General features: G+C 69.3%; 50 protein-coding genes and 1 pseudogene (1 of these 51 running past the window's edge). 24 read left to right on the plus strand and 27 right to left on the minus strand.

Features of this window, described 5'->3' with window-relative positions; all coding sequences use genetic code 11:
* The 5 genes and pseudogenes from JWQ05_RS16300 to JWQ05_RS16320 form a co-directional block, all read left to right on the plus strand.
* Positions 1 to 138, plus strand: a pseudogene (locus JWQ05_RS16300) (transcriptional regulator); the annotation flags it as partial.
* A gap of 58 nt (positions 139 to 196) precedes the next feature.
* Positions 197 to 1222 (plus strand): metalloregulator ArsR/SmtB family transcription factor, encoded by a 1026-nt coding sequence (locus JWQ05_RS16305; protein ID WP_299660429.1) that lies wholly within the window; start codon positions 197 to 199, stop codon positions 1220 to 1222.
* Positions 1223 to 1282: 60 nt separating this feature from the next.
* Positions 1283 to 2203: a methylenetetrahydrofolate reductase [NAD(P)H] gene (gene metF, locus JWQ05_RS16310; RefSeq protein WP_299660432.1), complete on the plus strand. Its 921-nt coding sequence runs from the start codon at positions 1283 to 1285 to the stop codon at positions 2201 to 2203.
* A gap of 183 nt (positions 2204 to 2386) precedes the next feature.
* Positions 2387 to 6139, plus strand: coding sequence for a methionine synthase (gene metH, locus JWQ05_RS16315; protein WP_299660550.1), 3753 nt, complete (start codon positions 2387 to 2389; stop codon positions 6137 to 6139).
* Between the two features lie 172 nt (positions 6140 to 6311).
* On the plus strand, positions 6312 to 6758 hold the full coding sequence (locus JWQ05_RS16320; protein WP_299660434.1) for a hypothetical protein: 447 nt from the start codon (positions 6312 to 6314) through the stop codon (positions 6756 to 6758).
* 76 nt (positions 6759 to 6834) lie between these two features.
* Here JWQ05_RS16320 and JWQ05_RS16325 read toward each other — a convergent pair whose 3' ends face one another.
* Positions 6835 to 7035: a hypothetical protein gene (locus JWQ05_RS16325; RefSeq protein WP_299660435.1), complete on the minus strand. Its 201-nt coding sequence runs from the start codon at positions 7033 to 7035 to the stop codon at positions 6835 to 6837.
* 270 nt (positions 7036 to 7305) lie between these two features.
* Here JWQ05_RS16325 and fae point away from each other — a divergent pair, with 270 nt between their 5' ends.
* Positions 7306 to 7845: a formaldehyde-activating enzyme gene (gene fae / locus JWQ05_RS16330; protein WP_299660438.1), complete on the plus strand. Its 540-nt coding sequence runs from the start codon at positions 7306 to 7308 to the stop codon at positions 7843 to 7845.
* Positions 7846 to 7935: 90 nt separating this feature from the next.
* On the opposite strand, the gene map is transcribed toward fae, so the two are convergent.
* The 4 genes from map to JWQ05_RS16350 all read right to left on the minus strand — a co-directional run bounded on the left by map (position 7936) and on the right by JWQ05_RS16350 (position 13753).
* On the minus strand, positions 7936 to 8685 hold the full coding sequence (map, locus tag JWQ05_RS16335) for a type I methionyl aminopeptidase (RefSeq protein ID WP_299660440.1): 750 nt from the start codon (positions 8683 to 8685) through the stop codon (positions 7936 to 7938).
* Positions 8686 to 8812: 127 nt separating this feature from the next.
* Positions 8813 to 9226 (minus strand): hypothetical protein, encoded by a 414-nt coding sequence (locus JWQ05_RS16340; RefSeq protein ID WP_299660551.1) that lies wholly within the window; start codon positions 9224 to 9226, stop codon positions 8813 to 8815.
* Positions 9227 to 9316: 90 nt separating this feature from the next.
* Positions 9317 to 10285, minus strand: a complete 969-nt coding sequence (locus JWQ05_RS16345) for a histidine kinase dimerization/phosphoacceptor domain -containing protein (RefSeq protein WP_299660553.1) — start codon at positions 10283 to 10285, stop codon at positions 9317 to 9319.
* Between the two features lie 153 nt (positions 10286 to 10438).
* Positions 10439 to 13753 (minus strand): error-prone DNA polymerase, encoded by a 3315-nt coding sequence (locus JWQ05_RS16350; protein WP_299660442.1) that lies wholly within the window; start codon positions 13751 to 13753, stop codon positions 10439 to 10441.
* 175 nt (positions 13754 to 13928) lie between these two features.
* On the opposite strand from JWQ05_RS16350, the gene JWQ05_RS16355 reads away from it, so the two are divergent.
* Positions 13929 to 14885, plus strand: coding sequence for a D-2-hydroxyacid dehydrogenase family protein (locus JWQ05_RS16355; RefSeq protein WP_299660555.1), 957 nt, complete (start codon positions 13929 to 13931; stop codon positions 14883 to 14885).
* Between the two features lie 21 nt (positions 14886 to 14906).
* Here the strand turns inward: JWQ05_RS16355 and nudC are convergent, their stop codons facing one another.
* From nudC to JWQ05_RS16370, 3 genes are read right to left on the minus strand one after another with little or no spacing between them, the layout of a single operon-like run.
* Positions 14907 to 15812 carry an NAD(+) diphosphatase gene (gene nudC / locus JWQ05_RS16360; RefSeq protein ID WP_299660445.1) on the minus strand — a complete coding sequence of 302 codons (906 nt, stop codon included), beginning with the start codon at positions 15810 to 15812 and terminating at the stop codon, positions 14907 to 14909.
* Positions 15813 to 15816: 4 nt separating this feature from the next.
* Complete coding sequence (locus JWQ05_RS16365; RefSeq protein ID WP_299660448.1) at positions 15817 to 16233, minus strand: HIT family protein; 417 nt, start codon at positions 16231 to 16233, stop codon at positions 15817 to 15819.
* 60 nt (positions 16234 to 16293) lie between these two features.
* A complete protein-coding gene (locus JWQ05_RS16370) occupies positions 16294 to 16548 on the minus strand; it encodes a hypothetical protein (RefSeq protein WP_299660451.1) in 255 nt (84 codons plus the stop codon).
* Between the two features lie 174 nt (positions 16549 to 16722).
* Here JWQ05_RS16370 and JWQ05_RS16375 point away from each other — a divergent pair, with 174 nt between their 5' ends.
* Positions 16723 to 17655 (plus strand): UDP-3-O-acyl-N-acetylglucosamine deacetylase, encoded by a 933-nt coding sequence (locus tag JWQ05_RS16375; RefSeq protein ID WP_299660454.1) that lies wholly within the window; start codon positions 16723 to 16725, stop codon positions 17653 to 17655.
* A 50-nt stretch (positions 17656 to 17705) separates the two neighbouring features.
* Here the strand turns inward: JWQ05_RS16375 and JWQ05_RS16380 are convergent, their stop codons facing one another.
* The 8 genes from JWQ05_RS16380 to JWQ05_RS16415 form a co-directional block, all read right to left on the minus strand.
* Positions 17706 to 18485 carry a molybdopterin-dependent oxidoreductase gene (locus JWQ05_RS16380; RefSeq protein WP_299660457.1) on the minus strand — a complete coding sequence of 260 codons (780 nt, stop codon included), beginning with the start codon at positions 18483 to 18485 and terminating at the stop codon, positions 17706 to 17708.
* Positions 18482 to 19123, minus strand: coding sequence for a cytochrome b/b6 domain-containing protein (locus tag JWQ05_RS16385; RefSeq protein ID WP_299660459.1), 642 nt, complete (start codon positions 19121 to 19123; stop codon positions 18482 to 18484). Before JWQ05_RS16385 ends, JWQ05_RS16380 begins: the two co-directional genes overlap by 4 nt.
* A 74-nt stretch (positions 19124 to 19197) precedes the next feature.
* Positions 19198 to 19797, minus strand: coding sequence for a hypothetical protein (locus JWQ05_RS16390; RefSeq protein WP_299660462.1), 600 nt, complete (start codon positions 19795 to 19797; stop codon positions 19198 to 19200).
* Between the two features lie 151 nt (positions 19798 to 19948).
* Positions 19949 to 20548: a hypothetical protein gene (locus JWQ05_RS16395; RefSeq protein WP_299660465.1), complete on the minus strand. Its 600-nt coding sequence runs from the start codon at positions 20546 to 20548 to the stop codon at positions 19949 to 19951.
* A gap of 137 nt (positions 20549 to 20685) precedes the next feature.
* On the minus strand, positions 20686 to 21546 hold the full coding sequence (locus tag JWQ05_RS16400) for a universal stress protein (RefSeq protein ID WP_299660468.1): 861 nt from the start codon (positions 21544 to 21546) through the stop codon (positions 20686 to 20688).
* Positions 21547 to 21759: 213 nt separating this feature from the next.
* Complete coding sequence (locus tag JWQ05_RS16405) at positions 21760 to 22425, minus strand: carbonic anhydrase (RefSeq protein WP_299660471.1); 666 nt, start codon at positions 22423 to 22425, stop codon at positions 21760 to 21762.
* A 13-nt stretch (positions 22426 to 22438) separates the two neighbouring features.
* Positions 22439 to 22996: an NUDIX domain-containing protein gene (locus tag JWQ05_RS16410; RefSeq protein ID WP_299660474.1), complete on the minus strand. Its 558-nt coding sequence runs from the start codon at positions 22994 to 22996 to the stop codon at positions 22439 to 22441.
* 34 nt (positions 22997 to 23030) lie between these two features.
* Positions 23031 to 23801, minus strand: coding sequence for a DUF429 domain-containing protein (locus JWQ05_RS16415; RefSeq protein WP_299660477.1), 771 nt, complete (start codon positions 23799 to 23801; stop codon positions 23031 to 23033).
* Between the two features lie 102 nt (positions 23802 to 23903).
* Here JWQ05_RS16415 and JWQ05_RS16420 point away from each other — a divergent pair, with 102 nt between their 5' ends.
* A complete protein-coding gene (locus JWQ05_RS16420) occupies positions 23904 to 24302 on the plus strand; it encodes a DUF3775 domain-containing protein (protein ID WP_299660480.1) in 399 nt (132 codons plus the stop codon).
* Between the two features lie 66 nt (positions 24303 to 24368).
* Here JWQ05_RS16420 and JWQ05_RS16425 read toward each other — a convergent pair whose 3' ends face one another.
* Positions 24369 to 24758: a hypothetical protein gene (locus tag JWQ05_RS16425; RefSeq protein WP_299660483.1), complete on the minus strand. Its 390-nt coding sequence runs from the start codon at positions 24756 to 24758 to the stop codon at positions 24369 to 24371.
* Between the two features lie 391 nt (positions 24759 to 25149).
* Between JWQ05_RS16425 and JWQ05_RS16430 the strand changes: the two genes are divergently transcribed.
* Both JWQ05_RS16430 and JWQ05_RS16435 read left to right on the plus strand, forming a co-directional pair.
* The gene (locus tag JWQ05_RS16430) at positions 25150 to 25803 is read left to right on the plus strand and encodes a transglutaminase-like cysteine peptidase (protein WP_299660486.1); all 654 of its coding nucleotides are present in this window, start codon (positions 25150 to 25152) and stop codon (positions 25801 to 25803) included.
* 155 nt (positions 25804 to 25958) lie between these two features.
* Positions 25959 to 26291 (plus strand): hypothetical protein, encoded by a 333-nt coding sequence (locus JWQ05_RS16435; RefSeq protein WP_299660489.1) that lies wholly within the window; start codon positions 25959 to 25961, stop codon positions 26289 to 26291.
* 28 nt (positions 26292 to 26319) lie between these two features.
* Here JWQ05_RS16435 and JWQ05_RS16440 read toward each other — a convergent pair whose 3' ends face one another.
* The 3 genes from JWQ05_RS16440 to JWQ05_RS16450 all read right to left on the minus strand — a co-directional run bounded on the left by JWQ05_RS16440 (position 26320) and on the right by JWQ05_RS16450 (position 29164).
* Positions 26320 to 27453, minus strand: a complete 1134-nt coding sequence (locus JWQ05_RS16440) for an ABC transporter permease (protein WP_299660492.1) — start codon at positions 27451 to 27453, stop codon at positions 26320 to 26322.
* Positions 27454 to 27475: 22 nt separating this feature from the next.
* Positions 27476 to 27916, minus strand: a complete 441-nt coding sequence (locus tag JWQ05_RS16445; protein ID WP_299660495.1) for a DUF4112 domain-containing protein — start codon at positions 27914 to 27916, stop codon at positions 27476 to 27478.
* 93 nt (positions 27917 to 28009) lie between these two features.
* Positions 28010 to 29164 (minus strand): aminotransferase, encoded by a 1155-nt coding sequence (locus JWQ05_RS16450; RefSeq protein ID WP_299660498.1) that lies wholly within the window; start codon positions 29162 to 29164, stop codon positions 28010 to 28012.
* Between the two features lie 683 nt (positions 29165 to 29847).
* Here JWQ05_RS16450 and JWQ05_RS16455 point away from each other — a divergent pair.
* From JWQ05_RS16455 to zwf, 5 genes are all read left to right on the plus strand, one after another.
* Positions 29848 to 31329, plus strand: a complete 1482-nt coding sequence (locus JWQ05_RS16455; RefSeq protein WP_299660501.1) for an MdtA/MuxA family multidrug efflux RND transporter periplasmic adaptor subunit — start codon at positions 29848 to 29850, stop codon at positions 31327 to 31329.
* Positions 31326 to 34451, plus strand: coding sequence for an MdtB/MuxB family multidrug efflux RND transporter permease subunit (locus tag JWQ05_RS16460; RefSeq protein WP_299660505.1), 3126 nt, complete (start codon positions 31326 to 31328; stop codon positions 34449 to 34451). The genes JWQ05_RS16455 and JWQ05_RS16460 overlap by 4 nt, the downstream gene beginning before the upstream one ends.
* Positions 34448 to 37735, plus strand: coding sequence for an efflux RND transporter permease subunit (locus JWQ05_RS16465; RefSeq protein ID WP_299660508.1), 3288 nt, complete (start codon positions 34448 to 34450; stop codon positions 37733 to 37735). The genes JWQ05_RS16460 and JWQ05_RS16465 overlap by 4 nt, the downstream gene beginning before the upstream one ends.
* Positions 37732 to 39228, plus strand: coding sequence for an efflux transporter outer membrane subunit (locus JWQ05_RS16470; RefSeq protein WP_299660510.1), 1497 nt, complete (start codon positions 37732 to 37734; stop codon positions 39226 to 39228). The genes JWQ05_RS16465 and JWQ05_RS16470 overlap by 4 nt, the downstream gene beginning before the upstream one ends.
* A gap of 131 nt (positions 39229 to 39359) precedes the next feature.
* On the plus strand, positions 39360 to 40877 hold the full coding sequence (gene zwf, locus JWQ05_RS16475) for a glucose-6-phosphate dehydrogenase (RefSeq protein ID WP_299660512.1): 1518 nt from the start codon (positions 39360 to 39362) through the stop codon (positions 40875 to 40877).
* On the opposite strand, the gene JWQ05_RS16480 is transcribed toward zwf, so the two are convergent.
* The 3 genes from JWQ05_RS16480 to JWQ05_RS16490 form a co-directional block, all read right to left on the minus strand.
* Positions 40857 to 41663 (minus strand): restriction endonuclease, encoded by an 807-nt coding sequence (locus tag JWQ05_RS16480; protein ID WP_299660515.1) that lies wholly within the window; start codon positions 41661 to 41663, stop codon positions 40857 to 40859. The two genes, zwf and JWQ05_RS16480, sit on opposite strands and share 21 nt — an antisense overlap.
* 382 nt (positions 41664 to 42045) lie before the next feature.
* The gene (locus tag JWQ05_RS16485; protein WP_299660557.1) at positions 42046 to 42540 is read right to left on the minus strand and encodes a MucR family transcriptional regulator; all 495 of its coding nucleotides are present in this window, start codon (positions 42538 to 42540) and stop codon (positions 42046 to 42048) included.
* Positions 42541 to 43126: 586 nt separating this feature from the next.
* Entirely contained in the window at positions 43127 to 43744 is a 618-nt protein-coding gene (locus JWQ05_RS16490; protein ID WP_366944614.1) for a class II aldolase/adducin family protein, read from the minus strand.
* Positions 43745 to 43973: 229 nt separating this feature from the next.
* On the opposite strand from JWQ05_RS16490, the gene JWQ05_RS16495 reads away from it, so the two are divergent.
* From JWQ05_RS16495 to JWQ05_RS16510, 4 genes are all read left to right on the plus strand, one after another.
* Positions 43974 to 46601, plus strand: coding sequence for a bifunctional acetate--CoA ligase family protein/GNAT family N-acetyltransferase (locus tag JWQ05_RS16495; RefSeq protein ID WP_299660521.1), 2628 nt, complete (start codon positions 43974 to 43976; stop codon positions 46599 to 46601).
* Positions 46602 to 47002: 401 nt separating this feature from the next.
* A complete protein-coding gene (locus JWQ05_RS16500) occupies positions 47003 to 47212 on the plus strand; it encodes a cold-shock protein (RefSeq protein WP_238275572.1) in 210 nt (69 codons plus the stop codon).
* A 171-nt stretch (positions 47213 to 47383) separates the two neighbouring features.
* The gene (locus JWQ05_RS16505; protein ID WP_299660524.1) at positions 47384 to 47746 is read left to right on the plus strand and encodes a DUF6481 family protein; all 363 of its coding nucleotides are present in this window, start codon (positions 47384 to 47386) and stop codon (positions 47744 to 47746) included.
* A gap of 138 nt (positions 47747 to 47884) precedes the next feature.
* Positions 47885 to 48079, plus strand: a complete 195-nt coding sequence (locus JWQ05_RS16510; protein ID WP_299660528.1) for a hypothetical protein — start codon at positions 47885 to 47887, stop codon at positions 48077 to 48079.
* An 83-nt stretch (positions 48080 to 48162) separates the two neighbouring features.
* Here the strand turns inward: JWQ05_RS16510 and JWQ05_RS16515 are convergent, their stop codons facing one another.
* A complete protein-coding gene (locus JWQ05_RS16515; protein WP_299660531.1) occupies positions 48163 to 49077 on the minus strand; it encodes a L,D-transpeptidase in 915 nt (304 codons plus the stop codon).
* 375 nt (positions 49078 to 49452) lie between these two features.
* Here JWQ05_RS16515 and JWQ05_RS16520 point away from each other — a divergent pair, with 375 nt between their 5' ends.
* On the plus strand, positions 49453 to 49647 hold the full coding sequence (locus JWQ05_RS16520) for a hypothetical protein (RefSeq protein ID WP_299660533.1): 195 nt from the start codon (positions 49453 to 49455) through the stop codon (positions 49645 to 49647).
* 347 nt (positions 49648 to 49994) lie between these two features.
* Entirely contained in the window at positions 49995 to 52742 is a 2748-nt protein-coding gene (locus tag JWQ05_RS16525) for a PAS domain S-box protein (protein WP_299660535.1), read from the plus strand.
* 19 nt (positions 52743 to 52761) lie between these two features.
* Here the strand turns inward: JWQ05_RS16525 and JWQ05_RS16530 are convergent, their stop codons facing one another.
* Positions 52762 to 53793 (minus strand): GGDEF domain-containing protein, encoded by a 1032-nt coding sequence (locus tag JWQ05_RS16530; RefSeq protein WP_299660537.1) that lies wholly within the window; start codon positions 53791 to 53793, stop codon positions 52762 to 52764.
* A gap of 572 nt (positions 53794 to 54365) precedes the next feature.
* On the opposite strand from JWQ05_RS16530, the gene JWQ05_RS16535 reads away from it, so the two are divergent.
* A complete protein-coding gene (locus tag JWQ05_RS16535) occupies positions 54366 to 55622 on the plus strand; it encodes a nitrate/nitrite transporter (RefSeq protein ID WP_299660540.1) in 1257 nt (418 codons plus the stop codon).
* Positions 55623 to 55687: 65 nt separating this feature from the next.
* Here the strand turns inward: JWQ05_RS16535 and JWQ05_RS16540 are convergent, their stop codons facing one another.
* Together JWQ05_RS16540 and JWQ05_RS16545 are read right to left on the minus strand one after the other, a co-directional pair.
* Positions 55688 to 56452, minus strand: a complete 765-nt coding sequence (locus JWQ05_RS16540; protein WP_299660543.1) for a ComF family protein — start codon at positions 56450 to 56452, stop codon at positions 55688 to 55690.
* A 66-nt stretch (positions 56453 to 56518) separates the two neighbouring features.
* Entirely contained in the window at positions 56519 to 56746 is a 228-nt protein-coding gene (locus JWQ05_RS16545; RefSeq protein ID WP_299660562.1) for a hypothetical protein, read from the minus strand.
* Between the two features lie 110 nt (positions 56747 to 56856).
* Here JWQ05_RS16545 and JWQ05_RS16550 point away from each other — a divergent pair, with 110 nt between their 5' ends.
* Positions 56857 to 56927, plus strand: the start of a protein-coding gene (locus tag JWQ05_RS16550; RefSeq protein WP_299660544.1) for a methyltransferase domain-containing protein. Its footprint extends 808 nt past the window's final position; the window shows 71 of its 879 coding nt (coding positions 1-71); it begins with the start codon at positions 56857 to 56859; the stop codon falls past the right edge of the window.

A 56927-nucleotide genomic window follows, 5' to 3' on the forward strand; every position in this document is an offset into this window, starting at 1 on the left:
CCCGAGATCCTCGCAGGCCTGCCGGAGCGGATCGCGCCGCACGTCTTCTCCGACGCGTTCGACACGCCCATCCGCCCGAGCCGGCACGGCGACGCCTCCGGCGTCCGGGGCGCGGCCTGGCTCTGGAACGCCGCCTGAGCCTCTTGTTCCGAAGAAGCGCTTGTCACGTCCCCCGTTTTCACATAAAGATATCTTTATGTCTCACGCGGGCCCTGCTCTCACGCCGACCCTGCCTTTCCCTGACGCCCTCGCCATCCTGCGCGCGGCCGCCGAGGAGACGCGCCTGCGCGTCCTCGCGCTGCTGGCGGCGGGCGAGTTGTCGGTCTCCGACCTCACCGACATCCTCGGGCAGTCGCAGCCGCGCATCTCGCGCCACCTCAAGCTCCTCGTCGAGGCAGGACTGGTCGAGCGGCATCGCGAGGGAGCCTGGGCGTTCTTCCGCCTCGTGGAGGAGCGGGCCGCCCTCGTGCAGCCGCTGATCGCTGGGCTCGATGCGGCGCGGCCGCCGCTCTCCGAGGATCTCGCCCGGCTGGAGGCGGTGCGCACGCAGCGCGCCGAGACCGCGCAGGCCTTCTTCGCGCGCCTCGCGCCGAAATGGGACCGCCTGCGCTCCCTCCACGTGCCCGAGGCCACGGTCGAGGCGGCCGTGCTCGACGCGCTGGGCGCGCGACCGATCCAGAACCTCGTCGATCTCGGCACCGGCACCGGGCGGATGCTCGGGCTGCTCGCCCCGCGCGCCGCGCGGGCGGTCGGGCTCGATTCCAACCACGCCATGCTGTCGGTGGCCCGGGCGAACCTCGAACGGATGGGCCTGTCGCGGGTCGACCTGCGCCAGGGCGACATCCACGCGCCGCCCTTCGGGCGCGGCGGCTTCGACCTCGTCGTCGTGCACCAGGTGCTGCACTACCTCGACGACCCGGCCCGGGCGTTGCGCGAGGCCGCGCGCCTCGTCGCTCCCGGCGGACGTCTGCTGGTGGTGGATTTCGCCCCCCACGATCTCGAATTCCTGCGCGAATCCCAGGCGCATCGCCGCCTCGGCTTCGCGCCCGAGCAGGTGACGGGTTGGCTCGCCGATGCGGGCCTGCCGAGCGTCACGATCCGGGATCTCGCCCCTACCGGCGAGGTCGAGGACCAGTTGACCGTGACGCTGTGGCTCGCCACCGACGCGGTCGAATCGCAGGGCACGTCGGCTCCGCCGCTCCGGGAACTGGCCGTGGCCTGAGGGCCGAGCCGCTCCCCTTCCACCGACCGTCTGAACCGACCGGCATAGAGGACGACCCCGATGCCGACCGCCTCCCAACATCGCGCCAGCCGCGACGGCTACCGTCCGATCCGGGTCTCCATCGAGTTTTTTCCCCCGAAGACCGAGGAGATGGAGAAGATCCTCTGGTCGTCGATCGAGCGCCTCGCGCCGCTCCAGCCGAAATTCGTCTCGGTGACCTACGGGGCCGGCGGCTCCACCCGCGAGCGCACCCACAACACCGTCGCCCGGATGGTCAAGGAAACGGGCCTGCAGCCCGCCGCCCACCTCACCTGCGTCGACGCCACCCGCGAGGAGATCGACGCCGTCGTGCAATCCTACTGGGATGCCGGCGTGCGCCACATCGTGGCCCTGCGCGGCGACCCGCAGGACGGCGTCGGCACCGCCTACCGGCCGCATCCGGGCGGCTACGCGCAGACCTCGGACCTCGTGGCCGGCATCAAGCGCATCGGTGACTTCAAAGTCTCCGTCTCGGCCTATCCCGAGAAGCACCCGGAGGCCTCCTCCCTCGACGCCGACATCGATGCCCTGAAGGCCAAGGTCGATGCGGGCGCCGACCAGGCGATCACGCAGTTCTTTTTCGAGAACGACATCTATCTGCGCTACGTCGACAAGGTGCGCGCCGCCGGCATCGACATCCCGATCATCCCCGGCATCCTGCCGGTGCAGAACTTCAAGCAGGCGGCGAATTTCGCCCGCCGCACCGGTGCCTCGGTGCCGTACTGGCTCGCCGCCCGGTTCGAGGGCCTCGACAACGACGTCGAGACCCGGCGCCTCGTGGCGGCGGCGGTGGCGGCCGAGCAGGTGCTCGATCTCGTGGACCACGGCATCAACGACTTCCACTTCTACTCGATGAACCGCTCCGACCTCGTCTACGCCATCTGCCACGTGCTCGGCCTGCGGGCGCAGGCACCGAAGGTGGCGGCGGCGAAGGCGGCCTGATCGCCGGAGCCGCTCGTAATCCCGGGGCGCTGACGGCGAGCCCGGGATCCAGAGACGCCGACCCCGCCGGATGTGACCATCCGGCAGCCGAAACCGCCCTTCCGGACGCCCTCGCGGTTCCGGATACCGGGTCCCGCCACGCGGACCGGGTAATGACGCTTGAGAGACCCCATGACCGAGCTCATGACCGACCTGCGCCCCGTTGACGGCCAAGAGATCGAAGCGGCCCTGCGCCAGCGCGCGGCCGAGAAAATCCTCGTCCTCGACGGGGCGATGGGCACCGTGATTCAGCGTCTCGGGTACGGGGAGGCGGATTTTCGCGGGTCGCGCTTCGTGGATCACAGCCACGACCAGAAGGGCAACAACGACCTCCTGATCCTGACCCAGCCCGACGCGATCCGGCAGATCCACCTCGATTACTTCCTCGCCGGCGCCGACATGTGCGAGACGAACACGTTCTCCGGTACCACCATCGCCCAGGCCGATTACGGCATGGAATCGATCATCCACGAGCTGAACCGGGACGGCGCGCGCCTCGCCCGCGAGGCCGCGGCCCTGGCCGAGCAGCAGGATGGCCGCCGCCGCTTCGTGGCCGGCGCCATCGGCCCGACGAACCGCACCCTGTCGATTTCGCCGGACGTGAACAATCCCGGCTACCGGGCCGTGACCTTCGACGAGGTCAAGGCGGCCTATGCCGATCAGGTCCGCGGCCTCATCGACGGCGGCGCCGAACTCATCCTGATCGAGACGATCTTCGACACCCTCAACGCCAAGGCCGCCGTGTCGGCGACCTGGGCCGTGTTCGACGAGCTCGGGATCAAGCTGCCGATCATGATCTCGGGGACGATCACCGATTTGTCCGGCCGGACCCTGTCGGGCCAGACGCCGGAAGCGTTCTGGAACGCCCTGCGCCATTCCGCGCCGCTCACCATCGGCCTCAACTGCGCGCTCGGTGCGCGCGAGATGCGCGGCCACATCAGCGAATTGTCGCGCATCGCCGACACGCTCGTGTGTGCCTACCCGAATGCGGGCCTGCCGAATGAGTTCGGCCTCTACGACGAGAGCCCGGAGGCGATGGCCAAGCTCGTGGCCGAGTTCGCCGAGGGCGGCATCGTCAACATGGTCGGCGGCTGCTGCGGCACCACACCGGACCACATCCGCGCCATCGCGCAGGCCGTCGCCGGCAAGGCGCCGCGCAAGATCCCGCAGATCGCCCCGCTGATGCGCCTCTCGGGCCTGGAGCCCTTCACGCTGACGAAGGAGATCCCCTTCGTGAACGTGGGCGAGCGCACCAACGTCACCGGCTCGGCCAAGTTCAGGAAGCTCGTCACCGCCGGCGACTACGCGGCGGCGCTCGATGTCGCCCGCGATCAGGTGGCGGCGGGCGCCAGCATCATCGACATCAACATGGACGAGGGCCTGCTCGATTCCGAGAAGGCGATGGTCGAGTTCCTCAACCTCGTGGCGGCTGAGCCCGACATCGCCCGCGTGCCGGTGATGATCGATTCCTCCAAGTTCAGCGTCATCGAAGCCGGCCTGAAATGCGTCCAGGGCAAGGCGATCGTGAACTCGATCTCCATGAAGGAGGGCGTCGAGAAGTTCATCCACGACGCCAAGGTCTGCCGCTCCTACGGGGCGGCGGTCGTGGTCATGGCCTTCGACGAGCAGGGGCAGGCCGACACGCTCGAGCGCAAGGTCGAGATCTGCACCAAGGCCTACCGGGTGCTCACCGAGGAGATCGGCTTCCCCCCGGAAGACATCATCTTCGACCCCAACGTATTCGCGGTCGCCACCGGCATCGAGGAGCATAACGGCTACGGCGTCGCCTTCATCGAGGCGACCCGGATCATCCGCGAGACCCTGCCCCACGCCCACATCTCGGGCGGCATCTCGAACCTCAGCTTCGCCTTCCGGGGCAACGAGCCCGTGCGCGAGGCGATGCACGCGGTGTTCCTGTACCATGCGATCCAGGTCGGCATGGACATGGGCATCGTGAATGCGGGCCAGCTCGCGATCTACGACGAGCTGCCGGCGGAACTGCGCGAGCTCTGCGAGGACGTGGTCCTCAATCGCCGCGACGATTCCACCGACCGCCTGCTGGAGGCGGCCGCGCGCTTCAAGTCCGGCGGCGGCGTCCAGGCCAAGACCGCCGACACGGCCTGGCGCGAGAGCCCCGTGCAGAAGCGCATCGAGCACGCGCTGGTGAACGGCATCACGGAATACATCCTCGCCGACACGGAGGAGGCCCGCCTCGGCGTGGAGCGCCCGCTCCACGTCATCGAGGGTCCGCTCATGGCCGGCATGAACGTGGTCGGCGACCTGTTCGGGTCGGGCAAGATGTTCCTGCCGCAGGTGGTGAAGTCCGCCCGGGTGATGAAGCAGGCGGTGGCCTATCTCGAGCCCTTCATGGAGGCGGAGAAGCTCGCCAATGGCGGCGACGGCAAGCGCCAGGCCGCGGGCAAGATCCTGATGGCGACGGTGAAGGGCGACGTCCACGACATCGGCAAGAACATCGTCGGCGTCGTGCTCGCCTGCAACAATTACGAGATCATCGACCTCGGCGTGATGGTGCCGGCGGCCAAGATCCTCGACGTCGCCAGGCGCGAGAACGTCGACATCGTCGGCCTGTCCGGCCTCATCACCCCGTCGCTCGACGAGATGGTGCACGTGGCCGCCGAGATGGAGCGCGAGGGTTTCGAGGTGCCGCTCCTCATCGGCGGGGCCACCACCAGCCGCGTCCACACGGCGGTGAAGATCCACCCCTCCTACCAGAAGGGGCAGACCGTCTACGTCACCGATGCGAGCCGGGCGGTGGGCGTGGTCTCGAGCCTGCTCTCGAAGGAGACGCGCGACACCACCATCGCCAACATCCGCGCCGAGTACCGCAAGGTCTCGGACGCCCACGCGCGTTCCGAACTCGACAAGCAGCGCTTGCCCCTGGCCAAGGCCCGCGCCAACCCGTTCCGGATCGACTGGTCGGGCTACCAGCCCAAGAAGCCGAGCTTCACCGGCACCCGGGTCTACAGCTCCTACGAGGTCGCCGACCTCGTGCCCTACATCGACTGGACGCCGTTCCTGCAGACCTACGAGTTCAAGGGCCGCTACCCGGCGATCTTCGAGGACCCGGCCCAAGGTGCTGCGGCCAAGGCCCTGTTCGACGACGCGCAGGAGATGCTGAAGCAGATCGTGGCCGAGCGCTGGTTCAACCCGAAGGCGGTCATCGGCTTCTGGCCGGCGAATTCCGTCGGCGACGACATCACGCTCTTCACCGGCGAGAGCCGTTCCGAAAAACTCGCCACCTTCTTCGGCCTGCGCCAGCAACTGTCGAAGCGCGATGGGCGCGCCAATACCTGCCTGTCCGATTTCGTCGCTCCGGCCGAGACGGGGATCGCCGATTACGTCGGCGGCTTCGTGGTCACGGCGGGCCTGGAGGAGGTGCGCATCGCCGAGCGCTTCGAGCGGGCCAACGACGATTACCGCGCCATCCTGGTGAAGGCGCTGGCCGACCGCATCGCCGAGGCGCTCGCCGAGCGCATGCACGAGCGCGTGCGCCGCGAGTTCTGGGGCTACGGCGCCGACGAGACCTACGCCCCGGAGGACCTCGTCCGCGAGGAATACGACGGCATTCGCCCGGCGCCGGGCTACCCGTCGCAGCCCGACCACACCGAGAAGGTCACGCTGTTCGACCTGCTCAAGGCGGAATCGCGCATCGGCGTGAAGCTCACCGAGTCCTATGCGATGTGGCCGGGTTCGTCCGTGTCGGGCCTCTACATCGCCCACCCGGAGGCGCATTACTTCGGCGTCGCCAAGGTGGAGCGCGATCAGGTCGAGGATTACGCGGTCCGCAAGGGCATGGACCTGGGGCAAGTCGAGCGCTGGCTCGGCCCGATCCTGAACTACGATCCGGCGCGCTATCTCGCCGTCGCGGCCGAGTAGGAGGCGCCGGATCAGGGCCGCCGGAGTAGGGCCGCCTCTGCGCCGTTCCGTTCCGGCGGGGCGGCGAAACCCCAGGAGTGTGGCCGGCGGAGGCTTGACCGTGGGGGCGCCTGCGCTTCAATGCCGATCCGGCCCGACCTGGGTCCGCAGACAAGCGAAGGGCGCCCCGCACGTGTACCGGCTCACCGGCTCCCTCGTCGCCACCGTCGCGCTCGGGCTCGTCGCCTCGGGCTGCACGGGCTTCGCCTACATCTCGAAGACCTATGTCAGCGTGCCCCCGCAGGTCGTCACCATCGGCTGCAAGGACCCTTACGAGGTCTACGACCAGCGCCGGGTGCGCAAGATGCTGATCGTCTCCAACGCCCTGCGGGAGACCACAGGCTGCGGCCTCGACGATGCGCTGGCCGGGGGCGACCCGGCCCTGACCCGGGTGAAGCGCTTTCGCGAGGCGGCCCGGACCTATCTCGACGAAACGGTGCGGGAGGAGTGCCGGATCACCGGCGAGACCGTCTTCACCGACCTGCAGACCGAGTTCGCCTATACCTGCGCCGGGCCGATCGAGCCGCGCGGGACCAAGGTGCCGAGGCTGCCCGGCCGCAGCAACCGCGTCGGGCTCTAGCGCCTCTTCGGGCGCGGTGGATTCTCGGGCGCGGTGGATACCGGCTGGCGCCAAGACGATGCGATGACACGCTGCCCTAGGGCGCGCGCGGGAAGGTCCGCTCCATCGCGTCGCCCGAGGCCGCCAGCAGGGCGCGCGCGAGGGTGCGGGCTTCCTCCCGGCTGAGCGCCAGGATCGCCGTGACGGGCTTGCCCGCCAGATCGGGCAGGCCGATCTCGACCCGCACGCCGTCGGCTTCGGCGGCCACCGCCACGCTCCAGTCCCGTTCCGTACTCATCGGGTCACGCGCCTCTCATGCGAAATCCGCTCGATGGCTTCGCCACGCGGATTTCGGCTTCGCTCGAATGCCGTATCGGCAATCCATCGACTCGTCGGCCGTCGGCGATCCTGCATGGACGATCCCGTGGCGCGAGGCCAGGGGCGGGGAAGGCGAGGAGGGGGCAGGGAAGGCAGGCACGTGATTGACGGGCCCCGGCCCTCTGGTGTTTGTGCGCCCCGACCCATCCCGGCCCCCGGGCGCGGCCATCATGTATCGAAGGAAGACCCCATGTCCGAGATCTGGTTCCGTACCGGCGAGGCGACCGTGCTCGCGGCGGACGGGCAGTACACCGACGCGATGCCCGAGGTGCTGATCGGCTCCACCCGGGGCCCGGCGGGCCAGGCCTTCGCCGGCATGATGGGGCAGGTCCAGGGCCACACCCGGATGTTCGTGGTGCGCGACCTCAACCAGCTCGTGCGCCCGGCCACGATGATGACCACCAAGGCGACGATCCACAACGCGGCTTACGTCGAGCTCCTCGGCGGCGTGGTCCAGGCCGCCACCGGCGACGCCATCATCGATTGCGTGATCGAGGGCGTACTGCCCAAGGACGGTCTCGACGACCTGTGCATGATCATCATGATCTGGCTCGACCCGCGCTGCGCCGAGGATGCCAACCTCGACCAGAAGGACCTCTACCGCACCAATTACGAGGCCACGAAGCTCGCCATCGGTCGCGCCATGCGCGGCGAGCCGACCATCGACGAACTCATCGCCAACCGGAAGACGGTGAAGCACTACGCGCTGGAAGACGTGATCGAGTACTGAGTTCTTTGCGATGACGCGCGGTGCCCGGATTTCTGCCGGGAGCCGCGCGCTTCTCGACCTCGCAGCAGATTCCCGCCGCCCGCGTCCCGCCTATCCCGGCATGGTGAGAACCAGCGGTCCGTTGCGTGTGGCGACGACGGTGTGCTCGTACTGGACCGTGAGGGCCCTCGGCCGGCTGTAGAGGGTCCAGGGATCGTCGCCGTCGGCGGCGAAATCCGCCCCGAGGGACAGGAAGGGCTCGACGGTGAACACCAACCCGTCCTGCATGATGCGGCGCTCGGAGGCATCGGGCCAGGTCGCGATCTCGGTCGGTTCCTCGTGCAGCGACAGGCCGACACCGTGGCTGGCGAGGTTGCGCACCAGCGTGTAGCCGTTCTTGCGCGCGAAGGCGCCGACGGCGCGCCCGATCTCGGCCAGCGGCTTGCCGGCGCCGACCTGGCGCAAGCCCGTCCACATCGCCCGGCGTCCGTCCTTGCACAGCCGCTCGACGGCGCGCGTCACGGGCGGCACGGCGAACGACGCCCCGGTATCGGCGAAGTAGCCGGCCTTCTCCGCCGAGACGTCGATGTTGACGAGGTCGCCCGGCCCGATCCTCCGATCACCCGGGATGCCGTGCGCGATCTCTTCGTTGACGCTGATGCAGGTCGCGCCGGGAAAGGCGTAGACCATCTCCGGAGCCGGGCGCGCCCCGGCCGCCTCCAGGAACGCGCGCCCGACGGAATCGAGCTCGCGGGTGGTCATGCCGGGCTCGATGGCCCTGCCCATCGCTTCGAGGGTGTCGGCCACGATGCGCCCGATCCGCTTCAGTCCCGTCAGGTCGTCGTCGTTCGACACCGTCATGTCGCTTGGTCCTCGCGGCGCCGGAGGCGGCTTTCGCGGCGCGTGTCTGACATCCCCGCGGATCCCGGCAAAGCTCGTCGGTGGAGTTGCGGGCCGCCGGTCCGGGACCCCGGCGTCGTCCGGTGCCTCAATCCGCCGGAATACGCCCCACCGAGCACAGGGTGCGGATCGAGCCGCTGCTGTCGGTGTAGCAGCTCGCCGACCAGCCGTTCTGCTGGATGAAGGACTTGCGCCGCTCGCGCAGGGCGGTGGCGTGCGCCGTGGCGATGGCGGTCTGGACCGCGTCCGCGCTCTGCCCCACCACGATCTGCGCCGCGATGGCGAGGTCGGCGAAATAGGCCGGCGAGGGCGTCGGTTCGGAGGAGGCCGCCTGCACGATGGGGTCGGCCCGGCAGGTGAGGTCGATGTGGAGGCCGCCGGGCACGCGGATGTCGACGCTCGGCCCCGTCCGACGGCCGACCTTGGCGCCGATCGCGCCCGCGATGCGGGTGGCGAGATCGTCGCATTCGTCGGCCCGGGCTCTCCCGCAACCGAGGATCATGCCGGGGCCGACGATCAGGAGGGCCACGAGGGCGCCGGGCAGTCGCATGATCGGGAAACCTTCCGCTTCGGGGTTGAGGACGGGCGCCGCTCAGGGCGCGAAGGTGAGGCAGACCACGGTGCCGCCGGCGTTGGAGTAGGCGAGCGGCCCGCCGAGCTGGGCGGCGAGCCCCTGCGCGATGCGAAAGCCGAGGCTGCGCGTGGTCTCGGGGTCGAAATCCGCCGGCATGCCGCGCCCGTCATCCGCGATGGTGAGCGTCAGTTGCTCCGTCTCGAGCCGTTCGAGCTGGATCGTGATGGTGCCGCGCGTGCCCGCCGGGAAGGCGTGCTTGAGGGCGTTGGTCACGACCTCGACCACGAGGAGCGACAGGGTGGTGAGCTGGGTCAGGTCGAGCCGGACCGGCGGCGTGTCCACGAGGCAGACGATGTTCTGCGCCCCCGTGGCGTCGAGGAGGTCCGCGCAGAGTTCCCTCAGGGTCTGGCCGATGGGGCGCTCGATGCAGCTCGGGTCGTAGAGGCGGCGGTGGATGCGCGAGATCGTCTCCAGCCGCACCCGCGCCTCGTCGAGGGCGGCGAGCGCCGCTTTCGGGTCGTTGCCGACCTTGCGCTTCTGCAGGGTCAGCAGGGCCGCCACGAACTGCATGTTGTTGGCGACCCGGTGCTGCAGCTCCTGGAACATCGTGCGCTGCTGCTCGTACAGGTCCGCCGTGACCTGACGCTCGGTGCGCAGCCGCTCGCCGGCCTGGTGCATCAGGTGGATCAGGGCGATGTCGACCGCGACGATGAAGGCGTAGAAGGCGAGCGCCAGGGCGGTGGGCCCGTCGATGACGAAGCCGGGCGCCGGCGGGATGAAGAAGTACCAGGCGGCGAGCCCGCTCAGGGTCGCGCAGGTGATCCCGGGGCGCAGGCCGAAGAAGAAGGTCGTCAGGATGACGGCCGGGAAGAACGTGAGGTAGGGAAAGCCCGGCGGCAGCACCTCGTCGAGGGCAAAGCGCAGGCCCAGCGCGATCAGCGACGCGGCCAGCGCCGCGCCCTCGCCGAGCCACGGGTTCGCGCGCAGGCGCTCCGTCGCGGGGACGGCCGGCCAGCCCCTCCACCAGGGCGCGCGGATCGATGACTGGGACAGTGTTGGAGATCTCGTTGGAATCGGGATTGGTCTAAGCCGGGCCAAAGCCAGTGGCCAGCCGGTCGCGGGGGAGGCCTTGCTTCGGCCTCAATGGAAATCCCGACTGCGATAAATCCGCCGATCTTCGGGCGCCCCGAAATCCGTGGTTTCGGGGGGCAGCCGCAGACCGCCCGCGCGCAGGCTCCGCAGGGCCGGCGAGAGGTCGCGGAAGCGCTCGGCCAGCAGGTGCACCACGAGGCCCTGACGCTGCACCCGGCCGCGCACCGCGAGGAAGCGCGCGCCCATGGCCACCGCCCGGTTCGCCTCGAACACGTCGCGCCAGACGATGACGTTGGCGATGCCGGTCTCGTCCTCCAAGGTCAAGAACACCGTGCCCCGCGCCGTGCCCGGCCGCTGACGCGTGAGCACGAGGCCCGCCACGGTGACGCGGGCGTTGTTGGCGACGCTTCTCTCGTCGTGGTGGTCGCGGGCGGGGATCGCGCCGATGCGGGCGAGCCGCGCCCGGAAGAACGCCACCGGGTGGCCCTTCAGGGAAAGGCCGGTGGCGGCGTAATCCTCCGCCACGTGCTCGGAGGGGGCCATGGGGGCGAGTGCCACGGCGGGCTCCGCCCGGAACAGGCCGTCATCGGCGTGGAAGGCGAAGAGCGGCATCGGTGCGTCGAGCAGGTGGGTGCGCCGGTCGCTGGCGAGCCGCTGGGCGGCCTTGCGGGCGCTGGTGCCCTCCAGGGTCCGTACCGCCCACAGGGCGGCGCGCCGGTCGAGGTCGAGGGAACGGAACGCATCCGCCTCGGCCAGCCGCTCCAGGGCGTTGCGCGGCAGGGCGAGTGCCGCCTGCAGGCCCTCGATGCTGGCGTAGCCGTTGCCGCGCAAGGCCACGAGGCGGTGCATGGCCGCCTGCGGCACGCCGCTGACCTGGCGCAAACCGAGGCGCACGGCAAAGCGCCGCTCGACCCCGGGGGGCGGCGCCTCGGAGGCCGGCTCCAGGGTGCAGTCCCAGTCGCTGGCATTGACGTCGACGCCGCGTACCTCGACGCCGTGGGCGCGGGCGTCGCGCACCAGCTGCGCCGGTTGGTAGAAGCCCATGGGCTGGGAGTTGAGGATGGCGGCGAGGAAGACGTCCGGGTGCCGGCACTTCATCCAGGCCGAGGCGTAGACCAGCAGGGCGAAGCTCGCCGCGTGGCTCTCGGGAAAGCCGTAGGTGGAGAAGCCCTCGATCTGCTTGAAGCAGCGCTCGGTGAAGTCGCGCGGGTAGCCGCGTGCCACCATGCCCTCCACGAACTTGGTGCGGAAATTCACGATCTGGCCGTTGTGCCGGAAGGTCGCCATGGCCCGGCGCAGGCCGTCGGCTTCGTGGGGAGCGAACCCGGCGGCGGTGATGGCGATCTGCATCGCGTGTTCCTGGAACAGGGGCACGCCGTAGGTCCGCTTCAGCACGCTTTCCAGTTCGTTCGCCGGCCCGTGATCGGGATGCGGGGAGGGGTAGACGACGGGCTCGATCCCCTGGCGGCGGCGCAAGTACGGGTGGACCATGTCGCCCTGGATCGGCCCCGGCCGGACGATCGCCACCTGCACCACGAGGTCGTAGAATTCGCGCGGTTTCAGGCGCGGCAGCATCGACATCTGCGCCCGGCTCTCGACCTGGAACACGCCCACGGAATCGGCCTTGGCCAGCATCGCGTAGGTGGGCCCGTCCTCGCGCGGCAGGTCGGCCAGCGTCGGGTAGTCGTGACCGTAATCGCGGCGCAAAAAATCCACGCCCCGGCGCAGGCAGCTCAGCATGCCGAGCGCCAGCACGTCGACCTTCATCAGGCCGAGCACGTCGATGTCGTCCTTGTCCCACTCGATGAAGGTGCGGTCCGCCATGGCGGCGTTGCCCACCGGCACGGTCTCGTCCAGGCGCCCGCGTGTCAGCACGAACCCGCCCACATGCTGCGACAGGTGGCGGGGAAAGCCGATCAGCGCGTGGGCGAGGTCGAGCGCCTGGCGGATCGCCGGGTTGCCCGGATCGAGCCCGGCCTGCTGGATATGCGCATCGGGCAGGCCCTTGCCCCAGGAGCCCCAGACCGTATCGGCCATCACGCCCGTGATGTCGGGGGGAAGCCCCAGGACCTTGCCGACCTCCCGGATGGCGCTGCGCGGGCGGTAGTGGATCACCGTGGCGCAGATCGCGGCCCGATCGCGCCCGTAGCGGCCGTAGAGGTACTGGATCACCTCCTCGCGGCGCTCGTGCTCGAAATCCACGTCGATGTCGGGGGGCTCGGCCCGGTTCTCCGAGATGAAGCGCGCGAAGAGCAGCCGGATCTCGGTGGGATCCACCGCCGTGATGCCGAGACAGTAGCAGACCACCGAATTGGCGGCCGAGCCGCGCCCCTGGCAGAGGATGCCCCGGCCACGCGCGAATTCGACGATGTCGAACAGGGTCAGGAAGTAGCGCGCGTAGTCCATTTTCGCGATGAGGCGTAGCTCCTCGCGAATTGTGTTCATGATTTGTTCTGGAATACCGTCGGGATAGCGCCAGCGGGCCCGGTGCAGGACCTGGTCCGTCAGATAGTCTTGCGCGGTGAAGCCCGGCGGCACCGGCTCGTCGGGATACTCGTACTTGAGTTCGTCCAGGGAGAAGTCGCAGGATTGTGCGATCTCGATGGTGCGGGCCAGGGCGTCCGGGTGGCCGGCGAACAGGCGGGCCATCTCGGCGGCCGGCTTCAGGTGGCGCTCGGCATTGGCCTCCAGGTGGTAGCCCGCCGCCGCCAGGGTGCAGCCCTCGCGGATGCAGGCGACGATGTCCTGCAGGGGGCGCCGGTCCGGGTGGTGGTAGAGCGCGTCGGAGACCGCCACCAGGGGCGCGCCGAGGCGCGAGCCCCATTCGGCCAGGCGCCCGAGGCGGCGGCGCTCGTCGCCGCGCCGGCGATGGCTCCCCGCCAGGGTGACCCGGCCGGGAGCGCGCGCCGCGAGGGTTTCAAGGTAGCCCAGGAAAGGGTCGTCTTCGCCGAGATCCTCGGGCGGGACCGCGATGAGCATCTGGCCTTCGCTGGCGTCCAGGAACTCCGAAAAGTCGAAGCGGCACTGGCCCTTCTCGGAGCGGCGGTTCCCGAGGGTGAGGAGCCGGCACAGGCGCCCATAGGCGGCCCGGTCCATCGGGTAGGCCACGGCCTCGAAGCCCTCCTGCGTGACGAGGCGCACCCCCGGCAGAAAGCGGATGCCGGGCTCGCCGGCGGCCTTGCGCCGCTTCACCTCGGCATGCGCCCGCACGATGCCCGCGAATGTGTTGCGGTCGGCGATACCGATGGCGTGCAGGCCCAGTTCGGCCGCCTGACCCACCATCTCGCCGGGATGCGAGGCCCCGCGCAGGAACGAGAAGTTCGTGGTGACGACGAGTTCGGCGTAGAGGGGGGGCTCGGACATCTGCGCCATCGCCCTCGATTCCAGCCCCATCCAACACGTCTCGTCTCTGAGAACAAAACAGGATCATATTCGATCCCGGGGTGACGGTTTCTCGCGGCGGAGTCAAAGCCCCGGGCCGGCTGGCCAAGCGATCCGCGGTGGAGTACCCGGCATCACCCCCGTGACGGATTCGACCATGCTGACCTGCGCGATCCTCGACGATTACCAGGGCGTCGGCCCGACGATGGCGGATTGGTCGGGGCTGGCGGACCGGATCGTGCTGCGGGACCTGCGCACCACCTTCGCGAGCCAGGACGCCCTGGTGGCCCAGATCGCCGATTGCGAGATCGTGGTGATGATGCGCGAGCGCACGCCGTTCCCGGCCGGCCTGTTCGCGCGCCTGCCCCGGCTGAAGCTTCTCCTGACCAGCGGCATGCGCAACGCCTCCATCGACCTTGCCGCCGCCAGGGCGCACGGGGTCACGGTCTGCGGCACGGCGAGCCACCCCGAGCCGCCGGTGGAACTGACCTGGGCGCTGATCCTCGGCCTCGCCCGGCACCTCGTGCCGGAGGTCCAGGCGCTGCGGGCGAACGGGCCCTGGCAGGCCAGCGTCGGCCGCGATCTCGCCGGCCGCCGCCTCGGCCTCATCGGCCTCGGCAAAACCGGCGCCCGCGTCGCCCGGATCGGACAGGCCTTCGGCATGGATGTCAGCGCCTGGAGCCAGAACCTGACGCCCGAGCGGGCGCAGGCCGAGGGCGTCGCCCTGGCGCCCTCGCTCGACGCCCTGATGGAGACGAGCGACGTCGTCTCGATCCACCTCGTGCTGAGCGCGCGCACGCGGGGCCTGATCGACGACGCGGCCCTGCGGCGGATGCGGCCGGACGCCGTCCTGATCAACACGTCGCGCGCCGCGATCGTGGACGAGGCGGCTCTTCTTGCCGCGCTCCGCGAGAACCGGATCGCGGGTGCCGGCCTCGACGTCTTCGAGACCGAGCCGCTGGCCCCGGATTCGCCCTGGCGCACCTTGCCCAACGTCCTGGCGACGCCGCATCTCGGCTACGTCACCGAGCGCAACTACCGCACCTACTTCCCCGAGATCGTCGAGGATATCGGCGCCTTCCTCGACGGGGCGCCGATCCGCGTCCTGGGGTGAGACGGGGGGCGAAGCCCGCCCTCAGGCGCGCCCCTCCACGAAGGCGCGCATCAGCAGGTGGGCGATGGCCATGGGAGGCGGGGTGGTCAGGCCCTCGACGTGGCGGCCCGCCATCATCGCCGCGACGTCGTCCCGCGAGAACCATTGCGCGTCGGCGAGTTCCACCGGGTCGATGGTGATCGCGTCGTCGAGGCTTTCCGCGATGCAGCCGATCATCAGCGAGGCGGGGAAGGGCCAGGGCTGCGAGGCGTGGTAGCGCACCGTGCCGATGGTCAGGCCGACCTCCTCGCGGGTCTCGCGCCGCACGGCCGCCTCGATGGTCTCGCCCGGTTCGAGAAAGCCCGCGAGGCAGGAGTACATGCCCGTGTTGAAGCGCGGCGAGCGGCCGAGGAGGCAGCGGTCGCTACGGGTGATCAGCATGATCACCACGGGGTCGGTGCGCGGGAAGTGATGCGTCTCGCAGGCCGGGCATTCGCGGCGGTAGCCGCCGGCCGCCAGATTGGTCGGGGTTCCGCAATGTGCGCAGAACCGGTGGCGCCCGTGCCAGGCGAGCAGCGATTTGGCGGTCGCCAGCAGGCCGAGCTCGTGGGGGGCGATCCGTCCCTCGTTCGCGAGGCTGCGCAGATCGTTGCTGCGCAGCGGTGCCGCGAGCTCGATGGGATCCGCCACCTCCGCCGGCACGGTGGCGGCAAAGACCGGCGCCCCGCCGAGGCGGCCGAGGAACAGGGTCAGGCCGCGTGTTCCCACCCGTGACGCCTCACTGGGCGTCAGCAGCGCGGTTTCGCCGGACAGCACGATCCGGTCGCCGGCCAGGATCACGATGCGGGCGTCGTCCGCGTCGAGGCCGGGGATCGCGGCCTCGCTCTCCGCCGAGTGGCGCACGAGTCGGCTCTGGGCGTAGCCGAGCTGGTCAAGGGGATCGCTCATCGCCTCAGGCCGCCGCGAACAGGGCGCCGATGCGCTCGATCATCTGGGCGCGGGCATGAAGCGGATAGGGCGTCGCGGCGCCGATGCCCCAGACCGGCTTCGGCCAGGCGGGATCGGAGCGGAAGCGCCCGATCACGTGGACGTGGAGCTGGGGCACGGCGTTGCCCAGCGCCGCCACGTTGACCTTGTCGGGCTTGGCCAGCGCCAGCATCACGCCGGTGGCGATCCGCATCTCGTCCATCAAGGCGCGCGCGTCCTCCGGCCCGAGGTCGGTGATCTCGCTGACGTCCGCCCGGCGCGGCACCAGGATCAGCCAGGGAAAGCGGGCATCGTCCATCAGCAGCACGCTGCAGAGGGCGAGATCGCCCGCATGCACGGTGTCGGCGGCAAGGCGCGGGTCGAGGGTGAAATCTGTGCTCATCGCGGGGCGATGTAGAGCGGAACCGGATGCGATGCGAGGGGCCTGCGTCGGCGGGGTTCCCTAATCAGGGATGGCGTAGCCGACGGCCGAAAAGATCACGGCGATCGCCGTCAGGCTCACCGCCACACGGCTCAGTCGTCCGATGCGCTGGGCGGAAGCGGGTCGTCGGGCCGCCGCCCCGAGCCGCAGGTCGTCCTCGTAGCGCGCCACCAGGATGTCGAGGCCCGGAAAGGCTCGCATCCCGAGCCACAGCCACGCGCCGAACGCGGCGAGGCTGAAGAGCTCGCCGCTGTAGGTAAACACATCGTCAAGCATACAATGCCCTGCGTGATGGGCCCCCGGCGCAAGCCATAGGACGATTCCGTTCACGACGCCAATGCTCGTGATCGCCGCGTTGGGCCTAGGCAATCAAACCCAAATGTGTTTGCTCTTTCGTTTCTCACAGCCTCCCGCCGCCTGACAGGCATGCCGGGATCGCAAAGCCCGGGCATGCCTCAGTCGATCCTTCCCGACATCCACCCTGCATCCGCAGACGTTCGCGAACCGGGCGAATGGGAAGCGACCCTCGCCGTGGCCTTCGAGCGGCGTGGCCGTGGGCTGCACACCGCCCGCCGGGCCGTCGTCCGCGTCTCTCCGGCCCCCGCCGGCACGGGTATAGTGTTCGAACGGCACCTGCGCGGCGGCCGCGTCATCCTCGTTCCGGCGCTCTGGGACCGGCGCGTCTCGCAGCCCCTCTGCACGGCGCTCCGGCATGCCGACGGGCCTCTCATCCGGACCGTGGAGCACCTGCTGGCGGCGCTGAGCGCCCTGCGGATCGACAATGCCCGCGTCGAGCTCGACGCGGAGGAACTGCCGATCTTCAACGGGAGCGCGACCCCGTGGTGCGAGGCCATCGCGCAGGCGGGGCGGGTGGAACTCGACGCCCCGCGCAAGGTGATCCGGGTGCTGCGCCGCGTCGAGCTGCGCGACGGCCGGCGCTCCTTGAGCATCGAGCCGGCCGACGAACTCTCCATCGCGGGCCGCCTCGCGCTGGCGCATTTCGGGGAGATGTCCTGGGAGGGCGTCATCACGCCGGACCGTTTCACGCGGGATCTCGCGCCGTCCCGCAGCTTCGGGCGCCTCAAATGGGCTCTGCCCGCCAAGCTCTACGCCCTCGCCACGGGCCGACCGGTGCTGCGGGGCGCCGGCTTCTCGACCACCGCCGCGATCATCGGCGGGCGTGTCATCGGCGGCATGACCGTTCCGGACGAGCCGGTGCGCCACCGCATCCTCGATCTCGTCGGCGACCTCTCGCTGGCGGGTCATCCGATCCTGGGACACCTCGAAGCCGCCCATACCGGCCACGAACTCAACCACGCCCTGGTGGCGCGCCTGATGCGCGACCCCTCCGCCTGGGAACTGGTCACGCCCCGCACCGGATAGGGCCGCTCTTCGTATAGGGCAGATCTTCGGCTAAGGCAGCTCCTCGGCCTTCAGATCCCGCTGAACCAGTTGTAGCCCTGGTCTTCCCAGTAGCCGCCCGGATAGTCGTTGGTGACGAAGATCGCCGCGATGTGCTTGGGGCTCTTGAAGCCGAGCTTCGTCGGCACGCGCACCCGCAACGGATAGCCGTATTCGGGGGCGAGCGGCTGGCCGGCGAAATCGAGGGCCAGGATCGTCTGCGGATGCAGCGCGCTCGGCATGTCGAGGCTGCCGTAATAGCGATCGGCGCATTTGAAGCCGACATACTTGGCGGTCAGGTCGGCGCCGGTCCGTTCGAGGAAGGTCCGCAGCGGCACGCCGCCCCACTGCCCGATCTGGCTCCAGCCCTCGATGCAGATGTGGCGGGTGATCTGGCTCTCCTGCGGCAGGGCACGCAGTTTCTCCAGGGTCCAGGGCGCCTTGTCCGCGACGAGACCGGTGACCTCCAGTTTCCAGGTCGCCTCGTCGATCTCCGGGATGTTGTCGGGGGGATAATAGGCGTTGAAGCGGAACGGCGTGTCGATCATCGAGGCCGGATAGGTCGGCGCCAGGGTGGCCGGGTCGAACAGCCATTGCTGGACCCGGTCGTTGGCCCGCGACATCGCCCAGAGCACTCGGTCGGCGAGCGTGCCGTTGCTCCCCGTGGAGAGGTCGCAGCCCGAGAGCAGGGTCAGGGCGCCGAGGGAGAGACCGCCGCGCAGGACGAGGCGGCGCTCCAGGCTGGCGAGTTCCGGGGCGATGTCGCGGCGCAGGGCCTTGAGGCGCGCATTCGTGTCGGGATCGCGGATCATCGAACAGTGGGCTCCTCGGCGACGCGGGCGCGGCCGGTGATCATCGCCACCAGCGTGCTCGGCACGATGGCGACGAGGGCGAGGTGCAGCAGGATGAAGCCCGCGAGACCCGCCATGGCGAGGAAATGGACCCGGCGCGCCCATTCGTAGCCGCCGAACAGGTTGGTGAGCGCCTGCCACTGCACCGGCTTCCACAGGGCGCAGCCCGAGGCGACGAGCGTGACCCCGAGCACCACCGCCGCCACGTAGGCGAGGCGCTGCACGGCGTTGTAGCGCCCGACCCGGTGGATCAGCCGCAGGCGCAGGGCGGCGCGGGCGTCACGCCAGACGGCGCCGGGGCTCAAGGGCAGGAAGGCGGTGGCGAAATGCCGGGCGACGAGGCCGTAGGCGAGGTAGGCGAGGCCGTTCAGGGCAAAGAGCCACATCGCGGCGAAGTGCCAGGCGAGCGCGCCGCCGAGCCAGCCACCGAGAACCGCCCATTTCGGGAATGCGAAGGGAAAGAGCGGCGAGGCGTTGTAGATCGCCCAGCCGCTGAACAGCATGCAGAACACCGCGACCGCGTTGATCCAGTGGGTGATCCGCACCACCAGGGGATGGATCACCGTGAGGCGCGCGGGCGTTTCGGGCAGAATCGTCAACGCGGGTCTCCGGGCCTTCGGGCAGGGTCTGATGGTCCACCCCGTCGGCCGATGCCGGCGGGGTGGAGAGGGGGTCACATGGACGGGACGGTGCCGTTGCGGCCGACGATGAGGACGACGGCGTTGAGCTTGCCGTCGGCACCGGCCTTGGTGAAGGCCACCACCTTGGCGCCCGCCACCACGACGCTCTTCTCGCCCGGGTCGACCAGGGTCACCGGCACGTCCTCGGGCACCACCACCTTCTTCTCGCCGCCCTGGTACTTGACCAGGAGGGTACGTCCGTCCGTGCCCGACAGGCTGCCGATGGCGCCATTGGTCATGGTGGAGTTCGAGCCGAGGTCCCACGGATAATGGCCGTCGGCGGTGCCGCGCAGGGACGAGGCGAACACCGTGACCTGCAGGGCCTTCTGGGTGCCGTCGGGCTGCGGGATCGCGGCGGTGCCGATGTAGCTCTCGGACTTGATGTCCGAGATCTTGCCGGTGCTGGCGGACAGGATCTTGGTGTCGTCCCCGAAGGTCACGGTCCTGGTCTCGCCCGTGCGGGGCTTGATCGTCACGGTCGAGCCGTTGACGGCCTCGATGGTGCCCCGATAGCGCACGACATCGTCGGCGCGGGCCGGAGCGGCGGCAAGCGCGAGGCCGACGGTAAGGCCGGTGAGCAGCGTCTTCATCATGGCGGAATTCTCCTTGTGATCGTCCTGGCGGACGCGAATGCGCGTCAGCCAGGACCCGGTGCCTTCGGGGAACCTGCGAAGCTTCGACGGGCGCCGTGCCCGGGTTACATCCAAGTCCCGGTTACACAGATCCCGGTTACATGAGTCCCGATTACATCGGCGGGACGGTGCCGTTCTCGCCCACGATCATCCGGTCGGCCACGGGGACGCCGCCGGCATCCGCCTTGGTCACCGCCACGACGCGGGCGCCGGGCTTGATCACGCTCTTGTCGCCCGGGGCGAGGGCCACCACCGGCACGCCGTCGGGGACCGTGATGGTCTTCTCGCCGCCCTTGTAGGTCACCTTGATCGTCCGGTCGGAGGTGCCCGAGAGGGCGCCCACCGCACCGTTGGTCATGGTGTTCTCCTTCTCGAGATCCCACGGGTAGTGACCGTCGCCGGTGCCGCGCATGCTGGGGGCGAAGACCGCGACTTCGAGGGCCTTGAGGGTTCCGTCCGGCTGCGGCGTCGCGGCCGTGCCGATGTAGCTGTCGGGCTGGATGTCGCTGATCTTGGCGGCGTTGGCGGTGGCGACCCGCACGCCGTCGCTCAGCTTCACCTGAACCGGGGCGCCGATGCGCGGCTTGATCGTGACGCTCGTCGCGTCCACCGCCTCGATGGTTCCCCGGATGCGGACCACGGGGGAATCGGCGCGCGCCGGCAGACCGAGGGCGACGGCGGACAGTGCGAGGGCGACGGTCAACGACTTCATGCGAATGCTCCAGACAGCCGGTTCCTGCCGGCCGCCGGGACGCTGCACGCGATCGGATACGTGCGCAAGTCAATTGCGCGCGACCCGGATCGTCGGACCTGCGGCGCGTTGAAACGTTGAAGATTGTAGGACCGGCGCTAGTGCGCCATCAGCATCGGGATGCCGGCATGGCCCAGAAGATGACTGGTAGGCCCGCCGAAGATCATCTGCCGCAGACGGCTCTGCGTATAGGCTCCCTTGATCAGGAGATCGCAGCCGAACGACTCGGCCTCGGTCAGGAAGACTTCGCCCGGGGTGCGGCGACCGGCCGAATAGGCGCGGAAATCCGCCGCGATCCCCTCGCAGGCCAGAGCGCGCGCGAGCTCCTCCGCGCTCGGCCCCGGCACCGTGCCACCCTCGACGCTGATCACCCGGATGCGCTGGGCCTGACGCAGGAACGGCATGGCGAAGGCGACGGCGCGGGCGGTCTCGGTGGAGCCGTTCCAGGCGATCAGGATCGCGTCGCCCAGCGTCGCCGGGGCGATCGGGGGGGCGAGCAGGATGGGCCGGCCGCTCTCGAACAGGGCGGTCTCGAAGGTGGTCATGCGCGGCGCGCCGTCGGTGGCGCCGGGGCGGCCGACGACGGTCGCGGTGAACAAGCGCGCATACTGCCCGAGGAAGGCGTCCCCGGCCGGGACGTCGGCGCGCCAGCGATAGCGCGGGCCGGACCCTGAGACCGCCTCGGGCGTGCACGGGCCGTCCGTCATCAGGGGCACGCCGGCCTGCTTCATGAAGGCCACGAACTGGCTGCCGGCCGTCTCGGCCTCGGCCTTGTCGGCCTCCTCGTCGCGCAGCCAGGTCATACCCCCGACCATGTCGACGGGAACATACTCGGCGAGGGCCGGGCGCTGGGACACGCCCTCGATGAGGCTCCCAAAGCGCCGGGCGGCCAGGATCGCGGTCTCGAAGACCGACGGCAGCGCGTCATGCAGGGCGACGGGGACGAGCAGGGTCTTCATGGAAGGGCCTTTCCCGCAACGGCACGTTGGCATGCAGGCTAGTGCGAAACGGGGGGCGCGCAAACCACGGCGGATCTGAGTGCCGCGAGGTTTCCCCAATGGAGCCTTTCGCCTCCCCGGCGCGGGTCCGACCCTGTGCGACAAGGACGTCGGGCGGGGCTCGACGTCCTTGTCGCGGGTGGGCGTCCGGGACGCGTACGACCCGGGTCCGGTTCAGGCCTCGGAGCAGCCGATCACCGAGGTGGGGCCGCGGCCCGCCTGGTCGGCGGCGGGCTTGAATTCGCCGGTCTCGGGATCGCGCAGCAGGAGCTCGCCACGCGCGATTCCGAAATGGGCGCCGTGCAGGGCGAGCCGGCCACTCTCGACGCGCTCGCGGACGAAGGGAAAGGTCATCAGGTTCTCGAGGCTCTGGCCGACCATCGCGTATTCGAGACGGGTCTGGTAGTCGGGCACGCTGGTGTCGCCGGCCTTGGCGGCGGCGGGCTCGACCAGGGAGACCCACTTGCCGATGAAGTCGCCCTTGGAGAGCGGCTTTGCCGGATTGGCGTAGGCCTTGATGCCCCCGCAGCTGGCGTGGCCCAGCACCACGATGTGCTTGACCTCCAGCCCCTGCACCGCGAACTCGATCGCCGCCGAGGTGCCGTGGAAGTCGCCGCCCGTCTCGCAGGGGGGCACGATGTTGGCGACGTTGCGGATGACGAAGAGTTCGCCCGGGCCGGTATCGAAGATGACTTCCGGCGAGACGCGGCTGTCGCAGCAGCTGATCATCAGCACTTCCGGGCTCTGGCCCTCCGCCAGCTTGGCGTAGCGCTTGGCCTCGTCGGTGAGGCGACCATCGACGAACGAGCGGTAGCCGGCTTTCAGTGCCTCTGGGAACATGCGGAAATCCTTCTCAAGGGGTTTGGGTGAGTGGCGCGCCATCGTGGGGCGTGCCGGATGTGAACGGTTGCCAGGTGAGGACGACCGGCGAGGCGGGATTCGTCCCGTCGATAATGTCGCGGGCGACCCGCGCGAGGCCCGCGGGCTCGATGCGCTCCCCGGTCGATTCGAGTTCGTCGAGGGTCCACCAGCGGGTGCCGAGCACCGGGTTGTCCTCCGTCTCGGCGAGGCGGCTCGTATCCACTTGGTCGTCGGGCAGGTGCACCACGAAGTAGCGCTCACGGGCGAAGCGGGGCGCCTTGAACAGGTGAAAGGGGCCGTCGCAGGAGGCGACCTGCGGGCCGATCGCGGCGTCCGCCACGCCAATCTCCTCGGAGAGTTCGCGCCGGCAGGCCTCGACATGCGTCTCGCCCGGTTCCAGCCCGCCGCCGGGCATGAACCAGAAGGTGCGGGCGTCGGGGCGCGCGGGATCGATCGGCCGCACCGACTCGTAGGCGATGAGCAGCAGGCGCTGGTCCGGATCGAACACCAGCGCCCGGGCTACGTCGCGAACGGGCAGATCCTGTGTCATCGTGAACCCCGCGGCTCGGCTTCCACGCTCTGCTTTAGCGAGGGACATCGTCCGGAGCCAGGGCCGGAGCCTCGAGCGGGGCCGGCATCCAGATCACGATCGGGAGGCCAAGCGCGTCGCGGCCCGGCGGATCGGGAAGCGGGCGGGCGGTTCCCGAGAGGTGGTCGCCGGCGACCACGAGGCCGGCCAGGGCATCGAGATGGTCGTCGGCGCCGATCCCGGCGGGGCGGGCCGCGATCAGGCCTTCGGGGACACCGGCCGCGACGAGCAGCGTCCGGCGCTCCGCGAGGCCCGCCTGCCGCGCCGGACCCTTCTTGCCCGCCGCGAGGGGGCGGTCGCCGTTGAGGCGCCGGAAGGCGATCTCGGGATGGACCTCGTGCAGGCGCGTCATGAGTTCGGGACGCGCGCGGAGCAGCCTGTCCACCTCGCGGACGTAGCCGAAGATGTTCCAGCCCTGGATGGAGGGCGCGAAGGGCGGCGTGCTGCTCGCCCGCGAGAGCGCCTTGGCCTCGTCGTAGCTCGCGGCATAGACCGCCGCGCGGGCGGGCATCGGGAACACGCTGGCCCGGCCCGATCCGAGCTGCGCACGCGCCGCGCGATCGGCGGTCCGGCCGCCCGCCGTCACGTGGCAGTCCAGCCCGATGGGGATGTCGATCCCGACGCGCAGCGGCGCTTCCGGTGCGTCGAGGAGGTCGACCACGCAGGCAAAGCGCGCGGCGCGGAACCGCGTCGGATCGTCGAGGTCGAGGAGCACCCCGGCCCAGGCCCCGCGGCAGCCGTCGAGTCCGCCGACCCAGCGCGTCATCGGGCGGTCCCGCTGCGCGACCACGCGAACCGGATCGGGCTTGGCCCGTTGTCGCTGCTCAGGGCCGCCGCTGCGGGCGGCCGTAGAGCCGGGAATGCGTCCATGGACATCGCCGTCGACAAGGTCACCGAGATCATCCTGCGCGTGCGCGCCGTCGATGTGAAGGAAGGGCCCACCGACCCCGATTCCGGCTCGAACCCCATCGATGACGGCGCCACCGACGTGTTGATCTCGGGCACGGACGACGCCACCGAGGAGGAGCTGCGCGACATGATCGGCGCCCTCAACGACGACGAGCGCGCCGACCTGCTGGCGCTCCTGTATGTCGGGCGCGGCGACATGGAGCCGGAGGAATGGGCGGACGCGGTGCGCTTCGCCCGCGAGCGCGAGGCTGCCGGCGAAGGCGCCGTCCGAGAGATCCTCGGCATTCCCAACGCGGGCGACCTGCTCGAAGAGGGACTCGCCAATCTCGGGATTACTCCAGACCTGCCGCAGGCCTGAACCTCATGAGATGAGGCCGGCCCCACCCATAGAGGGGCCGGCCCCGTCAGGGACGTGACGCCCTCGTCAGCGACAGGGCAGCGCCGTCGCGGTATCGGCCACGAACCCCGCCGTGTCGCGCAGGCTCTCGGGCTGATTCGGGTCCTGCGACACGGCCTCGGCCTCCTCGTGCAGACGGTCGTTGCAGGCACAGGTGGCGATCTGGCCGCGCGGCGGCGAGCATTGATCGTGATGCATGCAGGCCAGATCGAGGGCGTCGATCGGCGGGCGCGGGCTGCGGTTGCCGGGGCCGCAGTAATTCCCGTGGATCAGCAAGGTGCCACGGGCGGCATCGATGAAGGGCATTTCCTGAGCCCGCACCGGTGCGACCAGCGCGACCGAAACGCCGGCGGCGACCAGCAGGCTCACCAGGGTCGGATGGCCCCCCTGGGCGAATCGATTTCTCTTCGTCGTCAAATGCACGTCCTCGGTGTGTGTCGCACCCTCCCGTTCGGAAATAATACCGCCTCGGCATGCGGCAAGCGGTGGGAACGCCGAACGCCGGTCGGGCAAAGCGGCGCCCGACCATCTCGGCATCCGCGAAGCGACGGGTGACTGACCGCGGCTTGGCGACGACGCGAAGCCTGTCCGAGGCCCTGCTCGCCGCCCATGTCATCCGCTCCCCAGCCATCCGATCGGCACTCCGGCCCAGTACTGGATTCGATGCCGAAGGGGACCTGTCGGGCGGGCTCGGGCCCGGCGAACCACCGCAATCCACACCGTTAACCTTTTCTTAACCCGCCGATTGTGGTGCAACGCCGGCCGTGGGACATTCGTTAACAGAAGCTTAACGAGGCCAGCGGCGGTCATGCGGTACGTGTTTTCCCAGCGTTTCACGGTCCTCAAGACCCTCGGCCTGGCCGGCGCCGCGCTGTTCGCGGGCCTGGTCTTCGCACCCGAGGCCGGCGCCCAGACGCTGGCCTCCCTGCCGAGCGTGCCGAGCGCCATCACCTCAGGCGCCAGCGCCCGCCCCATCGCCGCCTGGGTCGACTTCTGCCAGAGTTACGCCGCCGAATGCGCCGTGAACACCGCCGAGGCGGCGCAGATCAACCTCACCCCGGCCATCTGGGCCACCATCGTCTCGGTCAACCGCCGGGTGAACAAGTCCCTGCGCGCGGTCACCGACATGGACCACCTGCACGTCGCCGACCGCTGGGATCTCGCCGAGGACGGCGCCGGCGATTGCGAGGACTTCCAGCTCCTCAAGCGCAAGCTCCTCGCCGAGGCCGGCCTGCCGCGCCGGGCGATGCGGATGACGGTCGTCATCGACGAGAAGGGCGAAGGCCACGCGGTGCTGACCCTGGTCACGGATCGCGGCGACATCATCCTCGACAACAAGACCAGCACCGTGCTGCCCTGGCGCCAGACCGGCTATACCTTCATCAAGCGCGAGAGCCAGGACACGGTCGGCTGGGTCTCCCTGGGCCGCTCCGTCTCGCCGGTCACCACCGCGAACCGCTGAGACCGCCTCGCGCCGGTTTCAAGCGGAAACCTTCCCGCGAACGCGCAGACGGCATCCGGCAAAAGCGTCCCGAAACGGGATTGCGGACAAGTCGAACCTTCAAGATCGGTTAAGCGTCGCTGCGCGAGAGTATCCCTGTTCGGGAGAGCCTCGCCATGACGATCCGCGCCCGCGCCTTGCCCGCGCTCTGCCTGCTTTCGGTGATCCTGTCCGCTGCCTCCGCTAACGCCGCGCCCGGCGTGGCTGACCTTCATGGCACCTGGCGGGCCTGCCTGCACCGCAACTTCACCCTTCAGGTCTCCCTGTCGAGCCGGGTCATCGCGGCGGACGTCGCCTTGCGGACCTGCCGGCCGAGCGAGCAGGCCTATCTCACGGCCCTCTCGGCCTCACCCCTCGTCGATGACGACGACGTCGCCCGCGTGCGGCCCGCCCTCCTGCTGCGGGCGAAAGGCTGGCTCCTCGACGGTGGGCCGCAGCGCCCGCTGTGAGGCAGCGCCGGACGGTCCGTCCCTGATCTCAGGTGAAGGATTTCCGCGGATCGAAGGCATCGCGCACCGCTTCGCCGGCGAAGACCAGCAGGCTCAGCATCACCGCGACGACGAAGAATCCCGTGAGGCCGAGCCAGGGCGCCTGGATGTTGTCCTTGCCCTGGGCCAGCAACTCGCCAAGCGAGGCCGAACCGGGGGGCAGGCCGAAACCGAGGAAGTCCAGGGAGGTCAGCGTCCCGATCGAGCCGTTCAGGATGAAGGGCAGGAAGGTCAGCGTCGCCACCATTGCGTTGGGCAGGAGGTGGCGGCTCATGATGCGGATGTTCGAGAGCCCGAGCGCGCGGGCGGCCCGCACGTACTCGAAGTTGCGCGCCCGCAGGAACTCGGCCCGCACCACGCCGACCAGGGACACCCACGAGAACAGCAGCAGGATGCCCAGCAGGACGAAGAAGCCCGGCTCAATGAAGGCGGAGATGATGATGATGAGGTAGAGGGTCGGGATTCCGCTCCAGACTTCGATGAAGCGCTGCAGCGCCAGATCGACCCAGCCGCCGAAATAGCCCTGTACCGCCCCCGCGATCACGCCGATCACCGAGGAGATCAGGGCAAGGATCAACCCGAACAGCACCGAGATCCGAAAGCCGTAGATGATGCGCGCCAGCACGTCCCGGGTGGTGTTGTCGGTGCCGAGCCAGTGCTTTTCCAGGACGGAGCACGGCTTGCCCACGTTCTGGCACTGGGCCTCCGTCAGCATCCAGGTCGGCGGCGAGGGGGAGGGGGTCGGCAGACCGTCGATGATGGTGTCGTAGGAATAGGGGATCGGCGGCCAGATCGCCCAGCCGTTGTCGGCGATCTCGGCCCGCGTCTCCGCCGAGCGGTAGTTCGGCCGGGCGTAGAACCCGCCGAACTTCTCGTCCGGATAGTCGATCAGCACGGGAAACAGGATCTCGCCCTTGTACGAGACCACGAGCGGTCGGTCGTTGGCGATGAACTCGGCAAACAGGCTGGTCACGAACAAAGCCGTGAAGATCAGGAAGGACCAGTAGCCGAGACGGTTGCGCCGGAAATTCGCGAGTCGCCGCCGGTTCAGAGGCGACAATCCGCGGCTCGGCGGGGGCAGGACGGTGCCCTGAAGGGTCTCGGGGCGCGCGACCTCGTTCATCGGGCGCTCCCCGTGCGGCGGATCAGCCGTCGATGCGCGTGGCAGTGCCCTCGATCTCGTTGGGGCGCAGGCCGCCATGGCGCTCCAGGTGGCGCCGCAGCAGCCGCACGTTGCGGCGGTTGGCCTTGAAGGCCGCGTCGAACAGGTCGCCCGCCAGCGGCACCGCGCCGAGCGCTCCGTCGGCCGCGATGTTCATCGCCATCCGGGCGATGAGCCAGCGTGGGGCACCGAGACGGCGCGCCTCCACCACGATGTAAGAGGCGAGCAGCATGCCGGCGACATCGCCGACCACCGGCACGAGGCCGATCAGCGCGTCGAGGCCTACCCGGCGGTTGATGCCCGGGATCACGAAGGCCGAGTCCATGAGATGCGCGAACGCCTCGAGGCGCAGCAAGGTCGCCTCGCGGTCGTCCGCCTTCGGCGAAAAGCGTGTTGTGGCACCGGCGGTCTGGGTGAAGTCCACGGTCGGGCTCCGGGGCGTGCGCGGCGTTGTCATGCCCCAGGATGTGGCCCTGCGCCGCCACGCCCGCAAGCGCGTCGTATCCGAACGCCCGCATCATGCCGCCTGGGCCGCGACGCCGGCGAGCCGGTCGAGGGCCGCGTCGAGGACATCGTCGGCCTTGGCAAAGCACAGCCGCACGAGGTGGCGCACGGAAGCGTCGGGATAGAACGCGCTGATCGGGATCGCCGCGACCCCGTGCCGACGCACCAGCGCCTCGCAGAAGGCGACGTCGTCGGTCCAGCCGAGGGGCGCGAGATCGACGTTGAGGAAGTAGGTGCCGTAGGAGGGCAGCACCCGGAAGCCGCGCTCGCTCAAGCCCCGCGTCAGGCGGTCGCGCGAGTCGGCGAGCTGCGCCCGCATGCCGGTGAAGTACGCATCGTCCTTGGCCAGACCATACGCCACCGCCTCCTGCAGGGCGGGGGGCGTCGTGAAGGTGAGGAACTGGTGCGCGTTGGCGACCACCCGCAGCAGGCCGGGTGCCGCCATCACGAAGCCGACCTTCCAGCCGGTCAGACCGAAGATCTTGCCGGCCGAGCCGATCTTCACCGTCCGCTCGCGCATGCCGGGCAGGGCCATCAGGGGGCAATGCCGCGCGCCGTCGAAGACGATGTGCTCCCAGACCTCGTCGCAGACCGCGATCACGTCGTGCCGCGTGCAGAAGCCCGCGAGCAGCGCCAGGTCCTCCCGCCCGAAGATCGTGGCGCTGGGATTGAGCGGGTTGTTGAGGACGACGAGTTTGGTCCGGTCCGAGAAGGCGTCCGCCAGCGCGGCGGCGTCGAGGCGGAAATGCGGGGGCTGGAGCGGCACGATGCGCGCCACGCCGCCGGCCCGGCGCACCAGCGGCAGGTAGGCGTCGTAGAGGGGCGCGAACAGCACCACCTCGTCCCCGGGCGCGATCAAGGCGAAGAGCGCGGCCGCGATGGCTTCCGTGGCGCCAGAGGTCACCATCACCTCCGACATGGGATCGAGGTCGAGGCCCTGATGATGCGCGTAATGCGCGGCGATCGCCCGCCGCAGGGCCGGCACCCCCATCATCGGCGGGTACTGGTTGTCCCCGTGCAGCACCGCCTCGGCGGCTTTCCGGCGCACATCCTCCGGCCCTGGATCGTCGGGAAAGCCCTGGCCGAGATTGATCGCGCCGAGCTCTCGGGCGAGGCCCGACATCACCGTGAAGATGGTCGTCGGCAGATCGGCGAGGATGGGATTCATGCAGAACGGGCGCTCGGCGGATCGGATGGCCGAGGCGTAGCACGGGGCTCCGCGCCGACGAAATGTGCGTCCTCGCACGCGACCCCGCGCCCAGTGCCCGCATGCCGGCTGACGATTGTTGACAATCATCAGCCATCAGACCAATTTCAGGTTACGGCTGGAGCGGCGATTGCCAGCGCGGGACTTCGCCCCCTCGTTCCGTACAGGTGTCGTCGCCGCTCCGGTCCGTTTTCGAAAAGGTCGCCGCTTCCCCCAGCCGGCGGCCTTTTTCGTGCCTGCTCCACAGGGCATCGGCCCCGGACTCCACCCCGACTGTGGCCTTGAGCGGATTAGCAACACGGGGGAAACCCGAAGGCCCCACTGGAGTCGTATTGCTTCCGTAGGACCGGTCCCATGCCCCGCCGCGCCCCTCATTCGAAGCCCCGACCGGGCGAATCCGGCCGGCTTGGTTTCCGAGCCGCCGCAATTCGTGTGCGCCCGGAAGGCCGGGCTGGGGTGCGACGCCGACCGACGCTGTCGCGCGGGCACCGGGCCGCTTATCTAGAATGTCTCGAAGCTGCCGCCCGACGTCGGGATGGTGCAGGGGCTGAGTTCGTTGTCCTCGTCAGGGGAGCGCAGACGGATGGTCGGCTCGCTACGCCGTTGCCAAGACGCCATGATCGTGACGCCATGATCGAATTCTCATGAACGAAACCTCGCCGATCCGAACCGAGACTGCCCGGGAATATCCGGGCGCGATGCCGGGCGACACACGCGGCGCGCCACCCGTCCGGCGTCGGAGCCGGGCGTGGCTGTGGTTCGTGCTGCTGCTGATCCTGGGCGGCGCGGGCTATGCCGGGTACCGGTTCTACCTCGCACCGAAGGCCGACACCCAGGTCGCCGTGACGCCGGGGCGCGGCAAGGGTGCGGGCGGGCGCGGCGGGCGCACGGGCGCCGAGCCGCCCCAGGCGGTGGGCATCGCCACGGTGGCGCCCGGCGACGTGCCGGTGGTGCTCGCGGGCCTCGGCACCGTGACGCCGCTCGCCACCGTGACGGTGCGCTCGCAGATCAGCGGCTACCTCACGGAGATCGGTTTTCGCGAGGGCCAGACCGTGAAGAAGGGAGACTTCCTCGCCCAGATCGATTCCCGGCCCTACGAGGCGCAACTCGCCCAGTACCAGGGCCAGTTGATGCGCGACCAGGCACTCCTGCAGAACTCGAAGCTCGACCTCGCCCGCTTCCAGCGGCTCTCCCAGCAGGATTCGATCTCGAAGCAGAACGTCGACACGCAGGGCGCGCTGGTCAAGCAGAACGAGGGCACGGTGGCGGCCGACCAGGCCCTGGTCGATCAGCAGAAGCTCAACATCACCTACACGCGCATCATCTCGCCCGTGGAGGGCCGGGTTGGCCTGCGCCAGATCGACCAGGGCAATTACATCACCGCCGCCTCCACCAGCATCGTGGTGGTGACGCAGCTCCACCCGATCTCGGTGGTCTTCACCCTGCCGGAGGACGACGTCGCGCGGGTGATGCGGCGGGTGCGCTCGGGCGCCAAGCTCGCGGTGACGGCCTACGACCGCGGCGACGTCAACGCCATCGCCACCGGTGTCCTCGACACGGTGGACAACCAGATCGACACCACCACCGGCACGGTGAAGCTGCGCGCCATCTTCGAGAACCAGGATGATGCCCTGTTCCCGAACCAGTTCGTCAACGCCAAGCTCACCGTCGACACCGTGCGCAACGCGCCGATCGTCCCCACCGCCGCGATCCTGCGGGGTACGCCCGGCACCTACGTCTACCTCGTCCAGGGAGACGACAAGGTCGTGGTGCGCCCGATCAAGCTCGGCGAGGCGGACGGCGCCCGCACGGTCGTGGTCGAGGGGCTGAACGTCGGGGACCGCGTCGTGGTCGACGGCACCGACCGCCTGCGCGACGGGGCGCCCGTGCGCATCACCGAGGAGGGCGGCAAGGCGCGCGGCGCGCCGGCCCGGGAGGCGGCGGCCGCGGACGGACAAGCGATGCCGGCGGCCGCGCCCGTCAAGGAAGGCGAGAAGGCCGACCCCCTCAAGACGGACCCCGCCAAAGCCGATGCCGCTAAGGCCGACGCCGCCAAGGCGGATGCGGTCGCCCCCGAGGGCCAGAAGCGCGAGCGCCGCCGGCATCGACCCGCCGAAGCCCCATGAACCCCTCCCGCCTGTTCATCCTGCGGCCGGTCGCCACCACGCTGTTCATGCTGGCGATCCTGCTCGTCGGCATGGTGTCGTACCTGAACCTGCCGGTCTCGGCGCTGCCGTCGGTGGATTACCCGACGATCCAGATCCAGACCTTCTATCCGGGCGCCAGCCCCGAGGTGATGACCTCGGCGGTGACGGCACCCCTGGAGCGGCAGTTCGGGCAGCTCGCCAACCTCAACCAGATGACGTCGCAATCGTCTGCCGGCGCCTCCGTCATCACCCTGCAGTTCAGCCTGGACCTTCCCCTCGACATCGCCGAGCAGCAGGTCCAGGCGGCGATCAACGCGGCGGGCAACCTGCTGCCGTCCGACCTGCCAGCGCCTCCGATCTACGCCAAGGTCAATCCCGCCGACGCGCCGATCCTGACCCTGGCGCTGACCTCGAAGACCTTGCCGCTCACGGAAGTGCGTGATCTCGCGGAAACGCGGCTCGCGCAGAAGATCTCCCAGGTCGCCGGCGTCGGCCTCGTCAGCACCGGCGGCGGGCAGCGCCCCGCCGTGCGCATCCGCTTCAACGCCCGTGCCTTGGCCGCCTACGGCCTCAACATCGACGACCTGCGCACCACGGTCACCAACCTCAACGTCAACACGCCGAAGGGCACCATCGACGGGCCGACCCAGTCGTATTCCATCAACGCCAACGACCAGATCCGCGACCCGAAAGCCTATGACGACGCGATCATCGCCTACAAGAGCGGGGCGCCGGTCCGGCTCTCGGACGTGGCGGATGTCGTCAACGGCCCCGAGAACACCAAGCTCGGCGCCTGGATGGACGAGACGCCCGCCGTCATCCTGAACATCCAGCGCCAGCCCGGCGCCAACGTGATCAGCACCGTCGACAAGATCAAGACGCTGCTGCCCCAGCTCCAGGCGACCCTGCCGGCCGCCATCACGGTGACGGTGCTCACCGACCGCACCACCACCATCCGGGCTTCCGTGCACGACGTGCAGGTGGAACTGGCGCTCGCGATCGGCCTCGTGGTGCTGGTGATCTTCCTGTTCTTGCGCAGCGTCTCCGCGACGTTGATCCCGAGCCTGTCCGTGCCGCTGTCGCTCGTCGGCTCGCTGGCGATCATGGACCTCTACGGCTTCTCCCTCGACAACCTGTCGCTGATGGCGCTGACCATCGCCACGGGCTTCGTGGTCGACGACGCCATCGTGGTCATCGAGAACATCGCCCGCCACGTGGAGGAGGGGGACTCGCCCCTGGAGGCGGCCCTGAAGGGCAGCCGCGAGATCGGCTTCACTATCATCTCACTCACCGTCTCGCTGATCGCGGTGCTGATCCCGCTCCTGTTCATGGGCGATGTCGTCGGCCGCCTGTTCCACGAATTCGCGATCACGCTGGCCGCCACCATCATCATCTCGGCGGTGGTCTCGCTCACCCTCGTGCCGATGCTGTGCGCGCGTCTCCTGAAAGCCCACGCGCCGGAGGTGCAGGCCCGCCGCGAGGGCTTCATCGCCCGGACCGCGCGCCGGGGCATGGACGGAATCATCGCCGGCTACGGCCGCATGCTGCGCGCGGTCCTGCGCCACCAGGGGCTGACGCTCATCGTCACCCTCGGCACCATCGCGCTCACCGCCTACCTGTTCGTGGTGATTCCGAAGGGGTTCTTCCCCATCCAGGATACCGGCGTGATCCAGGGCGTGACCCAGGCCGACCAGACCGTCTCCTACGCCGCCATGGCCGAGCGCCAGCAGAAGCTCGCCGCCATCGTCCTGAGAGACCCGGACGTCGCCAGCCTGTCCTCCTTCATCGGAGTCGACGGGCAGAACGTCACCCTGAATTCTGGCCGCTTCCTCATCAACCTGAAGCCGCACGAGGCCCGCACCAGCCGGGCCGCCGAGATCATCGAGCGGCTGAAGGCCGCCACGACGGGGGTGGCGGGCATCCGCCTCTACCTGCAATCCGTGCAGGACCTCACCATCGACACCGCGGTGAGCGCGACGCAGTACCAGGTCATCCTCGAGAATCCGAACTTGGCGGAATTCGAGACCTGGGTGCCGCGCTTCGTACAGGCGCTGCAAACCTCGCCGCTCCTGATGGATGTGGCGAGCGACCTCCAAGCCAGCGGTCTGGCCGCCTACATCACCATCGACCGGCCCACCGCCGGGCGCTACGGCATCACCCCGGCCACCGTCGACAACGCCCTCTACGACGCCTTCGGCCAGCGCATCATCTCGACGATCTTCACGCAGTCGAACCAGTACCGGGTCATCCTTGAGGCCGATCCCGACCTGCACAAGACCATCGAGAGCCTCGATCACATCTACCTGCCGTCCTCCACCGTGGCCTCCGGTCAGGTGCCGCTCTCGGCGGTGGCCCGGGTCAGCGAGCGCCGGGCCCCGCTGCTGATCAGCCATCTCGGCCAGTTCCCGGCCACAACCGTGTCGTTCAACCTCGCCCCCGGCGCGGCGCTCGGCGACGCCGTGGCGGCGGTGGAGGCGGCGGGCAAGGCCATCGACCTGCCGCCGAGCTTCCGCGTGGTGCCGCAGGGCTCGGTCTTCGCGTTCCAGTCGGCGCTCTCCAACCAACTCTTCCTGGTGCTGGCCGCCATCGTCACCGTCTACATCGTGCTCGGCGTGCTCTACGAGAGCTTCATCCACCCGATCACCATCCTGTCGACCCTGCCTTCGGCGGGCATCGGTGCGCTGATCGGCCTGATGCTGTTCGGGCTTTCCCTCGACATCATCGCGATCATCGGCATCGTGCTCCTCATCGGCATCGTGAAGAAGAACGCGATCATGATGATCGACTTCGCGCTCCAGGCCGAGCGCGAAGAGGGATTGAGCCCCCGCGACGCGATCTACGAGGCCTGCATCCTGCGCTTCCGCCCGATCCTGATGACGACCCTCGCTGCCCTGTTCGCGGCGGTGCCGCTCATTGTCGGCACGGGCGTCGGCTCGGAACTGCGCCAGCCGCTCGGCATCGTCATCGCCGGCGGCCTCATCGTCAGCCAGGTCCTCACCCTCTTCACCACGCCGGTGATCTACCTGGCCTTCGACCGCCTGGGCCGCCGCCTCTCGGGCCGGCCGGCGGGTGGCGCCGAGAGCGTCGAGGCGCTGCCGTGAACGTCTCCGAGCCGTTCATCCGGCGGCCCGTCGCCACCACGCTGCTCACCATCGGCGTGCTGCTCGCCGGCATCTTCGCCTTCATGAAGCTGCCGGTGGCGCCGCTGCCGCAGGTGGATTTCCCCGTCATCCTGGTCCAGGCGCAGATGGCCGGCGCCTCGCCGGAGACCATGGCGGTGACCGTGGCGGCCCCCCTGGAACGCCGCCTCGGAGCCATCGCCGACGTCACCGAGATGACCTCGACGAGTTCGCTCGGCTCCGTGCGCCTCGTCCTGATGTTCGGGCTCAACCGCGACATCGACGGCGCCGCCCGGGACGTCCAGGCGGCGATCAACGCCGCGCGGGCCGACCTGCCGACGGCGCTTCGCCAGAACCCGACCTACCGGAAGTTCAACCCCGCCGACGCCCCCATCCTGATCCTGGGGCTCACCTCGGACACCCTGACGCCGGGCCAGCTCTACGATTCGGCCGCCACCATCGTGCAGCAGAAGATGTCCCAGCTTCCGGGCGTCGGAAACGTCGATATCGGCGGTTCCTCGCTGCCGGCGGTGCGGGTCGCCCTCGATCCGACGGCCCTGTTCAATTACGGCATCGGCCTGGAGGGCATCCGGGCCGCGCTGGCCTCGGCCAACGCCAATTCGCCGAAAGGCGCCATCGAGACCGAGACGCGCCACTATCAGCTCTACGCCAACGACCAGGGCCGGGTGGCGGCCGATTACCGCGACCTCGTCGTGGCCTACCGCAACGGGGCCGCCGTGCGCCTCACCGATGTGGGCACCATCGAGGATTCGGTGGAGGACCGGCGCAACCTCGGCCTCGTCAACGGCAAGCCGGGCGTGATCCTGTTCATCTACAAGCAGCCGGGCTCCAACGTCGTCGAGACCATCAAGGGCCTCAAGGCCGCGATCCCGCAGGTGACGGCGGCGCTCCCCGGCGACATCGACCTGACCGTCACGGGCGACCGCAGCGCCACCATCCGGGCCTCGCTCGCCGAAACCGAGGAGACGCTCGTCATCGCGGTCGTCCTCGTCATCTTCGTCGTGTTCCTGTTCCTGCGCTCGGGGCGGGCCACCCTGATCCCCGCGGTGGCCGTGCCGATTTCCATCGTCGGCACCTTCTCGGCGATGTACCTGCTCGATTACAGCCTCGACATCCTGTCGCTGATGGCACTGATCATCGCCACGGGCTTCGTGGTCGACGACGCCATCGTGGTGCTGGAGAACATCCAGCGCCACATCGAGGCGGGAAAGCCCCGGGTCGAGGCGGCCCTGCTCGGCTCGCGCGAGGTCGGCTTCACCGTCATCTCCATGAGCCTGTCGCTGGTGGCGGTGTTCCTGCCGATCCTGCTGATGGGCGGTATCGTCGGGCGCCTGTTCCAGGAATTCGCCGTCACCCTGTCGCTGGCGATCCTGATCTCGCTGGTGCTCTCGCTCACCACCACGCCGATGATGTGCGCGCTGTTGCTGCGCCGCGAGGCGGGGCACGAGGCGAAGCGGCCGAACGGGTTCGTGCGCGCCCTGGAGACCGGCTTCAACGGGATGCTGTCGGGCTACGAGCGCACCTTGCGCATCGCCATGCGCCACCGCCGCCTCGTCGTGCTGACGCTGGTGGCGACCGTCGGGCTCAACGTCTACCTCTACGTCATCGTGCCCAAGGGGTTCTTTCCCGAGCAGGATACGGGACAGATGATGGGCGGCATCCAGGCCGACCAGCGCATCTCGTTCCAGGCCATGAAGCAGAAGCTGGAGCAGGCAACCGCCATCGTGCAGGCCGATCCGGCGGTGGACAGCGTGGTGGGCTTCACGGGCGGGCGCGGCACCAACTCGGCCAACGTCTTCGTCGGCCTGAAACCCCGGAGCGAGCGCGCCTCGATCACCGAAGTGATGGCGCGCCTGCGCCCGAAGCTCTCCCGCGTCGCCGGCGCCCGGCTCTATCTCTTTCCGCGCCAGGACCTGCGCATGGGCGGGCGCCAGAGCTTCGCCCAGTACCAGTACACCCTGCAGGGCGACACGGCGGAGGAACTCTACGCCGCCGCGCCGAAGCTGGTGCAGGCGCTGCAGAAGAACCCGATCTTCGCCGACGTCAATTCCGACCAGCAGGAGGGTGGCCTGGAGAGCCGCCTCGTCATCGACCGCGCCAGCGCCTTCCGCTACGGCCTGACCCCGGACAAGATCGACAACACCCTCTACGACGCCTTCGGGCAGCGCCAGGTCTCGACGATCTACAACCCGCTCAACCAGTACCACGTCGTGATGGAGATCGCGCCGCGCTACCTCCAGAGCCCCGACACCCTGAAGACGCTCTTCGTCTCCACCTCGGGCGGCAAGGCGCGGGGGTCGGCCACCACCAACGCGGTGGCGGGCACCGTGGCGGGCGCTCCGGCGCCGACCACCACGAGTACGACGGCGGACGCGGCGGCCGCCTCGATCGCCACGGATTCGGCCCGCAACGCCGCGGCCAACGCCATCGCGGGTGGCAAGGGTGGCGCTTCGTCGAGCGCGCCCGTGTCGAGCTCCAAGGAGACGATGGTCCCGCTCTCGGCCTTCGCCCGCCTGGAGACCGGCAACGCCCCGGTGCAGGTCAGCCATCAGGGCCTGTTCGTGGCCACCACGATCTCGTTCAACCTCGTGCCCGGCAAGAGCCTGTCGGACGCCACCGCCGCCATCGACGAAGCCATCACGGACCTGCGCCTGCCCGCCACCATCCACGGCGAATTCGCGGGCTCGGCCAAGAGCTTCCAGGAATCGTCCTCGCGCCAGCCCCTGCTGATCCTCGCGGCACTGATCGCCGTCTACACGATCCTCGGAATCCTCTACGAGAGCTTCGTCCACCCCATCACGATCCTCTCGACGCTGCCGTCGGCCGGCATCGGCGCGCTGCTGGCGCTCCTCGTCTCGGGCACCGAGTTCACCGTCATCGCGCTGATCGCGGTCTTCCTGCTCATCGGCATCGTCAAGAAGAACGCGATCATGATGATCGACTTCGCCCTCGACGCCGAGCGTACGCGCGGCGCCAGCCCGCGTGACGCGATCTTCGAGGCCTGCCTCTTGCGCTTCCGCCCGATCATGATGACAACGCTCGCCGCGATGCTCGGCGCTCTGCCCCTCATCCTCGCCGGCGGGGAGGGCTCCGAACTGCGCCGGCCCCTCGGCATCGCCATCGTCGGCGGCCTCATCGTGAGTCAGATCCTGACCCTCTACACCACCCCCGTCGTCTACCTGTACCTCGACCGGCTGCGGAGGCGGAAACCCGCCCCGGGCGCTGCGCTGAGCCCCGCCGAATGAGGTTGCGCCCCGCATCGTTCGCGACGCTCGGCCTCGCGTGTCTCACCTCCGGCTGCATGGTCGGCCCGGATTACTCCCGCCCCTCCGTGGAGACGCCGCTTGCCTTCAAGGAGGGCGGCACCCGCGAGGACAGCGCGGCCTACGTCGCGAGCCGCAAGGGCTGGCGCCCGGCGGCGCCCAACGACGGGGCCGAGCGCGGCGACTGGTGGCGGGTCTTTCGCGATCCCACCCTCGACCGGCTCATCCGCCTCGTCGACGTCGACAACCAGAGCCTGCGCGCGCAGATGGCGGCCTACGAGCAGGCCCGCGGCTTCGTCGCCCAGGCGCGCGCCGCCCTGTTCCCCACCGTCATCGGCGCACCCGGCATCACGCGCTCGCGCTCCCTCGGCTCCGAGCGCACCAACGTCTCGCTCCAGGGTCAGGCGACCTGGGAACTCGACCTGTTCGGCCGCATCCGCCGCAACATCGAGAGCGAGGTCGCCACCGCCCAGTCCAGCGCGGCCGACCTCGCCCTGGTGCGCCTGACCATCCAGTCGGAGGTCGCCACCAACTATCTCACGCTGCGCTACCAAGATTCGCTGCAGCGCGTGCTCAACGAGAACATCGAGGGTTTCAAGAAGAGCCTCGCCATCACCGAGAACCAGTACAATGCCGGAGTCGCCGCCCGCTCGGACGTGATCACCGCCCAGACCCAGCTCCAGACCACCCAGGCCCAGGCCATCGCAGTGGGCCTCCAGCGCGCCACCTTCGAGCACGCCATCGCGCTCCTCGTGGGCCGTCCGCCCTCCGAACTGAGCCTGCCCGTGGCGCCGCTCGCCGCCAGGCCCCCGGCGGTGCCCGTCGGCATCCCGTCGTCCCTCCTTGAGCGGCGGCCGGACGTGGCCCAGGCCGAGCGCAACGTCCAGGCGCAGAGCGAGCAGATCGGGGTCGCCGTGGCGGCGTTCTACCCCACCGTGACGCTCTCGGCCTCGGGTGGGATCTCGGGCAGCCCGGCCAACGGCCTGTTCTCGGCCGTCAACCAGGTCTGGTCGGTCGCGGCATCCGGCTCGGAGGTATTCTACGACGGCGGCGCCCGCGCGGCGGCCCTGCGCATCGCGCGCGCGGCCTACGATGCCAGCGTGGCGAACTACCGCCAGGCCGTGCTCACCGCCTTCTCGGAAGTCGAGAACGGGCTGGCGGGCGTGCGCATTCTCGCGCGCCAGCAGGCCGCCCAGGACGAGGCCGTGGCCTCGGCCCGGCGCGCGGTGGAGATCACCCTCAACGAGTATCGGGCGGGCACCCAGAACTTCACCACCGTGGTCACCGCGCAGGCGATCGCCCTCAACAACGAGGTCACGGCCCTGCAGATCCGCCTCAACCGCTTCACCACGGCCGTCGCGCTGATCCGGGCGCTGGGCGGCGGCTGGGACGTGCGCAGCCTGCCCACCGGCGAGGAGTTGAAACAGGTCCGCCTGCCGGTCGATTCCGGACAGGCCGTGCGCACCGACGAATGAGCCCCGCAGCGCGCGCAGGCCTTGCGTGCGCGCCATCGCGATCCGGGCCCGGAACGTCGCCACATGCCGGAGGTTGACGAGCGAATTTCGCCGACACGCCCTTCGGCGAGCGTGAGTGGAGGCCCCGCGTCATGGATCAGAAACCCGCCCCGAAGGCGCCCGATGCCGGCGAAGCCATCGCCAAGGCGCCGCCCTGCACCCTGGTGATCTTTGGGGCCGGCGGCGACCTGACGAAACGCCTGCTGATGCCCGCCCTCTACAATCTCGCCATGGGCGGCCTCCTCGACGAGGCGGTGCGCATCATCGGCGTGGACCACAATGCGAACACGGACGAGGGCTGGCGCAAGAGCCTCTCCGACACGATGCAATCCTTCACGACGGACCGGACGTCGGAATTCCACCCCGACCACATCGATTCGAAGGCCTGGGGCTTCGTGCGGGAGCGACTGACCTTCCGCCAGGGCGACTTCACCGCGCCCGAGACCTTCTCGGGCCTCGGCAAGGACCTGTCGGGCAACGTGATCTTCTATCTCGCGGTCTCCGCCCGCTTCTTCGGGCCGATCGTCGATGCCCTGGGCGAGGCCGGCCTCCTCAAGGAAGCGGAGGGCGCGTTCCGCCGCGTGGTCATCGAGAAGCCGTTCGGCAGTGATCTCGCCTCGGCCCGCGCGCTGAACGCCCGCATCCTGGGCCAAGGCTCGGAGAGTCAGTTCTTCCGCATTGACCACTTCCTCGGCAAGGAGACGGTGCAGAGCATCCTGGCGATCCGCTTCGCCAACGGGCTGCTCGGGCCGGTCTGGCACCGGGATCACATCGATCATGTGGAGATCACGGCGGCCGAGACCATCGGCGTCGAGGAACGCGGGGGCTTCTACGAGCCCACGGGCGCCTTACGCGACATGGTGCCGAACCATCTGTTCCAGCTCCTCTGCATGGTGGCGATGGAGTCCCCCGCGACCCTGGAGGCCGAGGCGGTGCGCGACGCGAAGGCCCGCCTCATCGAGGCGGTGCGGCCGGTCCCGCCCTCGGATGCCGTGCGCGGGCAGTATACGGCCGGCCGGGAGCAGGGCCACGCCGTCGCGGGCTATCGCGAGGAGCCGAACGTCGCCGAGGATTCGCGCACCGAGACCTATGTCGCCCTCAAGCTCGACATCGACAACGACCGTTGGCGGGGCGTGCCGTTCTACCTGCGCACCGGCAAGCGGATGGCGGGCCGGCTCACCGAGATCGCCCTCCACGTCAAGCCGCCGGCTGGGTCGCCCTTCGCGGGGCCGCACTCGGAGGTCGCGCCGGACATCCTGCGTTTCCGGATCGATCCGGAGCAGGGACTGGACATCGCCATGAACGCCAAGCGGCCGGGCCCGCGCATGGAACTCGGCCGGGTCACCGCCGCCTTCGACTATGGCGACTTCTTCCGCGAGACGCCGAGCGTCGGCTACGAGACCCTGCTCTACGATTGCATGATCGGCGACGCGACGCTGTTCCAGCGCGCCGACGGCATCGAGGCTGCCTGGGCCGCCGTCGATCCCGTGCTCGAGGCCTGGGCCGACGCGCCCGTCGAACCCTATGCCGCCGGCAGCGACGGCCCCGCTGCCGCCGAGGCGCTGCTCGCCCGGCAGGGACATCACTGGTCACCGCTCGACGAGCGTTGACCCTTTACGCCCGCGCACGGGCTGCAGCACCTCGACCTGGCGGATGGGGCGGAGCTCCGCCAGGTCGTCGTGGTGCAGGAGCAGCACGCCCGCGGCCCCGGCGAGCTTGCGCGCCGCGGGGGTGAAGCCCGCATTCGAGACCACGGCCGCCATGTCGCCCGACCAGTAATGGGTCGCCGCCACGATCTCCTGGACGGCGCCGTTGCCGACGGGTTTCGCGTAGCGCTTGCACTGGACCACGAGGCGGATGCCCGCCTGCTCGGCGACGATGTCGGCACCCTGGTCGCCGCTGGCCTGGGTCGCGCGGGCCTGCCACCCGGCCTCCCGCAACCGGGCGGCGCAGTAGCGCTCGTAGGCGATGCCGTCCTCGGGCGCCTCGCTCTCGTCGGGAAGGTCGACGGCCGCCGCCACGCGCTCGATGATTGCGAGGATGTCCTCCCAGAGGGCATCGTCGATCTCGGCCTGACCCCGGGCTTCGAGTTGCGGCACCACGGTCCGCTCGGCGAAATAGGCGCGCTCGCGGTCCCAGCCGTCGCGGATGAGGTTTCCGTAGGCGTCCACGAAGCATTCCTGCCGCCGCCGCAGGGCGAGGGTGCGGGCATGGCGCCGTGCCGTGGCGCGGATCAGGCGCCGGATCCGGCGCGGCCGGTCGAGCCTGTGGAGCAGGATGCCGGCGACGAGGAGGCCGGTCGCCGTCGCGGCCGGTGTGCCGAACCAGAAGGCGAGGCCGCCGCCGATCACGGTCGTCCAGAACAGGCGCGCCACGAGGCGCGATCGGTCCGTCATGGTGATGGCCCAGTTCCGAGGGACGCGGCCCGCGCCCGGGACGGGGCGAGGCATCGGCGTCGTCGCGACGAACCGTGCCAGCCGGGTCTTGCGCGATCTCTAACGCGCGCGGAGGACGAGGATACGCATCCGGTCGGTGAAACGGGTCGGCACACGCACTCTAAGGCTCCGACGCCGCCGGTGCCCAGCATCGACAAGGTCCAGGCGCCATTTGTGCTTTGGCCAGGACCGCGATGGTCTGTCGAAGTCGCGATAATCCCGACAGTTCACAAGCTGTGGACAACGAAACGGCGACCGAGGCCGGGCCTCGGTCGCCGCTGATGATGCCTGCCTGCGCGGTGTCGGCGTGCCTGTCGTGACGGGCACGCCGCACGCGGTCGGGTCAGCCCTGCGCGGCGACCTTCGGACGGCGGCCACGCGGCGCCGGTGCGGCTTTCACCTCCGGCTCAACGGCGGCATTGTCCTGCTTCCGGCGCTGCTGGCCGAGGCCCATGTTCTTGGCGAGCTCGGAACGGGCGGCCGCGTAGTTCGGCGCCACCATCGGGTAGTCGCTCGCAAGGTTCCACTTGGTGCGGTACTGCTCGGGAGTCATGTCGTAGCGCGTCCGCAGATGGCGCTTGAGCGACTTGAACTTCTTCCCGTCCTCCAGGCAGATGATGTAGTCGGGCGTGATCGAACGCTTGACCGAGACGGCCGGCGTCAGCGGCTCCGGCTTCTCGTCGACGGCCGACTGGTTGAGCTTGCCCAAGGTCGCATGGACCGAGCTGATCAGCGCCGGCAGATCCGCGATCGGAACCGAGTTGTTGCTGACGAACGCCGACACGATGTCGGCGGCCAATTCGATGAAGTCCGGTAGAATTTCGTCTTCTGCTGTCATCCCACACCCCTGGTTGTAGACACGTTGCGCAGCTGGCGCCGGATAGGGCACCTTCAAGCAGTCAGGCCGCGCGTTGATGATTGTGACTTACCGCCTACTATGACGTTGCAAACAAAATCGCAAGAGCAGGCTAGAGTTTTCGTGATGTGAGTTGTCTTCGACCTTAATTGATCCAGAATGTCTCAAATGCTTCGTCGTCATTGCGGAAATCCCGCCACGAACTTGCATACAATTCGGGATTTTCGCCCAGCCAGAGCGAAATTCTCCGTCGAAGATTGGGACCTTGCTCAAATGTTTAGGTTTAAATTCATACCAAAGAACGCAAACAGCTCAGGTTTGAACGATAAGCGCTCAGTCGTTTAGCCGACTTGAGCACTTCCGACTCAAATACGCTCGCCGTCTCGATCTGATCTTTTACAGCTCAAAAATACAAAGTACGATTTTGAGCGCGGCCGGACTCAACGCCGTACCGAAAAGTTTTTCGACGTTTTCCAAAGGCTGTGTCGCCGGAAAACCACTTAGGCGGTGCGGGACCTGCGTCTTCGCATCAAGGATGCACGAAGTTGTGATGTTAGGGTTGTGACAATTATTCCGGGTTGTTTGTACGGGAGCGCGGCCCGTAGGACTTGAAGCGCTCGACCGTTCGCCAGATCTCGTCGTCGGGCAGGATGACGGGCGCCCCGACTTGAAGGGCCACCGCGTATTGGCGGCAGAGGGCTTCCATCTCGACAGCGACCCAGAGCGCCTTTTGCAGGTCAGAACCCGCCGCGATCATGCCGTGATTGGCCAGGAGGCACCCGGTCCGGCCCTCCAGAGCGAGGAGGGCGGCCTGGGATAATTCCTGTGTTCCATAGGGCGCGTAGGGCGCACAGCGGATCGTAGGGCCTCCCACGGCCGCGATCATGTAATGCACCGCCGGGATCTCGCGGCCGCAGATCGCAAAGGCTGTGCAATGGGTCGGATGGGCATGAACCACGGCGCCGATTTCCGGCCGTGCCGCCAGGATGTCGCGGTGGAAACGCCATTCGGAGGAGGGGCTCAGCGCGTGCCTGAAGCCGCCGTCCCAGGTCATCGGCACGATGTCCTCGGGCCGCAGCCGCTCGGCAGGGATGCCCGACGGGGTCACGAGGAAACCGTCATCGAACCGCACGGAGACGTTGCCCGAGGTGCCCTGGCTCAGGCCGAGGGCCAGGAGATCGCGCATCGCCCCGACGAGGCCGGCGCGCACCGCCTCCTCCGACCGGATGTCGGCTGAACCCTGCGGGGGGAGGGAGGTTTGCATGCGGATCTCCGGGGCTTGGGCCCTGCATCGTTGGCGCGGCCGGTCTATAACACTCCGTACCGGACATCCGCGTCCTCTCCCGGGTTCAATCCATCCCGTTCGATCCGAAAGTCTCGACCCAGGAGTTTCCAGCCATGACGCCGTCCGCTCGATGAGCACCTACCGCTTCGAAGCACTGGTCGCGCCCCGCGCCATCGCGCTCGTGGGGTTGGAGGACGGTCCCGATGGGCTCGCGGCGGCGGCATTGGCCAATCTGCGTCGGGCCGGGTTTCCAGGCATCGTGCGGTGTATCGGCTCCGACCCCGCGGCGGGCGAAGTCGCGAGCCTCGCCGACCTCCCGGAGGCGCCGGACCTCGTGGTTCTGGCCACGCCCGCGCCGGAGATTGCCGACCAGGTGGCGTTGGCCGGGCAACGCGGCGCCGCCGCCGCGATCATCCTGACGCCGGACGTCACCGAGGCGGTCTGCGAGGCGGCCCGGGCCGAGGCCCGCCGGCACGGCTTGCGCCTACTCGGCCCCGGCAGCATTGGCCTCGCGGTGCCCGCCGCGCACCTCGACGCCAGCCTGCTCGCCCAACCGCCGAAGGCCGGCGACCTCGCCCTCGTCTCGCAATCCGGTACGGTCGCGGCCGGGATCGTGGCCTGGGCAGCCCGGCGCGACGTCGGCTTCTCCGCCGTCCTGTCGCTCGGCATCGCCTGCGACATCGACGTGGCCGACTGTCTCGACCACTTCGCCGCCGACATCCGCACCCGCGCGATCCTGCTCTCCCTCGACGTGGTGGTGGACGCGCGCAAGTTCATGTCGGCCGCCCGCGCGGCGGCGCGCGCCAAGCCGGTCGTCATCCTTCGCGCCGGCCGGCATCGCGCGTCGCCGCGCCGCAGCATCACCCATACGGGGGCGCTCGCCCGGCCCGATGCCGTCTACGAGGCCGCCTTCCGCCGGGCCGGCCTCCTCTCCGTCGACAGCCTCGATGCGATGTTCTCCGCAGTCGAGACCCTCGGGCGTCAGCGGCCCTTCCCCGGCCAGCGCCTCGCCATCCTCGGCAACGGGCGCGGCATCGGTGCGCTGGCGGCCGACCACCTCGCCGACCAGGGCGGAACGCTGGCGGCGGCCGGCGCCCTGGGCAACCCGGTGGACCTCGGGGTCGCTGCGGGTCCCAAGGCCTATGCCGACGCGCTGGCGCCCCTGCTCGCCGATTCCGGCAACGACGCGGTCCTGGCGGTACACGTACCCACCGCGCGCTCGGACAGCGCGGAGGTCGCCGCCTCGATCGCCGACACGGTGACGCGAGTGCGCCGGGAGACCGGGCGCAAGAAGCCGGTCTTCGCGGTCACGATCGGCGAGGAGGCCGACGCCGCGAGCCGCCTGGCCGAAGCCGGCATCCCGCGCTTTGCCACCGATTCCGATGCGGTCGAAGGCTTCCTCCACCTCGTGCGCTACCGCGAGGCACAGGACGACCTGATGCGCACGCCGGATTCGCTGCCCCGCGATTTCTCCCCCGACGTCGAGACCGCCCGCGCCATCGTGGCCCGCGCCTTGAGCGACGGCCAGACCTGGCTCGACCCAGTGGCGGTGTCGGACCTGCTCGCCGCCTACCGCATCGACAGCGTGCCGCTGACGCTGGCCCCCGATATCGATGCGGCGGCCACCGCCGCCTGGAGCATCATCGCCACGGGGGGCGCGGTGGCGCTGAAGGTCGTCTCCCCCGACATCGTGCACAAATCCGACGTCGGAGGCGTGCGCCTCGACCTCACCAGTGAGGCCGACGTGCGTGCGGCCGCCGCCGACATCATCGCCCGGGCCCGCCGCCTCGCGCCGGATGCGCGCATCACGGGTTTTGCCGTGCAGCCGATGATCCGGCGGGGCAAGCAGCGCGAACTCATCGCGGGCCTGGCCGAGGATCCGACCTTCGGACCCGTCGTGGTGTTCGGGCGCGGCGGCACCGCCGTCGAGGTCATCGACGACCGGGCGCTCGGCTTGCCGCCCCTGGACCTGCGGCTCGCCTCCGATCTCATCGACCGCACCCGCGTGGCGCGGCGGCTGGCGGCCTACCGCGACGTACCGGCGGTGGACCGGCACGCGGTCGCCCTGGTTCTCGTCAAGCTCGCGCAACTGGCGGCCGATTGCCCGGAGGTGCGCGAACTCGACATCAATCCGCTGCTCGCCGACGAAACCGGAGCGCTCGCCCTCGACGCCCGCGTGATGGTGGCGCCCGAGAGTGCGGGCGCGCGCGCGCGCGGCACCTCTCACCCGCGCTTCGCCATCCGGCCCTATCCGGTGGAGTGGGAACGCCAGCTGACCCTCAAGGGCGAAACGGTGACGGTGCGCCCGGTGCGGCCCGAGGACGAAGCCTTGTTCCTCACCTTCTTTCAGTCCGTCAGTGCCGAGGACCTGCGCCTGCGCTTCTTTGCGCCGGTCCGCGACTTCAACCATGCCTTCCTGGCCAAGCTCACGCAGCTCGACTACTCGCGCGCCATCGCCTTCGTGGCCATCGACGCGACGAGCGGCCTGATGCTCGGCGCCGTCCGCCTGCACGCCGACGCCAATCACCGGAGCGGCGAGTACGCCATTCTCATCCACGGCGATCGCAAGGGCACCGGCCTCGGCCACGCCCTCATGAGTCTGATGATCGACTGGGCGCAGATCGAAGGCCTGGCGCGGGTGGAAGGCACGGTGCTGCGCGAGAACCGGCCGATGCTCGCCGTATGCCGGCAGCTCGGCTTCACCGCGCGGCCGGACACGGAGGATCCCGGCGTGGTGAAGGTGTCGCTCGCCTTGTAGCGCCGCCCCGTCGCGCGGATGCGTGCGGTTGTCGGCGTCCTCAGGAGCGGGCGCGATGAACCGGTGCCGGGGCCTTCGACGCCGCGATCCGCCGGGAGGAAGTCGGCCGGGAGACAAATGTCCTCCCGAATCGCCGGGCCATACGGTCGAGCCGATCCGGAGGAAAGTCTTCGCGTCGGCCAGCGGCCCGGCCCGGTGGCCGATGATGACTTTACAATCGGTTTGCAAAATCGGCGGGCATCGGGTAGACAGACGTCATCAACCCAGCGGCGGACTTTGTTGGATCTGACTTCGGTGAGAAGTCGGTGGCCTCGATGTACCGCTCTGGTTCGATGACGGAGACGGCCGCGCACGATCGCGTGGACCTCCGGCAAATAAGCCCGCAAGGGCGAAGGAATATGATGGCTGTCGGTACTGTTAAGTGGTTCAACGAGACTAAGGGTTTCGGTTTCATCCAGCCGGATAACGGCGGCAACGACGTGTTCGTGCACATTTCGGCTGTCGAGCGCGCCGGCCTTCGTGGCCTCGCCGAAGGCCAGAAGGTCTCGTACGAGATGGAAACTGACAAGCGCAGCGGCAAGCAGTCCGCCGGCAGCCTCCAGACCGTCTGATCGTGACGGGCTCCCGCTTCAGGGAGCTCAGTCCGTTTCAAAAGCCGCTTCCCGGAAGGGAGGCGGCTTGCTTGTGTTTCAGGTCTCCCGTGAGCCGGGAGGCTTGATCTTCGCTTCATCACTCTCGGGGAGCGTGCGCCGCGTGCGGCCTCCCGCATAACAGGATTCTGTGTGAGCCAATTCAACCCGAACTCGATGACCGACCGCCTCAAGGCCGCTAACGAAGCCCGCGCCGCCGCGCTGGCGCGTTTCCGCGATCGTCCGCCGGCAGATGATCCGGTCGTCGTCGCTCGCAAGGCAGAGCGCGCCCAGATCGCGCGGGAGCGGGAAATCCGCGTTGCCGCACGGGAGCAGGCCCGGCTCGAGGCGGAAGCCCAGCGGGCTGCCGAGGCCGAGGCCGAGCGCGAGCGGCTCGCCGCTGAGGAAGCGCGTTCCGCCGAGGAGAAGATCGCTCAGGCCGCGGCCGCGCGTCTGGAGCAGAAGGCGCAGCGCGATGCGCGTTACGCCGCACGCAAGGCCAAGGCGCGCCGCTGAGCGCCATCACGTCCTGAGCGCGCGGCGCTCAGATCCGAGACGGGTTCCACAGAGCCCGTCTCATTCTCGGTTGGCCGTATTCGGCTGCCCGTCGTGGCGCGCCCTGCGCGTCCGACATTGATTTCGGAGACGCCTGTCATGTCCCACAAGTTCAAGATTGGCCAGCGCGTGCGCCGGGCCCAGATCGGCTACGCCGCGAGCAAGGTCGATTCGACCGACGTCTTCGAGGTCGTGCGTCTCGTCCCCGAGGATCAGACCGGCGAACCGTTCTACCGCATCAAGTCAGGCTCCACCGAGCGCGCCGTGCGCGAAGGCGAGATCACGGAGGTCTGAGCCGCCCGCGCCCGCATCGGGAAGTCACAGGCTTTTCCATAGTCAGCTCCCTCGCCCGCCAACGGGAGAGGGAGCTGAATTTTTTAGCTCAGCACCACCACGCGGCTGCCGATCTCGACGCGGCCGTAGAGGTCGATCACGTCCTGGTTGATCATCCGGATGCAGCCCGACGAGACGCTCTTGCCGATCGAATCCGGCTCCAGGGTGCCGTGGATGCGGTATAGCGTGTCCTTGTTGCCCTGCCAGAGATAATGGGCGCGTGCGCCGAGCGGGTTGTGCGAGCCGCCGGGAACGCCGAGGCCGCTCTGGAGCTGCGAGACGGAATTCGCCAGCTTCGGCGTGCGGGCGATCATCTCCTTTGGCGGATACCAGTCAGGCCACATCTGCTTCGAGTTCACCGTCGAGGCACCGGACCAGGAGAAACCCTGCTTGCCGACGCCGACGCCGTAGCGCCGCGCCCGGCCGTTGGGCTGGACCAGGACGAGGTGGTGCGCGCGCGGGTCGATCACGATGGTGCCCGGGGGCTCCGAGCCCGTGTAGGCGATTTCCTGGCGCAGGAAGGACGGGTTCGTCTTGCGCCAGTTGAAGGCGTAGACCGGGAACGGCTCGTCGGTGATCGCCGCGTAGGCGCGATTGTAGTCGATCGGACCGTTGTCGATGGGCTTGGCGGGCGCCGCCTGCTGGGCCGAGGCCGGCGGGACCTGACGCGGCGCGTAGACGTCGGCATCCGGATCGGGCGCCCGGCCGCGCTGAGCGCCCATGCGGTCCAGGTTGCGATCGGCGCCGCGCTCCGAATAGGGCACGTACTGACCGCCGCGCCGACGGTAGAGCCGGCCCATCTCGTCCCGGTAGAGACGCTCGTCGTCGTAGGGGACGTCGGCGTCGATGCCGTCGTCGAAGGGACCACGCGCCTGCGCGAGGGCGGAGCCGATGGGCGTGAGGAGCGCGAGGGTCGTGGTCGCTCCCGTGAGAAGCGTGCGGCGGGTCGTTTCGGACATGGACAGTTGCTCGAGAAGTCGTCGTGGACGTGGATGACGTGAGGCGGACCTAGCAAGTCAATCCCCGCACGTCACGTCACGTTGATGATTGATCAGCATTGCGCCGGCACCAAAGCTCGTCTGCGATGCACGGCGAGCACAACTTTGCGGGTAAAGTCGGAAGCAAGCCCGGGAAGATCCCCCGCGTATTCACCATGTCGGCGCTAAGGTGTGGGGCAGCACGTCGAAGCGGTTGCAAGGCGGTTGCAAAAGTCGGGGCCGTGCCGACATAGATGACGGCCCGTCGGGGCCCCCCACACTCCAAGATATGGAACGCGACCCGTGCCGGTCCCTCCGCGTCCCTCTTTCCGCGCGCGCCGTCTGGCGTTCGCGGCCTTGCTGATTCTCGGCGCGACGCCGGGTGAGGCGCGGGCGGGGCAAAGCCCGGCTGCGCGTCCGCCGGCGCCGCCCATTCCCGACACCACCTGGACCTCCAGCGAGCCGGAGAATGCAGCCTGCCAGCGCAGCCGGCGCAAACTCTGGAATCCGAGCGAGGGCTGGGTCGTGCGCACCATCACGGTGTGTCGCTGAGGTTTTTGTGTCGGCGCCACAACCAAAGGTGTCGCGGGGCCGACGGGAAGACGTGACGGGCATCCGGATGTCCGTTGGCGCATCGTCGCCATACGGGTGGTCGGGTGTAATGGACGAGGTCACGGCGCGGGACGTCCGGAAAGGCCGCGTCGATCCGCTCGCTCTTCGGGCGCTGATGTCCCGGGCCGCGCATGCGCTTGTGAAAAGCGCAAGCCGTGCGGCGGTTGCACGTTAGGCAATCCGCCCACCTTTAGGTACAGGTGGCTTGGCCATGCGTCCGATGGGGGATCGGTCGGACGTCCGTCTGTCCCGCCGATGCGCCGGAGCGACCGCGGCCGGAGGGGCGATTGAGCACGAGCGACGAAACCGACCCGCGACGCAAGGCCTTGGCCCGCTACGGCGTCCTCGACACGGCTCCGGAGGGCGCGTTCGACGATATCGTCAAGCTCGCGTCGATGCTCCTCGAAATGCCGGTCTCGCTGATCTCGCTGGTGGACGTCGACCGTCAGTGGTTCAAGGCCCGCGTCGGGTTCGAGCGGCCCGAGACGAGCCTGCGCGAATCGATCTGCGCCCACGCCGTGCAGCAGGACGACCTCTTCGTCATCGCCGACACCACCCGGGACCCGCGCACCGCAGGCAATCCCCTGGTCACCGGCGCCCCCCACGTCCGGTTCTACGCCGGCATGCCCCTGCGCACGCCGGAGGGCGTCGCCCTCGGTACCCTGTGCGTCCTCGACAGCCGGCCGCGCGACCTCACGGAGGCGCAGGCCTTCATCCTGCGCACGCTCGCACGACAGGTGATGACCGAACTCGACCTGCGCCGGACGATCAGGGAGCGTCGGGAGACCGATCGGCGCAACGAAGCGATCATCGAGAGCGCCATCGATTACGGCATCGTGGCCATGGACCTCGACGGGCTGGTCACGAGCTGGAACGTCGGGGCCGAGCGCATCCTCGGCTGGGGCGAGGCCGAGATGCTGGGTCGGGCCGCCGACCTGTTCTTCACGAAGGCCGACCGGGAGAACGGCACGCCCGAGCGCGAGATGCGCATCGCCCGCGAGATCGGCCGGGCCAACGACGAGCGCTGGCACCTGCGCAAGGACGGAACCCGCTTCTGGGCGATGGGCGAGATGATGCCCCTGAAGGGCGAGGACGACGCCCATATCGGCTATCTCAAGATCCTGCGCGACCGCACCGCCCAGCGCAAGGCGGACGAAGCCCTGCTCAAGCAGACGGCCCTGCTCCAGACCGTCACCGACCACCTGACCGAAGCGGTGTTCCGGCTCACGCGCGACGACATCGTCACCTTCGCCAACCCGGCGGCGGAGGCCATGCTCGGCTGGCCGCCGGGCGGCCTGATCGGTCGCAACCTCCACGAGACCGCCCACCACCACCATGCCGATGGCCGGGCGTTTCCGAGTGGCGATTGCGAGGTGGTCCGGGCCCTGCGCAGCGGCGAGCCCCTGCGGGAGCGATCCACCACCTTCTTCCGCCGCGACGGCACCCCCATCGACGTCGTCACCACCAATGCGCCGATCATCGAGGACGGCGTGGTGCAGGGGGCGGTGCTGACGCTCACCGACGTGACCGAGCGCCGGGCCGCGAGCACGCGCCTGCGCCGCAGCGAGGAGCGCCTGACCCTCGCCCTCAACGCCTCGGGCATGATCGGCACCTGGGACTGGGACCTGCGCGAGAACATCATCTACGCCGACGCGAACTTCGCGCGGATCTACACCGTCGACCCGGACCGCGCCGCCGCGGGTGCGCCACTCGAGGCGTACATCCGCAATTTCCACCCCGATGACATGCCGATGTTCCAGGCCGAACTCGACCGCCTCTTCGCGGGCGCCGAGGAATTCGCCTGCGAGTACCGCATCCTCCAGCCGGACGGCTCGCATCGCTGGGTGATCGCGCGCGGGCGCCTCGTGCGGGCCGCCGACGGCACGCCGCTGCGCTTTCCCGGCGCCTCGGTGGATATCACCGACCGAAAGCGCGCCGAGGAGCGCCAGGCCGCCCTCGTCGAACTCGGCGAGCGCCTGCGCGCGCTGCAGGACCCGGACGAGATGGCCTTCGCGGCGGCCGAAATCGCGGGCCGCACCCTCGGGCTGACCCGGGCGGCCTACGGGACCCTCGACCGGACGGGCGAGTATCTCGACATTGTCCGGGACTGGACCTTGCCCGACGTGCCGAGCCTCGTCGGCCGGCATCTCTATGCCGATTATGGCTCGTACCTACCCGAGCTCCGCGAGGGCCGGGACGTCGTCATCGCCGACGTGGAGCAGGACCCGCGCACCGCCGGCCAGCCGAACGGTTTTCGTGCCCTCGACGTGCGCACCGTGATCAACCTGCCCCTGATGGAGCGCGGGCAATTGGTGGCGGTGTTCTGCCTGCACGATGCCAAGCGGCGCAACTGGACACCCGAGATCCTCGACTTCGTGCGCAACGTCGTCGACCGCACCCGCGCCGCCGTGGCCCGGCTGCGCGCGGAGGAGCAGCAGGAACTCGTCAACCGCGAGCTCAGCCACCGCATGAAGAACCTGCTGGCGATGGTGCAGTCGATCGCGACGCAGACCATGCGCTCGGCCGTCGACGTCGACACCGCCAAGGAGGTGCTTGCCGGCCGTCTCATCGCTCTGGGCCAGGCTCACGACCTCCTGATGGGCGGAGCACTCGGCAGCACGCTGATCGGGCCCGTGGTGCGCGGCGCGCTCAAGCTGCACGAGGACCGGCCCGGTCGCTTCCACCTCGATGGTCCGGATCTGGAGATCGGCGCCAAGCCCGCCCTGTCGCTGGCGCTGATGCTGCACGAACTCGCCACCAACGCGGCCAAGTACGGGGCGCTCTCGGAAGATGCCGGCCACGTCGCCATCCGGTGGGACGTGCGCGAGGAAGCCGACGAGCCCCACCTCGTCTTTTCATGGGCCGAGATCGGCGGACCGCCGGTGGTGAGCCCCGCGCGCAAGGGCTTCGGCTCGCGCTTCATCGAGCGGGGCCTCGCGGGTCAGGTTGGCGGCACCATCGCGCTCGCATTCCCTCCGGATGGCGTCACCTGCGCCATCGCCGCGCCGCTGGCGGCCTTCCAGGCCGATACCTGAGGGCAGTCGTCGAGACCGGTCAGCTCGCCAGGGCCAGGTCCGGGGGCGTCGTCGTATCGTTCGATCCGCCGCGATACAGGACGCAGCGCCCCTTTCCCTGGAGCTTGGCGCCGTAAAGGGCTTCATCCGCCCGGGCCATCAACGTCGCCAGGGTCGTGCGCTGGCGGACCCCGAAGGCGATCCCGACGCTGACCCCGATACTGGCCAGGACCGAATCCTCGATCTGGTAGGGAAGCGACAGCGCCTTCACGAGCTTGATGCCCAAAGCCTGCATCGCGCGCTCGTCCGTCAACGCGGTCAGGACGAGGAATTCGTCGCCGCCCAACCGGCAGATCGCGGCGGAGGGGTCGCAGCTCTGGCCGAGGCGTTCGCCGACCTGGAGCAGCAGGAAATCCCCGGCCGCGTGTCCGAGTCGGTCGTTGACCTGCTTGAAGCCGTCGAGGTCGAGGTAGAACAGCGCCACCGTCCCGTCCGCCTGACCCTCGCGCGCGAACGCCTCGTCGAGGCCGCGCCGGTTGAGGAGCTTGGTGAGCGGGTCGATGCTCGATTGCTTCCGGCTCTCGACCTCGGCCGTCAGGGCACGGATCATCGTGGCGCGCTGCTGCCGGATGAGGCTGACATTGATCACCACGAAGATCACGCTCTGGATCACGAGGAGCGGGATGAACTCCGGGGCGATGCAGGCGAAGCTCACCTTGAAGCTGAGATCGATGATGTTGGTCTGCGCCAAGGCGTAGCGCGGTGCTGCGAAATTGCGCCCGATGATGCCCCCGACGGCGCCGAGCCCCGAGGCCAGTGCCACGATCATCATTGGCATGTCGCCCGCAACGACGATGAGAACGATCGTGATCCCCTGCAACATCGTCCAGAGCAGGCCGCTGGCAAAGAGTAGGTCGGACGGCTCCTGCGGCCGGCGCAGGCATCGCAGCCGTAAAGCCAGGAGGCCCGCGTCCATCGCGGCGATGCCCAGGAACAGGAGGTTGCCGGAGCGGATGTAGGCGATCAGCGCGATGATCACGGTGTTGCAGGCGCCGACCACAAGTGCCGCCACCGAGGTGAACAATCCAGAGAAGAGGCGCTGCCTGATTTCAGGCGTCAATTCGGCGCCGACATCCATCATCCAGCGGATCGGTGCCGATCGGGGTTCTTGGCAGGGGATCGACATCTTTGCAGGGCTCGCCGTCGGGAGGCGGAAGATTGGAAACCTCCGCGTTAAGATTGTATTTTCCAGCCCGACGACGGCCTTGCTGCGTGCGTTCTCTCGAAGAACATCGTGGACGAACGGTGACGACTACCCGCGCAATTGGCGTCGTCGACGCTGCGGCACCATTCAAACGGCCGCGCTCGGACGAAGGCCCCGCGCGAGGCCGCCGGATCGATCGACGGTTTCGCGAGCCTCATTCTTGAGCGCTGCCGCTTTCCTCGGCAGGCGGCCCCGCGGCGTCGGCGGTATATCCGAGAGCGCAGGCCCTTCGGATCGACTGGCACGGATGGTGCTACCCGGCCGGTGTCGCTCGATGGAGCGGCGCGCGGAGCAAAGGCGCTTCGCAACGCGGACGGCGTGAGTCCGGATCCCTTGGCACGAGCGGCCGCCGCGCGGCTGCGAACCTCGAGACGCACTCCATGGCCAGCTTCAAGACCGTGATGAAATCCGGTCACCCCCCGACCCTGTTCGCCGCGTTCCTCTACTTCGATTTCTGCTTCGCGATCTGGGTGCTGAACGGCGCGATGGGCCCGTTCATCACCGAGACCTACAAGCTCAGCCCGGCCCAGACCGGGTTCATGATCTCGCTGCCGATCCTGGCCGGCGCGATCATGCGGTTTCCGCTGGGTATTCTCGCCCAGTATATCGGGCGCAAGAACGCCGCGATCGCCGAGATGAGCATCATCATGCTCGCGATGGCCTTCGGCTTCTTCTACGTGAACACCTATGACGAGGTGCTCGCCATGGGCGTGCTGCTCGGCATCGCCGGTGCCTCGTTCGGCGTCGCCCTCTCCCTGGGCTCGGGCTGGTTCCCGAAGGAGCACAAGGGCCTGGCGATGGGTATCGCGGGCGCCGGCAATTCCGGCACCGTGCTCGCAGTGCTGTTCGCGCCCCCGCTGGCCCAGGCCTATGGCTGGCAGACCGTGTACGGCTTTGCCGGCTGCGTCATGGCGATCCCGCTCATCGTCATGATCGTCTTCGCCAAGGAGCCGCCGGACGCCGAGCACCAGTCCTTCAAGGAGCACATCTCCTGCCTGTTCCAGAAGGACGGCTGGTCGTTCAACCTGATCTACATCATCACCTTCGGCGGCTTCATCGGCCTGTCGAACTTCCTGCCGACCTTCTTCTACGAGCAGTTCGCGGTGACGAAGGTCGAGGCCGGGCGCCTCACCATGCTGGCCGCCCTGATGGGCTCGGGCATCCGCGTCGTCGGCGGCTACTTCGCCGACCGGATCGGCGGCATCCTGGTCCTCTCCGTGGTGCTGCTCGCGGCGGTCGGGTCCTTCCTACTCCTCACCGCGACACCGTCGCTGGTCATCACCACGGCGCTGTTCATGCTCTGCTTTGCGGCACTCGGGGCCGGCAACGGCGCCCTGTTCCAACTCGTGCCCCTGCGCTGGCCGGCCAACACGGCGGTGGCGGGCTCCATGATCGGCGAGGTCGGGGCGCTGGGCGGCGCGATCCTGCCGAACGTGATGGGGCTGTCGAAGCAGTATACCGGCTCCTTCGCCTACGGTTTCGTCGGTTACGCGATCTTCGCGGCCGTGGTGCTCGTCTGCCTCCTCGTCTGGCAGCGCAGGTGGGTGGGGACCTGGGTCGGGCCGCGCGGCAAGGTGCTCACGCCGGCCAGCCCGGCCAGCGACAATGCCCGCGGGCTCGACCCGATCACCGCCTGACCGGCTCAACCTATCGGAGACTGTTCGAGCGGGGGCCTGGATGGCCCCCCTTCTCGGTCACCGGATCAGGCCGCCTCGCCCGAGACGAGGGCGAAGGTGAGCACGTCGACGGACGCGGCGCCGCCGCGTAGGAGCACGCGGGAGGCCGCGTTCGCGGTGGCGCCCGTGGTCATCACATCATCGATGAGCAGGATACGGCGGCCCTGAAGGGCGCCGCGCGCCGCCGCCGGCACCCGGAAGGCGCCCTGGAGGTTCGTCGCGCGCCCCACCCGGCTCAGACCCACCTGCGAGCGGGTGGCCTTCACGCGTTTCAGGTAGCCGGGCTCGCTCGGCCGTCCCGCGATCCGGCCGATGCGGTTCGCCAAGAGGGCCGCTTGGTTGAAACGTCGGCGCCACAGGCGGAAGCGATGCAACGGCACCGGCACGAGGCAGTCGGCTTCGCCGAGAAGCTCCGATCCGGCGCCTGCCATCATCCGTGCCAGCACGGCGGCAAGGTCGAGCCGGTCTTCGTATTTGAGCCGGTGCACGAGGTCGCGGGCCCCGCCCTCGTAGAGGGCGACGGCCCTGGCGCGCGCGAAGACGGGGGGATCCGCGATGGCGCGGGCCGAGAGCAGGATGCCGGTGCCGTGGTCGACACCGAAGGGCGTGCCGAGGCGCTGGCAGTAGGGTCGCTCGATCAGCCGCAGGCCCGACCAGCAGGCCGGGCAGAGGGCGTGGGGATCGGCGATGGCGCCGCCGCAGCCGGAGCAGGTCGGCGGGTAGACCAGGGCCAACGCCCCCCGCCCGAGTCTGCGGAGGGCTGCGTAGCTGAAGCGAGCGGCGGGAGCCATGAGAGCCAACCCTACCGCCCATCAGGAGGGAAGGCGACGTCTTAAAGAGACGTCGTGCGGCGGCCCTCAGCGCGCCGGTTGCGCCTGATCCTGATTCTGCTGGCGGTCGCGCTTGTTCGCCTGGTGACGCCCGACGGCGCAGCCCGCCGCCGCACCGAGCACGCCGTGCCCGGCCACGTGACCCGCCAGGCCGCCGACGATCGCGCCCTTGATGCAGCCCTTGGCCTCGGCGCCCGTCGGGCTGAGGGAAAGACCCGCGAGGGTAAGGGCGGTGCCGAACAGAATGGCTTTCATGATATCGATCTCCGGGTTCACAAATGAAATCCCGACGCCTCAACACACAGGGGCGCTTTCGCGTTCCGGGTGCTGGCGCGGCCCGCCGCCGCGCGCCATCTAACGGCGTGATGACGCCGCCCCCGCTCTTCGACACAAGCCTCGCCCGCCGCCGCCTCGCCCGCGCCCACCGGGCCGGCTA

Origin of the sequence: Methylobacterium sp. (assembly GCF_028290105.1) — a bacterium.
In the GTDB taxonomy this organism is placed as follows: Bacteria; Pseudomonadota; Alphaproteobacteria; order Rhizobiales; family Beijerinckiaceae; genus Methylobacterium.

Coding starts and splice junctions, on each gene's coding strand:
- JWQ05_RS16305 (WP_299660429.1), top strand. CDS start 197: ATGTCTCACGCGGGCCCTGCTCTCACGCCGACCCTGCCTTTCCCTGAC.
- metF (WP_299660432.1), top strand. CDS start 1,283: ATGCCGACCGCCTCCCAACATCGCGCCAGCCGCGACGGCTACCGTCCG.
- metH (WP_299660550.1), top strand. CDS start 2,387: ATGACCGACCTGCGCCCCGTTGACGGCCAAGAGATCGAAGCGGCCCTG.
- JWQ05_RS16325 (WP_299660435.1), bottom strand. CDS start 7,035: ATGAGTACGGAACGGGACTGGAGCGTGGCGGTGGCCGCCGAAGCCGAC.
- fae (WP_299660438.1), top strand. CDS start 7,306: ATGTCCGAGATCTGGTTCCGTACCGGCGAGGCGACCGTGCTCGCGGCG.
- map (WP_299660440.1), bottom strand. CDS start 8,685: ATGACGGTGTCGAACGACGACGACCTGACGGGACTGAAGCGGATCGGG.
- JWQ05_RS16340 (WP_299660551.1), bottom strand. CDS start 9,226: ATGATCCTCGGTTGCGGGAGAGCCCGGGCCGACGAATGCGACGATCTC.
- JWQ05_RS16350 (WP_299660442.1), bottom strand. CDS start 13,753: ATGTCCGAGCCCCCCCTCTACGCCGAACTCGTCGTCACCACGAACTTC.
- JWQ05_RS16355 (WP_299660555.1), top strand. CDS start 13,929: ATGCTGACCTGCGCGATCCTCGACGATTACCAGGGCGTCGGCCCGACG.
- nudC (WP_299660445.1), bottom strand. CDS start 15,812: ATGAGCGATCCCCTTGACCAGCTCGGCTACGCCCAGAGCCGACTCGTG.
- JWQ05_RS16365 (WP_299660448.1), bottom strand. CDS start 16,233: ATGAGCACAGATTTCACCCTCGACCCGCGCCTTGCCGCCGACACCGTG.
- JWQ05_RS16370 (WP_299660451.1), bottom strand. CDS start 16,548: ATGCTTGACGATGTGTTTACCTACAGCGGCGAGCTCTTCAGCCTCGCC.
- JWQ05_RS16375 (WP_299660454.1), top strand. CDS start 16,723: ATGCCTCAGTCGATCCTTCCCGACATCCACCCTGCATCCGCAGACGTT.
- JWQ05_RS16380 (WP_299660457.1), bottom strand. CDS start 18,485: ATGATCCGCGATCCCGACACGAATGCGCGCCTCAAGGCCCTGCGCCGC.
- JWQ05_RS16390 (WP_299660462.1), bottom strand. CDS start 19,797: ATGATGAAGACGCTGCTCACCGGCCTTACCGTCGGCCTCGCGCTTGCC.
- JWQ05_RS16395 (WP_299660465.1), bottom strand. CDS start 20,548: ATGAAGTCGTTGACCGTCGCCCTCGCACTGTCCGCCGTCGCCCTCGGT.
- JWQ05_RS16400 (WP_299660468.1), bottom strand. CDS start 21,546: ATGAAGACCCTGCTCGTCCCCGTCGCCCTGCATGACGCGCTGCCGTCG.
- JWQ05_RS16405 (WP_299660471.1), bottom strand. CDS start 22,425: ATGTTCCCAGAGGCACTGAAAGCCGGCTACCGCTCGTTCGTCGATGGT.
- JWQ05_RS16410 (WP_299660474.1), bottom strand. CDS start 22,996: ATGACACAGGATCTGCCCGTTCGCGACGTAGCCCGGGCGCTGGTGTTC.
- JWQ05_RS16415 (WP_299660477.1), bottom strand. CDS start 23,801: ATGACGCGCTGGGTCGGCGGACTCGACGGCTGCCGCGGGGCCTGGGCC.
- JWQ05_RS16420 (WP_299660480.1), top strand. CDS start 23,904: ATGGACATCGCCGTCGACAAGGTCACCGAGATCATCCTGCGCGTGCGC.
- JWQ05_RS16430 (WP_299660486.1), top strand. CDS start 25,150: ATGCGGTACGTGTTTTCCCAGCGTTTCACGGTCCTCAAGACCCTCGGC.
- JWQ05_RS16435 (WP_299660489.1), top strand. CDS start 25,959: ATGACGATCCGCGCCCGCGCCTTGCCCGCGCTCTGCCTGCTTTCGGTG.
- JWQ05_RS16440 (WP_299660492.1), bottom strand. CDS start 27,453: ATGAACGAGGTCGCGCGCCCCGAGACCCTTCAGGGCACCGTCCTGCCC.
- JWQ05_RS16450 (WP_299660498.1), bottom strand. CDS start 29,164: ATGAATCCCATCCTCGCCGATCTGCCGACGACCATCTTCACGGTGATG.
- JWQ05_RS16455 (WP_299660501.1), top strand. CDS start 29,848: ATGAACGAAACCTCGCCGATCCGAACCGAGACTGCCCGGGAATATCCG.
- JWQ05_RS16460 (WP_299660505.1), top strand. CDS start 31,326: ATGAACCCCTCCCGCCTGTTCATCCTGCGGCCGGTCGCCACCACGCTG.
- JWQ05_RS16470 (WP_299660510.1), top strand. CDS start 37,732: ATGAGGTTGCGCCCCGCATCGTTCGCGACGCTCGGCCTCGCGTGTCTC.
- zwf (WP_299660512.1), top strand. CDS start 39,360: ATGGATCAGAAACCCGCCCCGAAGGCGCCCGATGCCGGCGAAGCCATC.
- JWQ05_RS16480 (WP_299660515.1), bottom strand. CDS start 41,663: ATGACGGACCGATCGCGCCTCGTGGCGCGCCTGTTCTGGACGACCGTG.
- JWQ05_RS16485 (WP_299660557.1), bottom strand. CDS start 42,540: ATGACAGCAGAAGACGAAATTCTACCGGACTTCATCGAATTGGCCGCC.
- JWQ05_RS16490 (WP_366944614.1), bottom strand. CDS start 43,744: ATGCGCGATCTCCTGGCCCTCGGCCTGAGCCAGGGCACCTCGGGCAAC.
- JWQ05_RS16495 (WP_299660521.1), top strand. CDS start 43,974: ATGAGCACCTACCGCTTCGAAGCACTGGTCGCGCCCCGCGCCATCGCG.
- JWQ05_RS16500 (WP_238275572.1), top strand. CDS start 47,003: ATGGCTGTCGGTACTGTTAAGTGGTTCAACGAGACTAAGGGTTTCGGT.
- JWQ05_RS16510 (WP_299660528.1), top strand. CDS start 47,885: ATGTCCCACAAGTTCAAGATTGGCCAGCGCGTGCGCCGGGCCCAGATC.
- JWQ05_RS16515 (WP_299660531.1), bottom strand. CDS start 49,077: ATGTCCGAAACGACCCGCCGCACGCTTCTCACGGGAGCGACCACGACC.
- JWQ05_RS16535 (WP_299660540.1), top strand. CDS start 54,366: ATGGCCAGCTTCAAGACCGTGATGAAATCCGGTCACCCCCCGACCCTG.
- JWQ05_RS16540 (WP_299660543.1), bottom strand. CDS start 56,452: ATGGCTCCCGCCGCTCGCTTCAGCTACGCAGCCCTCCGCAGACTCGGG.
- JWQ05_RS16545 (WP_299660562.1), bottom strand. CDS start 56,746: ATGAAAGCCATTCTGTTCGGCACCGCCCTTACCCTCGCGGGTCTTTCC.